Source organism: Lentilactobacillus parafarraginis DSM 18390 = JCM 14109 (genome assembly GCF_001435895.1).
GTDB classification, from domain to species: domain Bacteria; phylum Bacillota; class Bacilli; order Lactobacillales; family Lactobacillaceae; genus Lentilactobacillus; species Lentilactobacillus parafarraginis.
Genome location: NZ_AZFZ01000018.1, coordinates 1 through 44,623, shown reverse-complemented (window position 1 = coordinate 44,623; position 44,623 = coordinate 1). Strand labels below are relative to the sequence as shown.

At 45.8% G+C, this 44,623-nt stretch carries 38 protein-coding genes and 2 other annotated features; of the genes, 29 read left to right on the top strand and 9 right to left on the bottom strand.

The annotated features are described in order from the left end of the window. Positions 1-70: 70 nt before the first annotated feature. A complete protein-coding gene (locus FD47_RS06120) occupies positions 71-1,504 on the bottom strand; it encodes a DHA2 family efflux MFS transporter permease subunit (RefSeq protein WP_056980237.1) in 1,434 nt (477 codons plus the stop codon). Between the two features lie 321 nt (positions 1,505-1,825). On the opposite strand from FD47_RS06120, the gene gdhA reads away from it, so the two are divergent. Then, complete coding sequence (gene gdhA, locus FD47_RS06115) at positions 1,826-3,172, top strand: NADP-specific glutamate dehydrogenase (protein WP_056980239.1); 1,347 nt, start codon at positions 1,826-1,828, stop codon at positions 3,170-3,172. Positions 3,173-3,312: 140 nt separating this feature from the next. Here the strand turns inward: gdhA and FD47_RS06110 are convergent, their stop codons facing one another. Next, positions 3,313-4,575, bottom strand: coding sequence for a M20/M25/M40 family metallo-hydrolase (locus tag FD47_RS06110; protein ID WP_056980235.1), 1,263 nt, complete (start codon positions 4,573-4,575; stop codon positions 3,313-3,315). A 186-nt stretch (positions 4,576-4,761) separates the two neighbouring features. Here FD47_RS06110 and FD47_RS06105 point away from each other — a divergent pair, with 186 nt between their 5' ends. The 17 genes from FD47_RS06105 (at position 4,762) to FD47_RS06025 (ending at position 22,484) form a co-directional block, all read left to right on the top strand. Beyond that, entirely contained in the window at positions 4,762-5,313 is a 552-nt protein-coding gene (locus FD47_RS06105) for a LemA family protein (protein ID WP_054733901.1), read from the top strand. Between the two features lie 24 nt (positions 5,314-5,337). Then, complete coding sequence (locus tag FD47_RS06100; RefSeq protein ID WP_054733899.1) at positions 5,338-6,330, top strand: M48 family metalloprotease; 993 nt, start codon at positions 5,338-5,340, stop codon at positions 6,328-6,330. Positions 6,331-6,699: 369 nt separating this feature from the next. Further along, positions 6,700-7,869 carry a trans-sulfuration enzyme family protein gene (locus FD47_RS06095; RefSeq protein ID WP_056980234.1) on the top strand — a complete coding sequence of 390 codons (1,170 nt, stop codon included), beginning with the start codon at positions 6,700-6,702 and terminating at the stop codon, positions 7,867-7,869. Positions 7,870-7,889: 20 nt separating this feature from the next. Further along, positions 7,890-8,121: a binding site (T-box leader), on the top strand. Between the two features lie 58 nt (positions 8,122-8,179). Further along, positions 8,180-9,226, top strand: coding sequence for an ABC transporter substrate-binding protein (locus FD47_RS06090; RefSeq protein ID WP_056980232.1), 1,047 nt, complete (start codon positions 8,180-8,182; stop codon positions 9,224-9,226). Between the two features lie 12 nt (positions 9,227-9,238). After that, positions 9,239-10,264 (top strand): ABC transporter permease, encoded by a 1,026-nt coding sequence (locus tag FD47_RS06085; protein WP_081467877.1) that lies wholly within the window; start codon positions 9,239-9,241, stop codon positions 10,262-10,264. Between the two features lie 24 nt (positions 10,265-10,288). Next, entirely contained in the window at positions 10,289-11,059 is a 771-nt protein-coding gene (locus tag FD47_RS06080; protein ID WP_054733897.1) for an ABC transporter ATP-binding protein, read from the top strand. A gap of 56 nt (positions 11,060-11,115) precedes the next feature. Next, positions 11,116-12,144 carry an ABC transporter substrate-binding protein gene (locus FD47_RS06075; RefSeq protein ID WP_056980230.1) on the top strand — a complete coding sequence of 343 codons (1,029 nt, stop codon included), beginning with the start codon at positions 11,116-11,118 and terminating at the stop codon, positions 12,142-12,144. A gap of 23 nt (positions 12,145-12,167) precedes the next feature. Beyond that, positions 12,168-13,250 (top strand): Ldh family oxidoreductase, encoded by a 1,083-nt coding sequence (locus tag FD47_RS06070; RefSeq protein WP_056980228.1) that lies wholly within the window; start codon positions 12,168-12,170, stop codon positions 13,248-13,250. 6 nt (positions 13,251-13,256) lie between these two features. Next, positions 13,257-14,561 carry an O-acetylhomoserine aminocarboxypropyltransferase/cysteine synthase family protein gene (locus tag FD47_RS06065; RefSeq protein ID WP_056980226.1) on the top strand — a complete coding sequence of 435 codons (1,305 nt, stop codon included), beginning with the start codon at positions 13,257-13,259 and terminating at the stop codon, positions 14,559-14,561. Position 14,562: 1 nt separating this feature from the next. Continuing rightward, on the top strand, positions 14,563-15,720 hold the full coding sequence (locus FD47_RS06060; RefSeq protein WP_082402602.1) for an amidohydrolase: 1,158 nt from the start codon (positions 14,563-14,565) through the stop codon (positions 15,718-15,720). 15 nt (positions 15,721-15,735) lie between these two features. After that, positions 15,736-16,926: a pyridoxal phosphate-dependent aminotransferase gene (locus FD47_RS06055; RefSeq protein ID WP_054733891.1), complete on the top strand. Its 1,191-nt coding sequence runs from the start codon at positions 15,736-15,738 to the stop codon at positions 16,924-16,926. A 7-nt stretch (positions 16,927-16,933) separates the two neighbouring features. Beyond that, complete coding sequence (locus FD47_RS06050) at positions 16,934-17,938, top strand: D-2-hydroxyacid dehydrogenase (protein ID WP_054733889.1); 1,005 nt, start codon at positions 16,934-16,936, stop codon at positions 17,936-17,938. Positions 17,939-17,944: 6 nt separating this feature from the next. Next, positions 17,945-18,364 carry a GNAT family N-acetyltransferase gene (locus FD47_RS06045; RefSeq protein ID WP_054733886.1) on the top strand — a complete coding sequence of 140 codons (420 nt, stop codon included), beginning with the start codon at positions 17,945-17,947 and terminating at the stop codon, positions 18,362-18,364. A 427-nt stretch (positions 18,365-18,791) separates the two neighbouring features. After that, on the top strand, positions 18,792-19,493 hold the full coding sequence (locus tag FD47_RS06040; protein ID WP_008211053.1) for an amino acid ABC transporter permease: 702 nt from the start codon (positions 18,792-18,794) through the stop codon (positions 19,491-19,493). A 9-nt stretch (positions 19,494-19,502) separates the two neighbouring features. Next, the gene (locus tag FD47_RS06035) at positions 19,503-20,252 is read left to right on the top strand and encodes an amino acid ABC transporter ATP-binding protein (protein WP_054733884.1); all 750 of its coding nucleotides are present in this window, start codon (positions 19,503-19,505) and stop codon (positions 20,250-20,252) included. A 2-nt stretch (positions 20,253-20,254) separates the two neighbouring features. Continuing rightward, entirely contained in the window at positions 20,255-21,073 is an 819-nt protein-coding gene (locus FD47_RS06030; RefSeq protein WP_054733881.1) for a transporter substrate-binding domain-containing protein, read from the top strand. Positions 21,074-21,152: 79 nt separating this feature from the next. Further along, positions 21,153-21,396 (top strand) — a binding site (T-box leader). 89 nt (positions 21,397-21,485) lie between these two features. After that, positions 21,486-22,484 (top strand): ketopantoate reductase family protein, encoded by a 999-nt coding sequence (locus FD47_RS06025; protein ID WP_040537547.1) that lies wholly within the window; start codon positions 21,486-21,488, stop codon positions 22,482-22,484. Positions 22,485-22,490: 6 nt separating this feature from the next. On the opposite strand, the gene FD47_RS06020 is transcribed toward FD47_RS06025, so the two are convergent. Next, positions 22,491-23,333 (bottom strand): prephenate dehydratase, encoded by an 843-nt coding sequence (locus FD47_RS06020; protein ID WP_054733879.1) that lies wholly within the window; start codon positions 23,331-23,333, stop codon positions 22,491-22,493. A 344-nt stretch (positions 23,334-23,677) separates the two neighbouring features. On the opposite strand from FD47_RS06020, the gene FD47_RS06015 reads away from it, so the two are divergent. From FD47_RS06015 to FD47_RS06005, 3 genes are all read left to right on the top strand, one after another. After that, positions 23,678-24,640, top strand: a complete 963-nt coding sequence (locus FD47_RS06015) for an alpha/beta hydrolase (protein WP_054733877.1) — start codon at positions 23,678-23,680, stop codon at positions 24,638-24,640. 202 nt (positions 24,641-24,842) lie between these two features. Next, the gene (spxB, locus tag FD47_RS06010; protein ID WP_054733874.1) at positions 24,843-26,606 is read left to right on the top strand and encodes a pyruvate oxidase; all 1,764 of its coding nucleotides are present in this window, start codon (positions 24,843-24,845) and stop codon (positions 26,604-26,606) included. Between the two features lie 198 nt (positions 26,607-26,804). Continuing rightward, a complete protein-coding gene (locus tag FD47_RS06005; protein WP_040537549.1) occupies positions 26,805-27,407 on the top strand; it encodes a nitroreductase family protein in 603 nt (200 codons plus the stop codon). 71 nt (positions 27,408-27,478) lie between these two features. On the opposite strand, the gene FD47_RS06000 is transcribed toward FD47_RS06005, so the two are convergent. Then, on the bottom strand, positions 27,479-28,450 hold the full coding sequence (locus FD47_RS06000; protein ID WP_054733870.1) for a 2-hydroxyacid dehydrogenase family protein: 972 nt from the start codon (positions 28,448-28,450) through the stop codon (positions 27,479-27,481). A gap of 597 nt (positions 28,451-29,047) precedes the next feature. On the opposite strand from FD47_RS06000, the gene brnQ reads away from it, so the two are divergent. Then, the gene (gene brnQ, locus FD47_RS05995; protein ID WP_056980224.1) at positions 29,048-30,454 is read left to right on the top strand and encodes a branched-chain amino acid transport system II carrier protein; all 1,407 of its coding nucleotides are present in this window, start codon (positions 29,048-29,050) and stop codon (positions 30,452-30,454) included. A gap of 207 nt (positions 30,455-30,661) precedes the next feature. Here brnQ and FD47_RS05990 read toward each other — a convergent pair whose 3' ends face one another. After that, positions 30,662-31,279: an isochorismatase family protein gene (locus tag FD47_RS05990; RefSeq protein WP_008211076.1), complete on the bottom strand. Its 618-nt coding sequence runs from the start codon at positions 31,277-31,279 to the stop codon at positions 30,662-30,664. 229 nt (positions 31,280-31,508) lie between these two features. Between FD47_RS05990 and FD47_RS05985 the strand changes: the two genes are divergently transcribed. Both FD47_RS05985 and FD47_RS05980 read left to right on the top strand, forming a co-directional pair. Next, positions 31,509-32,159, top strand: coding sequence for a peptidoglycan recognition protein family protein (locus FD47_RS05985; protein ID WP_082402603.1), 651 nt, complete (start codon positions 31,509-31,511; stop codon positions 32,157-32,159). A gap of 112 nt (positions 32,160-32,271) precedes the next feature. After that, positions 32,272-33,186, top strand: a complete 915-nt coding sequence (locus FD47_RS05980) for a metal ABC transporter solute-binding protein (protein ID WP_054733863.1) — start codon at positions 32,272-32,274, stop codon at positions 33,184-33,186. Positions 33,187-33,277: 91 nt separating this feature from the next. On the opposite strand, the gene FD47_RS05975 is transcribed toward FD47_RS05980, so the two are convergent. The 4 genes from FD47_RS05975 to FD47_RS05960 form a co-directional block, all read right to left on the bottom strand. Continuing rightward, positions 33,278-33,994 carry a GH25 family lysozyme gene (locus tag FD47_RS05975; RefSeq protein WP_040537552.1) on the bottom strand — a complete coding sequence of 239 codons (717 nt, stop codon included), beginning with the start codon at positions 33,992-33,994 and terminating at the stop codon, positions 33,278-33,280. 271 nt (positions 33,995-34,265) lie between these two features. Further along, positions 34,266-35,414 carry a GH25 family lysozyme gene (locus FD47_RS05970; protein ID WP_056980222.1) on the bottom strand — a complete coding sequence of 383 codons (1,149 nt, stop codon included), beginning with the start codon at positions 35,412-35,414 and terminating at the stop codon, positions 34,266-34,268. Between the two features lie 96 nt (positions 35,415-35,510). Beyond that, positions 35,511-35,708: a hypothetical protein gene (locus tag FD47_RS05965; protein ID WP_008211092.1), complete on the bottom strand. Its 198-nt coding sequence runs from the start codon at positions 35,706-35,708 to the stop codon at positions 35,511-35,513. A gap of 67 nt (positions 35,709-35,775) precedes the next feature. Beyond that, positions 35,776-36,726: an AraC family transcriptional regulator gene (locus FD47_RS05960; RefSeq protein ID WP_054733860.1), complete on the bottom strand. Its 951-nt coding sequence runs from the start codon at positions 36,724-36,726 to the stop codon at positions 35,776-35,778. A gap of 360 nt (positions 36,727-37,086) precedes the next feature. On the opposite strand from FD47_RS05960, the gene FD47_RS05955 reads away from it, so the two are divergent. The 5 genes from FD47_RS05955 to FD47_RS05935 all read left to right on the top strand — a co-directional run bounded on the left by FD47_RS05955 (position 37,087) and on the right by FD47_RS05935 (position 44,623). After that, a complete protein-coding gene (locus tag FD47_RS05955) occupies positions 37,087-38,511 on the top strand; it encodes an MFS transporter (protein ID WP_056980220.1) in 1,425 nt (474 codons plus the stop codon). Positions 38,512-38,580: 69 nt separating this feature from the next. Continuing rightward, positions 38,581-40,551 (top strand): glycoside hydrolase family 127 protein, encoded by a 1,971-nt coding sequence (locus tag FD47_RS05950; protein ID WP_056980218.1) that lies wholly within the window; start codon positions 38,581-38,583, stop codon positions 40,549-40,551. 172 nt (positions 40,552-40,723) lie between these two features. Next, positions 40,724-42,961, top strand: coding sequence for a carbohydrate-binding protein (locus FD47_RS05945; RefSeq protein ID WP_056980216.1), 2,238 nt, complete (start codon positions 40,724-40,726; stop codon positions 42,959-42,961). Positions 42,962-43,581: 620 nt separating this feature from the next. After that, positions 43,582-43,824 (top strand): hypothetical protein, encoded by a 243-nt coding sequence (locus FD47_RS05940; protein ID WP_054733853.1) that lies wholly within the window; start codon positions 43,582-43,584, stop codon positions 43,822-43,824. Between the two features lie 274 nt (positions 43,825-44,098). Then, positions 44,099-44,623: an MFS transporter gene (locus FD47_RS05935; RefSeq protein WP_225424999.1), complete on the top strand. Its 525-nt coding sequence runs from the start codon at positions 44,099-44,101 to the stop codon at positions 44,621-44,623.

Sequence of the window (44,623 nt, the reverse complement as noted above, 5' to 3'; positions counted from 1 at the left end):
TTTTTCATCCAACTATGGGGGTTCACTTCAGTCTCCGAATATGGAGACGCGACTTTTTTGATTGCGGTAATTAAGCTCGCTTTTCTTTAACGGTAAATGCCAGGCAAAGTGCTGCGATTGCTAAAATCAGTGTGAAAACCAATCCGAGATGGACGCCGCTGGTAAAGGCGACTTGGTGGCTGGCAGATGATGCCTGCTGACCGACGCCAAGCAAAGCCGTGGCAATGGCCGTGGCAATCGCGCCGACGATCTGCTGGAAGGTGTTCATGATGGTACTGCCGTCACTGGAAGTTCGTTGATCCAGCGCGCTTAATCCGTATGTCTGAGATGGTGACATGGCTAACGGAACCCCCATCATCATCACAATGTGGGCGAGAATGACGTACCACATTGGCGAGGTGGCTTGAGCAAACAGCAGCATGACAATACCAACGATGGTAATCGCAAAGCCGGTAACGGTCAGCAGCCGTTTGCTGACGATGTCGGAATACCGACCAGCAATTGCGGATACCAACGCGTTGACGATGCCACCGGGCAGCATCACAATTCCTGTTAGGGCAACTGGAATGGCCAGGCCATTTTGCCAGAACATCGGTAGCAGATACATTGACGAGAGGATAATGCCAAAGTCCATCATGACCAGAACCGCACCAGTCGTATACTGACGATTCTTAAAAATATGGAAGTTTAAAATTGGTTCGGCGGAAGCCAACTGTCGTTTAATATACCAAGCTAACAAGATAAAGGCAGCCACTAAGGTGACGATCACGCTTGGCGATCCCCAACCTTGATCACTGGCCAGACTGACGCCGGTAACAAGGCCGCCAAAGCCGAGGGTTGATAGGATGATTGAAAAGATATCAATTTTTGGTTTGGAAATATTACCGACATTTGGTAAGTATTTGATGACGAGGATGAGGGCAATTGCCAAGAATGGCACGAACATCCAAAAAATCCACTGCCAAGACATCAATCCCAGAATCATCCCGGATAACGTGGGGCCGATTGCTGGGGCAAACATAATGACTAGTCCAATCAGGCCCATGGCAGCCCCTAATTTATACGGTGGGAAGATCAAGGTGGCAACCGTGAACATCAATGGGAGGATCAGTCCAGTACCAACCCCCTGAATCATCCGGCCGACTAATAAGATGGGAAAGCTGCTTGCCAGAGCTGAAATAATGGCGCCAACCATGAAGGCAACGATCGCAAAGATAATGATTTGCCGGGTTGAAAACAGCTTTGAAAGTAAACTTGAAAGTGGCAGGACGATGCCGATTACCAGCATGTAGCCGGTGACTAACCACTGAATCGTGCCAATATTAACGTGTAACGCGGTCATTAAACTGGGTAACGCAATGTTCAACGACGTTTCACTCAGCATGCCGACGAAACCGCCGATTAACATGCCAAGCATTGCAACAAATGGGTGAGCAACTGGTTTAGCCGCTTGCTTTTTAGCTTCGCGAGCCATACTAGTTTCACCCTGTAATGATTTTTCCATAAATGCGAACACTCCTAATTCTAATTCTCTGAATCGATGACAACACCCGTTTGGGCATTTGAACATACTAGCATAAATAAGAAGTTCTCGTAAGCTTTATTTTCAAAAATTTACCAGCATGGGGTGAAAGCGTGTTAAATTGGGAGATTTTTGAAAATATGACGATCGTATATAAAAAAACACATAAAAAAATTCATAAAATGTGAAGATTTATCATTAAAAGTCTGGTAGAATATAACGTAACGATGTAATTTTAAACATCAAAGGGCCCTTGTTTGAATTTATATCAATTAATAATATGATAGAAAGCTGGTAGTGCTTGTGAGTAATGCGAAGACCTATATTGAATCTGTGAAAGATACCATTCAACGTCGTGATCCCAATCAAACGGAGTTTCAGGAAGCAGCATTCACCGTCTTGGATACCTTGGAACCAGTTTTGGATAAACATCCAGAATATATTGAAGCAAACCTGTTGGAACGATTGGTTGAGCCGGAACGGGTCATCCAATTCCGAGTCCCTTGGCAGGATGATAACGGTAAGTTTCAGGTAAACCGCGGCTTTCGGGTTCAATTTAACTCAGCGATCGGCCCTTATAAGGGTGGTCTTCGATTACATCCCAGTGTTAGCTTAGACGTTGTTAAGTTTCTGGGGTTCGAACAAATTCTGAAAAATAGTCTCACCGGTTTGCCAATTGGCGGCGGCAAGGGCGGTAGCGACTTCGACCCCAAGGGCAAGTCGGATTCTGAAGTGATGCGTTTCTGTCAGAGTTTCATGACGGAATTACAACGGCATATCGGCCCTGATTTGGACGTTCCCGCTGGTGACATTGGCGTTGGCGGACGTGAAATTGGTTTTCTGTTCGGGGCTTATAAACGCTTGAATGGTTACCAGAACGGGGTTTTAACTGGCAAGGGATTAACCTTTGGCGGTAGTTTGGCACGAACGGAAGCAACCGGCTTTGGGTTACTTTATTACACCCATGCGATGTTAAAAGCCTTAGGCGACACATTAACCGGCAAGAAGATTAAGATTTCCGGTAGTGGGAACGTGGCGATTTACGCGATTCAAAAGGCAACCGAGTACGGCGCAACCGTGATTACCTGTTCTGATTCGGATGGCTATGTCTATGATCCAAATGGAATTGACTACAAGGTCGTTCAACAGATCAAGGAAGTCCATCGCGGCCGGATCAAGGAATACGCTCAGCGCGTTGACACTGCTGAATATCATGGGGGTTCTGTATGGGATTTCGATACCAATTACGATATCGCGTTACCGTGCGCAACTCAGAACGAAATTAGCAAGGATCAAGCGAAGCTAATTGCCAAGGACCGGGTAAAGTACGTCTGCGAAGGCGCCAACATGCCAAGTGTACCGGATGCAATTGCAACTTATCGTGAAAATAACATCTACTATGGTCCTGCCAAAGCTGCCAATGCCGGCGGGGTTGCCGTTTCCGCATTGGAAATGAGTCAAAATAGCGAACGGCTTTCATGGAGTTTTGAAACCGTCGACAATCGTTTACACGACATTATGGACAACATTTTTGAAATGTCACAAAAGGCGGACAAAGAGTACCATCTTGATCAGAATTTCCAAGCCGGGGCTAACATCGCCGGGTTTGAAAAGGTCGCTGAAGCCATGATGGCGCAGGGATTAGTATAGAAGTGAACATCATCCAATAATCATCCAATGAATTAATAAGCGTTTATTCGTGGCCGTTTGAACGTTTATAAAAAATGAAAATTTATCAAAACGGGCAGCCAAAACTGATTTTATCAGTGTTGACTGCCCGTTTCGTTTATTTAATCGGGTTGCAGATAATTGATTGCGACGGTCGCAAACAAGGTTTGCATTTTCAGGAAACTACTAATTTCGACATATTCGTTCGCCTGATGAGCAGTGGTGTTGCCCGGGCCAACAATTAGAAATTCGCCATCTGGATTATGGCGCCGAAATTCCGAGGCGTCGGTCCCCATTGAAGAGCCAATTGTCGGCAATGCCAATGGTTCGTCCAGAATGGTAGCCGCGTGATGTTGAAGGAGTTTAGTGAGGCGGTCGTGGACGTTATTTGCCACCGGGTCTTCACTTTGCTCAACAGTGAGTTCAAGGTTCATTGTGGGGATCTCATTTAGTTTCTGAATGAGTTCGCGAAGTTTGCGAACTAGGTTTTCGTTTGATAATTCAGGGATTGTCCGGACCTTGACCTTTTCAACGGCGAGGTCGGGTATGCTGTTGACCTGCTTGCCGCCAACAAAGACATCTGGCGCATAGACGGTTTTTCCAAGTCCCGGATGACGTTCCGTTAAGGAGTGATAAAAAGCTTTCTCCGCGTTGTAGTACTGAACGAGGTTGTCAATCGCGTTAATTCCCAGCTTGGGCATCGAGCTATGGGCGGCCTTGCCGTGAGAAGCGACCGTGTAGCTGATCCACCCCTTATGGGCGTTAATGATGAAGTGTTGCTCTGGGGCGGTGCTTTGAGTTGTTGCCTGCATCAATTGCTCAAGCTTTCCTGAAGAAATTGTGGCAGCCCCACTTGCAAAGTACTGATCGATTTGAGCAATTGGGACCCCGGTCGGTTCCGCGAACAGGATCGCGTCTAAATCATCGCCGTAGCCTGCATCTGAAAGCATTGCGGCTCCTTCTTCGGTTAACTCCTCCGAGATGGTTGCCAACAGACGAATGGTCCCGTGAAGCGGCTCTTGTTGCTCATGCAGTTCAATCATGGTAATGACGAACTGAGCGAGGCCGGCTTTCATGTCGGATGTGCCCCGGCCATAGAGACGGTTATCGTGAATTGTTGCCTCGAATGGGGGCGTGTCCCAGTGACTCAATTCATTTTCATGAACCGTGTCCAAATGTCCGCTAAATCCGAGTTTGGGATGCTGACCGTTACCGATTTCTGCCACCACATTACTGCGATTGGGAAACTGGTCAATTCGGTTCGCAGAGATGCCATGTTTGGCGAGTAGATTAATGAGATAGTCAGCCGCGGCCCGTTCGTTTTCATTAACGGTTCGAATATTGACCAGGTCACGGACAATTTGAAGTTTTTCTTGTTGATCCATAGTGGCGTCTCCTGTCTGGGGTCGTGGGATGAGAAATTTAAAATTCGATGAGAAAACTGATTTCATCCATTGTGCCGATTATTAAGTCGGAAGTCAATTCAAAACTCGTTATATTTTAGCCCACTATGTTGCATTCTAAGTGGTATATGGTATGTTTATTACCAAAGAAACCAAGGAGGAACTACGATGACATGGTTAATTATCGGGGTAATTTTAATTGTAATTATCCTCATTATTGTCGTTTTATATAACGGCATTGTCTCACAACGAAATTTGGTTGACGAAGCTGCCAGCCAGATTGACGTTCAATTACAGCGGCGGGGAGATTTGCTTCCCAACTTGTTGGAAACTGTTAAGGGGTATGCCAAGCACGAACGAGAGACCCTCGCAACGGTGACTGAGATGCGAACGGCGATTACGGATCCCAACGCAAGTTTGGGGGACAAAATTAAGGCGGATAATCAATTGACGGGGGCGCTGAATCACCTGTTTGCCGTTTCCGAAAACTATCCGGATTTAAAAGCCAACCAGAACTTCCTATCGTTACAGGAAGAACTGACGAACACTGAGAATAAGGTCGCGTTCTCCCGTCAAAACTATAACAGTAACGTGATGGCCTATAACAACAAGTTACAGACATTTCCAAGTAACCTCGTCGCAAAATTTGGTAACTTCCCAGTTCGCGATTATTTGGAAGCTCCTGAGGCATCTAAAGAAGTGCCGAAGATGAAATTCTAGTTAACAGAAGGAGTTTTCACCGAAATGGAAACAATTAATCAGCAGGTTAAACAAAATCAAATTCGAACCTGGTGGGTACTGGTCGGCTTCGTGTTTTTGATCGCCGTGATTGGTTTCTTATTGGGGCTGATCTTTGCGTATCAAAGCGATCCAATCGACCTGAAAATTCCGTTGTATACCGCAGCGGGATTTTTGATTGGCGCGGCAATTTACACGTTGTTTGTGTACCTGAGCGTGACCAATATTTTGATGAAGTCCAGCAACGCCCATCAGCTGCAGGAGTCCGATGATCCCACTTTGTTTAATATCGTCAGTGACCTATCAATGGCGGCCAACATTCCAATGCCCGATATTTATCTCATGGATGAAAAGGCGCCCAACGCATTTGCGACTGGGCGCGATCCGGAGCATGCCGCGGTGGCCGTCACCAGTGGGTTGCGGCAGATGATGAATCGGGAAGAACTTGAGGGCGTGTTGGCTCACGAAATTTCGCATATCAAAAATTATGATATTCGGGTCTCTTCGATTACCGTCGCGTTGACAACGTTCATTGCTGGCGCTGGTGCGGTCATGATTATCGCTGGGATTAGCATGATTCGTGGTGGAAACTGGATGGGCATTTTTGGTGATCGTGACGATGATTCCAAGGATTCCCGCTATCTTTGGATTGCCGTGCTGACCTTTGGTTTCATTGTCTGGCTTGGCGGCTGGATCATTAAGATTATCGGGGTGCCAATTGCGCAAATTATGCAGTTTGCCGTTTCGCGACAACGCGAATCTTTGGCCGACGTTTCCGGTGTGAATCTGACCCGGGACCCTCAAGGCCTCATTGACGCATTGGAGTTGTTGAAAGACGATTCGACACCCATGAAAAATGCCGAAGCGAAGGGCGCTGCTTTATATATTAACGAACCCACCAATAAGCACGGAAAGACGCCGTTTATCGTTAAAATGTTTGATACGCATCCACCGCTGGATGAGCGAATTGCGCGGCTGAAGCGGTTGTTGGGAGAATAATGGTAATCCCTTAAATTTCAAAAACAACTTGACACCCTTTCAATCTCAGGGTAACATCATGGCAATTAATCTAATTAAATTTTAATATTATTTGCGATGAAGAGAAGAGTAGGAGAATCAGTACTGAATGAAAGCGACCATCGTTGGTGCGAGGATGGGCAGGAACGTTCTTTGAAGATGAGCTCTGAGCAATTACTGAAAGTGAAAGCTTGATGTACGTGGGAAGCACGATAAAATTCCGGGCATGTTTGTGTCTTTGAGGTATCGGTGGTGACATCGATGCGAATACGGGTGGTAACACGATAAAAATCGTCCCTGAGCAACTTCGGTTGCGCAGGGACTTTTTTTGTGGAAAGCGAGGAAATTGATATGACAGAATTTGATACACGATTAGTTCACGGACGTTCGCAACATGATAATCAGACGGGTGCGGTTAACGTGCCAATTTACAATTCATCAACCTTTATTTTTCCGAAGGTCGATGCCAAGGTCACGTGGGACTACGCCCGTTCCGGTAATCCGACCCGAAACTATTTGGAAGATCAGTTAGCTGCCTTGGAAAACGGCGCGAAAGGATTTGCGTTCTCGTCGGGGCTGGCCGCCATTCACGCTGTTTTAGGAATCTTTTCGCCGGGAGATCACATTGTGATTGGCAACACCATTTATGGTGGAACCTTTCGGCTAATCAACCAGTTCTTTAAGCGCTGGGATTTGAAGGTGACGTCCGTTGATACCCAAGATTTGGCGGCCGTTGAAAACGCCATTCAGTCAACGACAAAGGCAATTTACTTTGAAACGGTTGCCAACCCGTTGTTAAAGGTGACCAGTGTGAAGGCAATTTCTAAGATTGCCAAACGCCATGGGTTACTGACGATCGTGGATAACACATTTTTAACCCCGTATCTGCAGCAGCCATTAGATCTTGGCGCTGACATCGTCGTTCATTCAGCAACCAAATATTTGGGTGGTCATTCCGACGTTGTCGCTGGGATCGCGGTTGCCAGGGATCAAGCAATTGCTGACCGAATTTACTTTAATCAAAACGGCATTGGTTCGGTACTGTCGCCCGCTGACTCGAATCTCATTCGGCGGGGTATCCAGACATTAGCTGTTCGATTAGACCGACATGTCAGCAATGCCGCCAAAATCGTCAATTTCCTTCAGAGCCGTCCGGAAATCGCCAAGGTTTACTATCCTGGAATTGCCGGGACGAAGGATTATGAAATTGCGACCGCGGAACTCAAAGGTTATGGTGGGATCATCTCGTTTGAATTGCAAAAGGGGTTTGACGCCATCAAGTTTGTTGAAAACTTGAACCTGATCCAGTTAGCAGTCAGCTTGGGGGCTGTTGAAAGTTTAATTGAGTTACCGTACAAGATGACTCACGCGGAACTCTCGCCCCAAGAGCAGTTGAAAGCCGGGATTACCCACCAGTTGGTCCGGTTATCGGTGGGAATTGAGGACCCCAAAGATTTAATTGGTGATTTAACCCAAAGCCTCGACCGGTTATCGGAACCCGTTAGTGAGGTAACCGATTAGCTTTGAAAGACAAATTCAATTTAGATGCGTTGAACGGATGAGTACCTGATTAATTGATGTACAGAGAGCCGGAGATGGTGAAAACCGGCAATTGATTTTCAGGGAATATGGTCCGCGAGCACTTATGACGCCGAATCGTGAAGCGTCATCGGCACCCCCGTTATCGGGTATGAGAAAGTATTTTCTTGCAGAGAAACAACTTGTGAGGGTTGTTTAAACAAAGGTGGTAACACGTTGAAAAACGTCCTGGGTCGCGGCAAGCGGCACGGGGCGTTTTTTAAATTGATGTGAGATAGGAGATCGTTTGAGGATGAAATTTGGAAGAGTATTGGGAAGTATCGCGGGTTTATTGGCATTATCAGTTACGTTGGCTGGGTGTGGGAACAGTTCAGCCAAGCAGCAAACAACTAAGGATTATAAGTATGGTTCAATTACCGTCCCGGCAAAGGATGGGTCCATCTGTAACGCCCCCAACTATATTGCTTATGAGAAGGGCTTCTTTAAGAAAAACGGGCTAAAGGCAAACCTGGTTGCCAACCCGCGGGATATCAGTGATTTGGAAGCCGGGTTTGCCAGTGGCAAATATGACGTGCAAAATGGCGATTTTCAGTATTTGCCAGCCATTCAAAACGGCGCCCAAATTAAAGCTGCTGGTGGGATTCATCAAGGCTGTATCAAGTTACTGGTGCCAAAGAATTCCAGTATCAAAAGCGTTAAGGATTTGAAGGGAAAGACAATTGGCATCCCAGCCCAGGGATCGACACCCCAATACGTCACTTCAATTGCCCTGCAGCATGCCGGCCTTGATCCAAAGAAGGACGTGACATGGAAAGTCTTTGGGACCGACTTGCTGGCTAAAGCAGCTCAAAAGGGTGAGGTTGACGCCATCGGAACCGTTGATCCGTACGCCTATCAAGCACAAAAACAGGATGGTTTTAAAGCAATCATTGATAACAATAATAATGCCGGTAACGCGCAGATGGCCAAGATGGGAATGAAGAAAAAGGGATCATGCTGCTACCTGTACCTGTCAAACAAGCTGATTCAGTCTAATTCCAAGAAGGCCAAGGCAGTGGTGAAATCCTACCAGGAAGCCGCTCAGTGGATCAATCAGCATCCGGAAGAAACCGCGAAAATTGAACTGAATAAGGGGTACGTCTCGAAAACGAAATTCATTAACGTTGCTAACGTAACCCAGATCCTAAAGGACGAACACTTTGACCTGAATTTGAATAAGGGTAAATCGGATCTGAACTATTACATTAGCCAACTTAAAGAGGCCGGTTATTTAAAGAAGAATACGAAGAACGCGCAATTGTTGAAACAAGCTTATTGGAATCCGAAATTGGATGACTAGATTGGAGGCCCCATCATGTTAGACGCAGTCACGCTATCAAAGAAGCATCGCAGTCCGGCAGCTAAAAAGGACGAGGTGCAAACTAAATACTGGAAACCATGGCGATTAACTTGGAATGTTCTGAGCCTCGTGACCGTTGCGGCGGCCTATTTCGAAAATGTCACGGTGCATTCTCAAGAACTGGTCAATAACGGTGCGTATAAAGGATTTTTAGCCGCTTACTTTGGTTATCTACTGATCGTATACGGAATTGGGTCGGTCACAAAGGGGAAAATCCGCTTGTACAGCGGTCACTTTGCGCAGCTGAACGCCCTCTTGGGAGTGGTGTTGATCGGTCAGGATTTACTGACTGAGAAGTTCGCGATGATTAAATTGCCGTTTTTTGTAAGTTTTGCTCAGATCCTGGATCAGATTAAAACCGACCAAAAGTTACTCATCGCATCAACTTGGTCGTCACTGGGACTTTGGCTGGTTAGTTTTATCGTTGGAACCTTGATCGGGGTGGTCCTGGGCCTCTATATGGGCCGTTACCGTCAGTTTAATTACTGGTCATTTCCATTTCTCAAGGTCATTGGGATTATTCCGGCGGCTGCGTGGATGCCGTTGACCATGGTGATTTTTCCAACGAGTTACTTAGCGGAAATCTTTTTGATTGCGTTTGCGGTTTGGTTTCCGGTTGCCTTTATGACCATTGGTGGCGTTCAAAGCATTTCATCGGACTACTTCGAATCCGCGCGGACCTTGGGCTTTTCTGAATTTCAAATCATGCGTAAGGTTGTGATCCCCGGAGCTCTTCCGAACATTTTCATTGGTATCTTCACCGCGATGGGACTGTCATTTACCATGCTGGTGATTTCCGAAATGATTGGCGCCAAAGTTGGCTTGGGGTGGTATATCAACTGGGCCAAAGGCGTTGGTAACTACACCCAGGTTTATGCGGCAATTGTGATTATGGCAATTTTATTCTCAGTTATCTTTAGTTTCCTGAATAAGCTTCAGGAGTATGCATTAAGATGGCGGAAAAGTTCGAAGGTTTAGCAAACGCAAAGGGGATGGCTGACAATGGTTCAATTAACAATCCAAAACGTTAACCGAATTTTACACGATAATAACGGTGAACGGATTAATGTATTGGAAGATATTAATTTAAGTGTCGGATCCGGTGAATTTATCTCGATCATTGGTCCGTCTGGTTGCGGGAAAACGACGCTGCTACGACTAATTTCGGGACTAGACCAACCGGAAACTGGGAAAGTGACGGTTGATGATCAGCTGGTCACCCGTCCGGATGCCTCCCGAGGATACGTCTTTCAGCACGGAAGTTTGTTTCCCTGGGAAACGATTCGTGACAATATTAGCGCCGGCTTAAAAGCGGTTCATGGGCGGCATTACGATCGGAATCTGGTGGCCCATTACATCGAGTTAATGGGGCTCAAGGGATTTGAAAAGGCCTATCCCCATCAGGTTTCCGGTGGGATGGCACAACGGGCAGCTTTGGCGCGGTCAATCATTATGAATCCCGAATTATTACTATTGGACGAACCGATGGGCGCGTTGGATGCCTTTACCCGGGCCGATGTTCAGGACGTCATTCACCGGGTTTGGAAACAAACGCAAACGACGATGGTGCTGGTGACCCATGATATTGATGAAGCAATCTATTTGGGAACCCGGATTGTGGTGATGACACCACGGCCTGGTCGAATCAAAGAGGTTGTGACAAATCCATTAACGTTTCCCCGTGATCGGACAAGTGATCAATTCCTAGAATTTAGAAGGGCGATTCAAGATAAGCTGAATTTTGGAAAGAAACCCATATCAGAAACGATTTAGGGTGGTTATCGTTTAAAGAAGCGCTGAAAGATCAGCGTGTTGAGGAGTGAAGGCGCATGAAATTCAATAAAATTGTGATGGGTATTTTGGGGTTACTATTAGTGGCTGGTGGACTTAGCGGTTGTGGCAACAAACAGTCCGCGGCAACAAAGGGTTACAAAAATGGGGCAATTACCATTCCGGCCAAGAACGGGTCGATCTGTGGCGCCCCAAACTACATTGCTTACGAAAAGGGATTCTTTAAGAAAAATGGCATTAAGGCCAGTTTGGTTGCTAAGCCAACCAACATTTCCGACCTCGAAGCGGGGTTTGCCAGTGGTAAATATGACGCCCTCAATGGTGATTTTCAATATTTGCCAGCCATTCAAAACGGTGCCCAGATTCAAGCTGCCGGCGGCATTCATCAGGGATGTATTCAGGTATTGGTCCCCAAAAATTCACCAATTAAGACGGTGAACGACCTGAAGGGTAAGACAATTGCGACTCCTGGTCAGGGATCAACCCCTCAGTTCGTTGCTTCAATTGCCCTTCAGCATGCCAATATCGATCCAAAGACCGGCGTGACTTGGAAAACTTACGATTATGATTTATTGGCAAAGGCCGCTCAGAAGGGGCAGGTTGATGCCATCGGCAACGTGGATCCGTATGCCTATCAAGCGATTAAAGAGGATCATTTTCGGGTGATTGTTGATAACAACAACAGCAAAGGCAGCGATGCCATGGCCAAGATGGGCATGAAGAAGGATGGGTCGTGTTGTTATCTCTACTTGGCCAACAAGTTAACAAAGCAAAGTCCAAAAAAGGCTAAAGCGGTTGTGAAGGCCTATCAGGAGGCGGCCCAGTGGATCAATCAGCATCCTCAAGAGACGGCATCCATTTTGTTAAAGAAGAAATATGTTCCAAGCAGTCAGTTTGTTAACCAAAAGAACGTTGCCAACTTAATTGCCAGTTATCATTTCGGCCTGAAGAAGTCTAAGGGTAAACAGGATGTTACCTATTACGCTAACCAATTGAAGCAGGCAGGGTTCTTAAAGGCAGGTACCAACGTGAAACAACTGGTGAATAAGGCATATTACGACGATTAGGGATGGGAAAAGAGGTGGCCGCGGTGAAAATTGCAGCAGCGACAGTGAAAAATTTCATTGCCCATGTTTATCTTGGCTATGGGTTTTCGGAAACTGATAGCGCCTTGATTGCGGAAACACTAACCGACGCGGATCTGCGGGGAATTACTTCCCACGGTATTCAGCGACTAGCGATGTACGATCGAAAAATTCGGGCAAAAGCGATTATTCCATACAACAAGTGGACCGTTGTCAGGCACACCAAGTCAAGCCTGCTGGTGGACGCTAACCACACGATGGGCCAGCTCGTCTCAGCTTTTACGATGGATCACGTGGTGAGTAAGGCACAGCGTCACGGAATTTCAGTGGGGGTCGTGCGGCATTCAAACCATTTTGGAGCTGCCGGATACTATGCCCGGATGGCGGCCAAAGCCGGATTAATCGGCATTGTCGCGACTAACACAAACCCTTTACTTGTCCCGCCACGGGCGAACCAACCGTTTCTTGGCAGTAATCCACTCGCGTTTGCGTTTCCAACCCAAAATGCCCCGTTTGTTTTTGATGCGGCCACGTCAACGGTTTCGCTGGGGAAAATTGAAGTGTTGCTTAAGAATAACCAATCAATCCCAGGAGAGTGGGCGGTGAATGGTGACCGGCAAACGCAAACTGATCCGCAAACCGTTTTGGATGAGTTGGCGCGAAGCCGTCGAATTGGCGGGATTCTTCCTTTGGGAGGCCAACGGGAAGCGAATGCGAATTATAAAGGATTTGGTAATTCATTAATCGTTGAGTGTTTAACAGGCATCCTTGCTCAGGGGTCAATTTCTGCCGATCTTGGTCATAAGAATCATGATATCAGTCATTTCTTCCTGGCGTTGGATCCGGAATTATTCGGAGATCCTCAAGAAATAGAAGCGTCATTGAGCGATATGCTGGATCGGATCCGACATTTAGCCCATTCAGGGGCCAATCCCATTCGCGTTCCAGGTGATCGGGAAATTCAAAATATTGATTGTAATTTAAAAAATGGCGTTGTGATTGACCAAACGACGATCGATCAAGCAAACGAAATCGCGAACCGGCTTGGAATTTCCGATCGGCTTAGCGGAACGCCAATTAAGGAGTGAAGTAATTTGGCAGAAGAAAAATTTGACACGCTCAGAATTCATGGTGGTTATGACCCAGCCCAACATCATCATTCAGCCACCGTTCCAATCTATGAGAATGTGGCCTTCACGCTAGGCTCAGCTAAACGGGGTGAGGAAGTCGCCCAGGGGAATGTGCCGGATGCCTACATGTATTCGCGGGTGGGCAATCCAACTGTGTCTGTCCTGGAACAGCGAATTGCGGCACTGGATGGTGGCGTTGACAGCGTTGCGGTTGGTTCCGGAATGGCCGCAATTACCTACAGCATTTTAAACGTTGCTGAAGGTGGTGGTCGAATTATTGCCCCATACGACATATATGGGGCCGCTCTGGATGAGTTTGAAACCCTATTTCCCAAGTACGGCATTGATTTTGACCTTGTCGATGATATCAATGATTTTGATGAAGTTAAATCAGTGATTAGGCCGGACACCAAAGCGATCTATGCGGAAAGTGTGGCCAACCCAACCACTAAGATTTCGGACGTTGACGGGCTGGCCAAGGTTGCCCACGAAGCCGGGATTCCACTCATTATTGATAATACGTTCTCAACGCCGTATTTATTTCAGCCGATTAAGCACGGCGCCGACATTGTGGTGTATTCGTCGACAAAGGGGATTAGTGGTCACGGTAACGTGGTTTCCGGTTTGATTGTTGATGGCGGTCACTTTGACTGGGCTGGCGGAAAGTTTCCACAATTTAAAGAAAACGAGTTTATTTTGAAGAGCGCGGCCCATCCGAAACATTACAGCTTCATTGATGTGTATGGAAAGCGGGCTTACATTAAACGGATTCGGCAGAAGTATCTGCGATTAATGGGCGCCGTTCTCGCCCCCTTTGAAGCTTATCTGGAATTAGTGGGACTCGAAACGATCACCGAACGGTTGGATAAGGAGGTTGCGACAAGTTTAAAAATCGCAAACTATTTGCAAACCAATCCCCATGTTAAAGCCGTTTACTACACCGGGTTGCCGGATTCAGATCAGTATGACTTGGCAAAAGTATCCTTTCCAAAAGGGATTGGGACGGTGTTGTCCTTCGAACTAGATGGCACCGCCGAACAAACGGCAACGGTGGTCGATTCCGTGAAATTATTTCTGTATTTACCAAACGTTGGCGATAGTCGTTCCCTAATTGTGAATCCGATCAAGATTACTCACCGAGAAGTGCCCGTAAAACGGCGGGCAGCCAGCCACATCACCGATCAGCTGTTACGATTATCGATTGGCTTAGAAGACAGTGATGATTTGATTGCGGATCTGGATCAGGCGATTTCAACGGCATTTAAATGAGGTGACGATTTTGACAACGAAAACGAAGACTGATATTTTACCCGAAATAATTCATTTGCGACATCAGTTTCATCAACACCCGGAACTGTCCAATCAGGAATTTGAAACCACTAACCGGATCAAAGACATTCTCAGTAGCTGGGGAATTCCGGTCGTTCCAACGGAATTGACGACCGGCCTGCTTGCCGAAATTAAGGGCGGTCAGCCAGGACCAACGATTGCTTTGCGTGCCGATATTGATGCATTGCCAGTCGATGAACAGACTGATCTACCTTTTAGGTCGGCAAACGCTGGTGTCATGCACGCCTGTGGTCACGACATTCATTTTTCAAGTTTACTCGGAGCAGCCAATCTTTTGAATCAACAAAAAGCCGACCTTGCCGGTGACATCCGGCTTCTCTTTCAACCGGCTGAAGAAGCTGGTCATGGCGGCGATCAGGTACTGGAAAAGCACGTATTGGACGGGGTGGCGGCCATTGTTGGCTTTCACAACAATCCTAACTTGCCGGTTGGTCAAATTGCCTTGCAGGCTGGGCCGCTTATGGCGGGATGTTACCGGTTCCTAGTCACCGTCCATGGCGCCGGGTCACATGGCGCTCGCCCAGAAAAGGGGCACGATCCGATTGTTGCGGCGGCCGCGATTATTTCCCAGCTGCAAACCATCGTCAGTCGCAGTTCTAATCCGTTCGACGCGGTGGTTGTCAGTGTGACCAAGGTTTCCGCTGGCAAAACTTGGAACGTGTTACCAGATAAGGCAACGTTTGAGGGCACCGTTCGGACGTTTTCTGACGAAGTAACGGATTTGGTTAAAGAACGGTTCTATGCAATTGTCAACAACGTGGCTGCGGCTTATGACGAAACTGCGGCCATTGACTGGAGCGTTGGCGCATACCCAATTCATAATGACCAGCGGATTACCCAAATTGTTGCGCAGGGATTAAAGGAACCCGTCGTCAAGCCGGAATTAACGATGACGGGTGAGGATTTTGCCACTTTTGAAGCACAGATTCCCGGAACGTTTGCGTTTATTGGCTCTAATGGTGCCCCGGATGCGGCCGATCTGCACGACCCTCACTTTGTGGGAAAAGATGCGACGATTTCCGCGGGGATCGACTACTTTGTTCAGAGTGCCAAGAGTCTATTGGCCAATCTTCATTGAAAGTGGGGCGGTTGAATGATTGATATTTCTTCATTAGTAAAAGCAGATCTTCAAACAATAACCCCGTCAATGATTCGTCGGATAAACAATCGATTTAGTCAGATTCCGAATATCGTTAATCTGACAATCGGCGAACCCGACTTTCCGACTCCGGATCATATTAAGTTGGCCGCGGTGCGAAGCATTTTGAATAACCACACCCACTACGCGCCGAATCGGGGGACGGCAGATCTTTTGGCCGCCATCAGCAGTTATCTTGCCAGCCGATTTGGGTTGGACTACGATCCAAACACTCAGATTGTGGTGACAAACGGCGCGAGTGAAGCGATCAGTACCGTCTTTAATGGCATTGTGGAGAAAGGTGATCGGGTTTTGATCGCCGAACCGGCGTTTAGTTTGTATAAAACGCTCACGGCGTTAAACGGCGCGGTACCGGTAACCGTTGATGTTTCGAAAACAAGCTTCAAGTTAACCCCCAAGGTGCTAAAAGCCACTCTTGAAAAGTATGGTCAACATCTTAAGCTGGTTGTGCTGAACTATCCAAATAACCCCACCGGTGTCACGTACTCTGAAAATGAGGTTCGCGAACTCGCAAACGTCTTGCGACATTATCCGGTTGCTGTTTTAAGTGATGAGGTATACAGCGAACTGGCATATTCCGGAGAACATGTCTCGATTGCCCGCTACCTTCCCGAACAAACGTTGTTAGTGAATAGCGTTTCAAAATCATACGCGATGACGGGGTGGCGAATTGGTTATTTGTGTGGCGATCCCGGGATTATCAGGCAGCTGGCGAAGGTCCACCAAGCGGCGGTGGCGACAGTGGGAACGCCGAATATGGACGCGGCAACGGAAGCATTTTTATTTGGCGCCCCTGACAGTTGGCATATGAAGGCCGTTTACCAAAAACGACGTGATTTTTTGACGCGGGCGTTAACAGAAATTGGTTTTGACTTTGTGCCACCCCAAGGCGCTTTTTACGTCTACGTTCACGTGCCAAAATTTTTCAAAGGAAACGCAATGGCCTTCGTTGAAGAATTGGCAACTAAGGCCGGGGTGGCAGTCGTTCCTGGCGAAGCATTCACGGGCGGTCATTCAAATTATTTTCGAATGAGTTACGCAACGAGTATGGCGAATTTAGACCTCGCAGTTAGCCGACTTCAAGCGTTTGTCAGTCACCAGTTTGTTGAAATTGAAAGGGAGTGACCCATTAATGACAAAAATTTTGGCCTACCACGTCCGTGATGATGAGCAACAATTTATTGATGAGTGGGCGGCCGAACACCATGTTCAAGTAGATAGTGTAACGGCCGAGTTACACGATGATACGGTTGATCAAGCCCAAGGGTATGACGGGATTGATTACAAGCAGCGAAGTATCCTGAGTGAAAAGCCGGAATTGTATCAAAAGCTGCATCAATTTGGCATTCAGCAGCTAGCTTGTCGTTCAGCTGGAATTGATTCGGTTAATTTACAGTGGGCGTTTCAGAATGGCCTTCGGGTGACCAATGTGCCATCCTATTCCCCGCCAGCAGTTGCCGAGCTGGTATTGGCCCAAGCGATGCAGCTGATCCGCCATATTCCCCAATTCAACCAACGGATCGCTGACAATAATTATGTGGTGAATGGTTTACGATCACGGGAATTATCATCATTAACGATTGGGATAATTGGCGTTGGTCGGATTGGCGGGACGGTCGCTAAAATTTTTCATGCGTTAGGCGCCACTGTTTTGGGAAACGATATTCGTGCGCCCCGGGCTGATATGCGGGGCATTTTGACCTACACGTCTAAGGAAAACCTCTTAAAGCAATCTGATATTGTGACGAGTCACGTCTACTATGCCAAGCAGAACTACCATTTGCTTGGCGAAGCACAATTTGACCTAATGAAACCCGGAGCGTTTCTTATTAACGACTCGCGCGGGCCGGTCGTGAACACGAATGCATTATTAGCGGCGCTTCACGGAAAACAAATTGCTGGCGCCGCGCTGGACGTTGTTGAAAATGAAACGGAAATTTTTAATTTACGATTCGATCATCAGACCCCGGTGCCGCATTACAACGCCCTTAAGAAATTACCAAACGTGTTATTGACGCCCCATATCGGCTTCTTTACCAATACGGCAGTTAAAAATATGGTCAAGCAGTCACTGGATGACACATTGGCCATCATCGAGGGGCGTCCCAGTGATCATGAAATTAAAAATGAGGAGTGACGAAGGATGGTTCGCGTTAGAAAAATGCTGGTTTCCGATTACGAGGGCGCCTATGCCCTATGGGAAAGTGTCCCGGGGATGAATTTGCGGTCCCTGGACAATTCTGAAAAAGGCATCGCCAAAATTATTAATCGGAATCCTGATCTCTGCTTTGCGGCAGTTGAAGGTGATCAGGTGGTTGGGACTGCACTGGGTGGCACTGATGGTCGGAAGGGGTATTTGTACCATGTTGCCGTTGCTAAAGACCATCAAGGACGTCATATCTCGTCACAATTGATCAGCAAGGTCACTCAAGGATTTAGGCAGCAAGGGATTGAAAAGGTTGGCCTCTTCGTTGTCGTGGGGAATGAAGATGGCCAGCACTTCTGGGAGCATCAGGGGTTTAAGCCACGCCCGGATATTCGGTACTTAGATTTGGATTTGTAAAAAATACACAAAGTGTCTGTCGAATCTTGACACCGCCACTATAAAACTGTTAGTATCTCTCTGTGTATAAAGAAAGTGCGTTGATGAGAAGAGTAAAGTAATGCCTGTTGAGACAGAGATCATCGGTAAGTGAAAAGATGACTGGGGCCTTGCTTGAAGATGAGCTCGGAGCAATTTATCAAGGGTGCAAGCTCGCGATACGTGGGAATCACGATACCATTCCGGACATGATCGTGTCTTAAGGTGTCAATGGCAACGTTGATACAAAATAGGGTGGTAACGCGGCTAATAGAGTCGTCCCTTTACGCATTAAGTGTAAGGGTACGTCTTTTTTATGCTACTATACTAGTTACGGATTAGCCCAAATGACAACGATCAAAATGTTGTTAGCAGTCATTTATCGATACATAAAGGAGGTTTCAATTCTATGTGGCACATTATTCAAAGCTCAACGCCTCAACTATTGGCGGCGGGGTTTAAATATACGATTCCAATCGCCATCATTTCATTCATTATCGGGTTGGTAATCGCACTGATCACGGCCTTGGTTCGGCTATCATCTAAAAAAGGTTTCTTCTATATATTAAAAGCAATCTTTCGCTTCTATGTTTGGCTATTTCGAAGTACGCCCTTGCTGGTCCAGTTATTTATCGTCTATTTTGGACTGCCATACCTGAAAATTCAGGGGATCTTTCCGAACGGGATTCAGTTAAACCCGGTAATTGCCGGAATTATTACCTTCTCACTGAACACCGGGGCCTATTGTTCAGAAACCATTCGGGCATCGATCTTGTCGATCCCGGAGGGCCAGTGGGAAGCGGCTTATTCAATTGGGATGACCAAAACGGTTGTGTTGCGCCGCATTATTTTACCACAAGCAATTCGCATTTCACTGCCGCCATTAGCCAACAGCTTTATTAGCTTGGTTAAGGATACTTCGCTGGCGGCTTCGATTACGATTGTTGAAATGTTTGAAGTGAGTCAGCAAATTGCCGCGCAAAACTATCAACCACTGGTCATGTACAGCTTGGTTGCCGTCTATTACGCCATTTTCTGTACGGTATTAACCTGGCTGCAGGGATACTTGGAAAAGGTCACATCCCGTTATGTTACAACAAGTGCTGAATAGGAGGAAGCCATGTTAAAAATCGAAAACCTAACGAAAACTTTCGGAAACCACCAAGCACTTGACCATATTTCAACAACCTTTCCAGAAAATAAGACAACTGTGATTGTCGGCCCATCGGGTTCGGGTAAATCAACGTTGCTGCGATCATTAAATTTTCTTGAGAAACCAGAATCCGGTCATTATCACTTCGATGATTTGGATATTGATCTTTCAAAGCCGGTTTCCAGTTCAACGATTCTTAATATCCGTCGGCAAACCGAGATGGTGTTTCAGGGATACAATCTATTTCCGCATTTATCAGTTATTAAAAATGTGATGGAGGGGCCGATCTATGTCCTTCATAAGGATCGGGCGACTGCTAAAAAAGAAGCGGCTGAACTTCTAGCCAAGGTGGGGCTTGCTGAAAAGGCCGATGTGTATCCAGCTCAGCTTTCCGGCGGTCAGGCGCAACGAGTTGCGATTGCCAGATCCCTAGCGATGCATCCTGAGTACATTTTCCTTGATGAACCGACTAGTGCGTTGGATCCTGAGTTGGAATTAGAAGTGTTAAAAGTTTTGCTGCAGATTGCCAAGGAAAAGCAGTCGATGATTATTGTGACCCATAACTTGGCATTTGCGAAGCAGGTCGCCGATAAGATTATATTTGTGGAAGATGGTAAAATTCTGTTTGATGGGTCGGAACCTGATTTCTTTGGGACGGACAATCAGCGAATTTTAGATTTTATTTCAGCGATGACATTTTCAGATTTGGAGGAGTAAAAATGAAGACAACAGTTAGAGGTTTTAAACGGTTAGTACTCGCCGCAGGGGTCGTTACAGTGGGGCTATTATTGACGGCTTGTGGTTCAAATAGTTCATCAAGCAAGGGAAACTATACTTCGGAACTCAAACAGTCCAAGCAGCTCACGGTTGGTCTGGAGGGCACGTATGCGCCATACTCATATCGTAAGGATGGCAAGTTAACCGGATTTGAAGTTGATTTGAGCAAGGCGGTTGCCAAGAAGATGAACTTAAAGGCCAATTTTGTTCCGACTAAGTGGGACAGCTTAATTGCCGGCTTGGGAAGCAGCAAGTACGACGTGGTTCTCAATAACATTGCTGAAACGCCAGAACGGAAAAAGTCCTATATCTTCTCCACTCCATACATTTATTCACGCTATGCGTTGATTACTAAGTCCGGCGATAAGACGATTAACAAGCTGGCGGATGTTAAGGGCCAAAAATTGGCCGAGGGGACTGGCACCAATAACGAAGCTCTCGCAAAGAAATTAGGTGCGAAAACGGTACCGTCAGGAGATTTCACCACGAGCTTGGCATTAATTCGTCAGGGTCGGGTAAAGGGCACCATCAATGCTCGTGAAGCTTGGTACGCTTACGCTAAGAGTAATTCGACCAAGGGATTGGACTATCACCAAGTTTCAGATTCCCAAGCCGAACCGGTTCACATCTCCGCAATGTTTAACAAGAAGGATACGAAGCTCCAAGCTAAATTTAATAAGGTTCTGCAACAGTTACGCAAAGATGGCACGCTTGCCAAATTATCTCAGAAGTACTTTGGCGAGAACATCACGAACAAGTAGATTAAAAACAAATTTCAAAATTTGTGTTGACAATTAGAATTCTGTGCGTTAGATTATAGTCACATTAAAATTTCGATTAGAAAATGCGATGAAGAGGAGAGTAACTTCGAATAATCGTGATAGGGAGTCCCGTTAAGTGGAAAGGGATAACGATTTGAGAAGCGAAAGTAGCCTCCGAGCAGTGAATGCGAAGCAATGAGTATTTGCGGTGTGCACACCTTAACGTGCCAGTGTATCGTTGAGTTAAATCAGCCGTACATGATGAGACAGTTTGTGTGAACAAACTGTAAATTAAGGTGGTACCGTGTGAAAGCGCCCTTGGTCTTGAAGAAAGACCGAGGGCGCTTTTTTAATCGAAATTTTATTGATTATTGACATGTAGCAAAAATTTGGAATGTGGAGAGTGATATTTATGAAATTTGCAATGATTGGTGCCGGTGCAATGGGACTTCGCTATGGAATTTTACTTCAAGAGGCTGGAAATGACGTTACCTTTATCGATACTTGGCAACCGCATATTGACAAGATTCGCGAACAAGGTGGCGTATACGTCATGCGGGATCATAAGGATCGTCATTTAACGAAAATCAAATTAGAAACGCCGGAAAGTTACGACGGTGATCCTGATATGCTGATTTTCTTTGTTAAGCAGATGCAGTTAGCCGACTACTTGAAGCGGTGTTCGCACTTCTTCAACGACCGGCAATACGCCTTTACCTGTATGAATGGCATGGGGCACATTGAAAAGCTCCAAAAGTACTTTGCCGATGACAAAATCATTGGTGGGACTGCATTGATCGCGACGGTTCTTCCTGGCCCAGGTGAGGTTGATTTCATGGGCAAACGGGGTGCCGGCATGATGAACATGTGCCCACTGAATGAAAAGCCGGATGAAATGTGCCACCGTCTCTTTGATGAACTTCAAAAAGCCCAAATGAACCCAACGTTAACCGATGACTTCACCGGCACATTGATGACCAAGGTAATATTTAATTCCGTTATTAATACGATTTGCACCATGTTTGAAATTCCGATGGGCGAATTCGGTAACTTCAAGGGCGCTTATCAAATGGGTCGGCAGTTAATCGATGAGGCCTATGATATTTGTGCCCGGGCGGGGATTCATTTGGTTTCAAGCCGGGATGAAGAAATGGCCGCCCTTGACCATAACACCCGGATTGATATGCCGTTACACTACCCATCCATGTACCAAGACATGATCAAGGATCGTCCAACTGAAGTTGACTACATCAATGGTTACATTGCCGATTTGGGTCGGAAATATCACTATGAGGCCGCAACCCACTTGTTTGTTACCCAGGCGGTTCATTTGGCTGAATACCATCGGCAGAATGAAGCCAAGAAACGGGCTGCTGAAAAGCAAGCTGACCTTCAGCGCCAAACCGCTTAATAGTTGTTAGTCGGCGTAAAAACCAAGTAAGTGGATATTATACATTGCCGTCATTTCGCGAAGGGTTGTGAAGATAACCTCCTGTTGATCACGCGTTCCCGAAATTTCGATGTAAAATGAATATTCACCGAGCTGGCTTTTCGCTGGTAATGACATTAAGGTAATTAAGTTCAGGTTTACCCGGGCAAAATGGCCAAGAATCTCGTAGAGTGTCCCTGGTTTATCATTCATAGCTGGAGTCACGAAGAACGGTGCCTTGAACTGGTTGGTTGTTAATTGCAGGTTTGCGAGTTGTTCCAAATTTGCTGGTTGGTTTTTGAAAATCACAAACCGGGTATTGTTATCATCCTGGTCGGCCACGTTATCCAATTTCAACTTGGCTGATTGGTTGGCCATTTGTGACTGAGGAATAATCGCGGCGTCCCCGGCAAGCCCGTCCTGAAACTTTCTAGCGGAGACCATGTTGGAAGAGGTCGTGATGATCTGAGCGGTTGGCAATTTTTGCAATAGTTTTTGGCACTGCCCCTCGGTTTTAAATTGAACATAGATGCGCTTAATATCACTTAGTTGATGAGCGTTTGCGACCAGTCCAAAATTAACTGGGACCGTGATTTCGCCGATTTCCGTAACGTCGGCAACCTGCAAACGTTGAAGCGTTGCGGACACATAACCGTCAAGCTGGTTTTCCAAGGGTAGTAACCCAATATTATCGCCGAAAACAGATTGATAAACCTGATCAAAAGTGGGGTGGTAGTCAAATTGAACATCGGTATATGGCTGGGTTTTTAAATACGCTTTTGCGGCTGCGTCAGCGAAGGTTCCTTCTGGACCAAGAACGGAAAATTTCATTAATTTATCTCCTAAAAGTAGCTTTATAAAATGACGAGTACTTAGCTTCAAATAATTATCTCATAAAAGATTGGCTCTTTTCATTAGAAATACTAATAAAATGACGCGAAAACGATCTTTTCGGTCATTAGTCCAGCATGTCCTGTGACTGATGACTGGGAAGATCGTTTGTGGTTTTGAAAACCGGTTTTTAAAGTTGTTATGGTTTGTTTAAATAATCCCACAATCACGCTTAAACCGTTATAATGAATAACACACAAATTATTATCTATCAGTCAATATTTATTCCAGCTGATGGCGGGCTAGAGAGACCCCATTCAGCGCACTTAAGAGGTTGTTTAGAAATGAAAAGATCATCAGTTTTAAAACCGTTGTTGCTGCCGTTGACGGCGGTGACCGCGGGGAGCTTCATGTTAAGTTATCACTTATTTAAATACGCGTTTGAGCGCGTCGATTACGTTCCTGAAACTTCTAAAGAAAAGCAAAAGTATGCGGACGACTATTATCGATATGTCGATTGGATGAAGGACGTTCCGTCGCAAACCTGGACGCTTAATGAAAATTCTCCCGAGAACAAGGTTGTTGCCAGCTTCATTCCCGCCGAACAGCCGTCAAACAAGACCGTGGTGATTGCCCATGGTTATAAAGGTAATCGGGAAACAATGGCAAATTACGTTAAAATGTTTCACGACATGGGCTTTAACGCGCTGGTTCCCGATGACCGGGGCCACGGGGAAAGTTCCGGCGAGTACATTAATTTTGGCTGGTTGGACCGATTAGATTACTTGAAGTGGATTAACCGGGTGATCAGTTACGTTGGTGAGGATAGCGATGTGCTGCTGTTTGGTGTCAGCATGGGTGGCGCAACCGTTGAAATGATTTCCGGAGAAAAGCTGCCTCCACAGGTTAAGGCCCTCATTGCAGATTGCGGTTATTCCAGTATCCGTGAAGAATTGACCTACCTGTTAAAACATCAATTTCACTTGCCAGAATATCCGGTTGAGCCACTGGTAAGCGGTATTAACCGGCACTTCCTGGGTTTCTCACTCGACGATGTTTCCTCAACTGATCAATTAGCCAAAAATCAACTGCCAATTCTATTTATCCACGGGGGGCGGGATACCTATGTCCCCGTGTCAATGGCGTATGAGAACTATCGAGCTACTCGCGCGCCCAAGCAGTTGTGGGTGGTAAAAAATGCCACTCATGCTGAGAGCTTTTGGTATAATCCAGAGGCCTATCGCCAACGGATTACCGCCTTCTTGAAAACGTACTTTATTGAACCGGAAAAAGTGTCAAATCATTAAAATCTCCAGTCGGCTCGCGCTAACAATCAATTTAGTTAGCGTGAGCTTTTTTGATTGAAAATTGGTTTTGCTCAATCAGTCACTATCTATTAGTAAGTGTAAATGCTAGAAATTTATTGTTCAGCGGCTATACTTTTAACTATAAACAATTAATCAGTAAGAATGTAACCGCTTATTCTTACTCAGTGAAGGAGACTTTTTGATGACAAAGATGATTGCAGGCCAAGCGTTAGTAAAGGTATTGGAAGACTGGGACGTTGATCACGTGTACGGAATTCCCGGCGGCTCCATTAATCATACCGTTGAAGGATTATATCTGGAACGAGATAAGGTTAAGTATATCCAGGTTCGCCACGAAGAAGTTGGCGCGATTGCGGCATCTGCTGATGCGAAGTTTACCGGCAAAATCGGGGTTGCCTTTGGTTCAGCCGGCCCCGGCGCAACGCACCTTTTCAACGGCCTTTACGATGCCAAAATGGATCACGTGCCAGTCTTGGCATTAATTGGTCAAGTTGGCCAATCAGTGATGAACACGAATTACTTCCAAGAGATGGATGAAGATCCAATGTTTGCTGACGTTTCTGTGTTTAATCGGACGGTTACGACTGCCGAACAGATTCCATACGTGATTAATACTGCAATTCGAGAAGCCTATCGTCAAAGTGGCGTGGCCGTTGTTGTCCTGCCAGAAGATTTGACTGCTAAGGAAATTGACTACGAGCCGTCGAAGACACCCAAGACCGTCAAAAATGACTTTACCCAACAAATTGATCCTAAAGTGGTCAGTGAAACCGTTGAATTAATTAAGAATGCCCAGCACCCCTTGATCTACGCTGGGCGGGGCTTATTGGGCGCCCGCGATACGCTGACCAAGTTCTCTGAGCAGTTTAACATTCCGGTGATTAACACCGTTCCAGCAACTGGTGTCATCAGTACGGACCATCCTAACGCCATCGGAACCTTTGGCCGCCTTGGAACTAAGTCGGCTTTTGAAGCGCTTCAGCAGACTGATTTGATTCTGTTCTTGGCATCCGAATTTCCATTTGCCCAGTTCTGGCCAAAGGACGTCAAGATTATTCAGGTTAATAACAATCCGTTTGATATTGGCAAGACAGTTGACGTTGATTATTCAGTTATTTCAGACGCCAAGGCTTACCTGGAAGCCGTGATCGCAACCGGGGAAACGCGTTCGGACGATAATGGCTGGTTGGCTGCTAACCAAACGAATAAAAAGAACTGGGATGCTTGGCTGGACGAGTTGGCCAATGATGACAGCGACGGCTTGAATCCTGAGTTGGTCACTAAAAAAGTGGCAGAATTGTCCGGTCCGAACGACACCTTTGCCGTTGACACCGGCAACGTTTCCGAATGGGGTGTTCGCGGGGTTCCGGTTAATCAGAATCAGCGGTTTGCGATTTCCGGTCTGTTTGCAACGATGGGCTTTGGGGTTCCCGGTGGCCTGGCAGGGGCCCTCAGCGTTCCCGAAGGCCAAGCATGGTCGCTCTCCGGTGATGGTGGCTTCTCAATGGTTTCACAAGACATTATTACCGAAGCGCGATACGGCCTGCCGGTCATCAACGTCGTATTTTCAAATGACCGATTTGGATTTATCTGGTACGAACAAATGGAAACCAAGCAGCACTTCTACGGGGTTGATTTAACCGATGCTGACTGGGCTAAAGTTGGTGAAGGCCTTGGCGCTATTGGCTTTACCGCCAAGAGTATTAAGGATCTTGACGACATTTTTGCAAAGATCAAGAACCTTCAAGCTTCCGGCAACAAGAAGCCAATCGTGATCGACGCGAAGATTAAGCAAGACGATCCGGTCGCAACGGCCTTCATGCCACTGGATACTGAACTATATGGTCAGGATACCGTTGATGCCTACGCAAAGCAGTATCATATTGATCCGGCAAAACAGCCATCTTTGGGCCAATTACTGAAAGAACAAGGAAACATCGAGTAATTTGAATGAATAACTTAGCATACATTGATGCTTAATTATGCTACTATTAAAGCTAAGGGAGCGGTTACTTTCCCTTGGCTTTTTTGAGTTTCACAGACTTTTTTCTCAATTTGCTTTACTTACTAAAAGTAACTGTTATAATGGTTCTATACCTTTTTGGAGTTTTAATAATAACATGACGAAGGAGTTTATTTACCTATGAAAGAACAATTACTGGATCTTGCCAAAAAACGACGCTCAATCTACGCATTAGGCCGCAACGTTGACCAAACCCCCGATGAAATTGCGAGTTTGATTAAGGAAAACATTAAGTGGGCCCCAACCCCATTTAATAACCAAACGACCCGGGCCGTGATTTTATTTGGTGCTAATCACGAAAAGCTTTGGGATATCGTTGCCAAGCGTTTGAAGTCAGAAGTCCCAACTGAAGAAGCATACCAAAAGACTTTGAACAAAATTAACGGGTTTAAGGCAGCTTTCGGCACAGTGATGTTCTACACAGACACTGACGTTGTTCGCCGATTCGAAAACGACTTCGCCCTCTACGCTGACAACTTTGCCGACTGGTCCGAACAAGCTCAGGGCAATGCCCAGTTTGCTGTTTGGACTTCGCTAGCAGAAAATGGGATTGGCGCAAACTTACAACATTACAATCCACTTATCGATGATGAGGTTCGTGAAGCATTTGGCATTCCAGCTCACTGGAATTTACGGGCTCAGTTGGATTTTGGTTCGATTGAAGGACCTGCCGGTGAAAAAGAATTTATGGATGATGCTGATCGTTTCAAAGTATTAAAATAATTTCCAAATGAAAAGTTTCCGGAAACCAATTGCGGTTTTCGGAAACTTTTTTGCGCGTTTAGGTGATTGAATTATTCCACGCCGTTCACGACGTAGTTAGGTTTGCTGCCCTTATCCATCGAGACGGTGTTTTTAGCAACAATTTCTGCCATTGCATCGCGCGCTTCAACGGTTGCATTTCCAATATGAGGGGTTAAGACCACGTTTTTTAATGCTTTAAACCCGTCGGCAACTTCGGGTTCCTTTTCGTAAACATCCAGGGCCGCACCGGCAATTTCGTGGTTAACCAAAGCATCGTAAAGAGCCGCTTCATCAATGATTGGACCCCGAGCGGCGTTAATCAGCATTGCGCTGTCCTTCATTTGTTTGAACTGTTCAGCCCCAATCAGATGATGGGTTGCGGGAGATGCCGGCAGATGTAATGTGATCACATCCGCATTTTTGATAATATCGTCAAAGGTGGAGAAGGTTGCGCCAAGTGCATCTTCAGTTTCTGAATCAAGCTGGTGGCGTTGAGTGTAGAGAATCTTCATGTCAAACGCATGCATTCGTTTAGCAACCGCCTGGCCGATTTGTCCCATGCCGATAATCCCGAGGGTTTTGCCAGCCAATTCATGGCCCAGGAAGAAGAGTGGGGCCCAGCCACTAAAGCCTTCGTGACGCATCAAGGTATCGCCTTCCATCATGCGGTGAGATAAGCCAATAATTAAGCCGCAGGTGACTTCCGAAGTTGAGGTTGTGGAAACCTTTGGCGTATTGGTAACGGGGATGCCCTTTGATTTAGCATAATCAATGTCGATATTGTTAAATCCGGCACCATAGTTTGCGATTAGTTTCAGGTTGGGGGCGTTGTCGATGACGTCAGAATCAACTTGAGTTGAAAGTGGCGTAATCAAAAAGTCCTTATCGGCAACCCGTTTGATAAGCTCATCCTTGGTAATGAGTGACTGGCTGTCGTCATAAACATCAATGTCCAATCCGGCGTCCTTCAAAATCGTTAGGGCATGCTCCGGAATTCTTCCAGCAATTAAAACCTTCGACATATGCTCACGTCCTTCATAAAATTTTTCATTCACCATCATTATAAGCTGAATGGTGGCCAATTGAAATCGCTTACCATTTGAAATCCCTTATTTTTCAGAACGGCACTGACTAATTGGAAATGAAGGGGGATCAACTCAAAAAATTCCGCTTGAAAGTTGACATTTTGATGTTAGTTGATTAACATAAGTTTTAACAAATTACAAAACGCTTTGAGAAAGTTGAGTAACACTTTATCATCCGTCAGCGAGCTTCGTTAGGTGGGAGGAAGCCGGATTAGAAGTGTGAAAATCCCTTTTGAGCGATGTAGCGAATTTTTTAAAAGTAACCTGCATTGGTGACACCCATTATCGTGTTAGCGTATCGTCCTTTTGGGCCGTACGTGAAGAGGTGGGGCTAGTGATAGTCTCACGAATTTAAGGTGGGACAGTGCGTAAGCACCCTTGACTCGGTGAATACTGAGTTGAGGGTGCTTTTTTAGTCTCAACGTTTCGTAATTTAAAATCAAAAGAAGGAAGTGGTTGTCTTGGAATCTCAGATTGACATTAGTCAGATTATGGTGGGAAGAAAAAAGCAATTAATCGAGGAGAATGACTTTAATGAAAGACTTACAAGACTTAAATCCAAATCCGTTAACTAAGAAACAATATTTTGTGGTGAGCTCCATGTTGTTTGGGCTATTTTTTGGTGCCGGCAATCTGATTTTTCCCATTCATTTAGGACAGCTCGCCGGTTCTCACTGGGTGCTCGCAACGGTTGGCTTTCTGGTGACTGCCGTGCTTTTACCGTTACTTTCTGTTCTGGCCGTTGCGGTGACCCGCTCCGAAGGGGTTTATGACATTGGCGTGCCTTTGGGACCGGTATTTGCATTAGTATTTATGGTCTTAATTCACTTAACAATTGGGCCACTTTTTGGGACGCCGCGGACGGCCACCGTGCCGTTTACCGTTGGCATTCAGCCAATGATCCCGGCTTCATGGGCGCATGTTGGCCTGTTCGTATTTTCGGTCCTGTTCTTTGGAGCCGCGTTTCTGGTTTCCTATCATCAGTCAAACGTGATGAGCTCAGTTGGAAAAATTTTGAACCCACTCTTTTTGCTGCTGCTATTCTCCGTTTTCTTGATGGGCTTTGTCCATCCGATGGGGACTGCTTCCAGTCAGACTGCAACGGCAGCGTATCAGCACGCGGGATTCTTTAACGGCTTTTTGCAGGGCTATAATACGATGGATGCTCTGGCAGGCCTTGCTTTTGGCGTAACGGTTGTAACGGCTGTTCGCCAATTGGGTAAAACGCGGCCAAGTAGTAATGCGAAAGTGACCGCCAAGGCAGGCGTTCTGGCAACCGGGATGATTGGGTTGATCTACGTCGTGCTCGTTTGGTTAGGCGCAACAACGTTAGCAAACTTCCACGTTTCTGCGGATGGTGGGGTTGCGTTTAACCAGCTGGTCAGTTATTACCTCGGTGGTGTTGGGCATGCTTTGCTGGCAACGTTATTAACCGTTACCTGTCTCACCACTGCTGTCGGTCTGGTTGCCGCATTTGCCCAAGATTTTCACAAACACTTTCCAAAGGTCAGTTACCATACGTGGTTGGCGCTCACTTGCCTGGCATCCTTTCTAACCGCAAACTTTGGCCTCGATCAAATTATCCTGTGGTCAACACCGATGTTGATGTTCCTGTATCCATTCGCCATGGTGCTGATTCTTTTGTCGGTAACTTCACCGCTATTCAATCGCGATCCGCTCGTCTACGCGTTCGTGGTCGGTTTTACAACGGTTCCCGCTTTTCTGGATATGGTTGCCGCTTTCCCAAAGGTTGTGAGTCAGAGTGTCTTTGGCCAAATGTTGGGCACATTTCAGCATAGCGTTCTGCCATTCGTAAACTTGGGAATGGACTGGGTTGTTCCTGCATTAATTGGCGCGGTTGTCGGCTTGGGATTGCACTTTCTGCGCCCGGTATTTGCTCGGCAACACCAGGCATCGTCTGAAAACGTATCGGATAAATAATTGAGCTTCCGTGTTAAATGATCACGATAGTGTCAAAAAAATCTCGATGTTTTATGTCGAGATTTTTTGTTTTCGGTCATTTTAATGATGTGAGTGATAATTATCCTGGATATTGAGTGAAGCAGGTTCATTTGGAATGCTCGTTTGAAAAATAAAAAGGTTGAGCTAAAAACTGCTCAACCTCAATGTGTGGATCTATTAGCAATCCTATTGGATCGGTGTGAACGCGCCATCCTCAAATAGGTCCTGAACAAATCCAGGGACCGTATCCGTTCGGTTCCAATCCCGCTGCAATTCACAAATCAGTTGGGGAATTGTGATCAGATGTGCGCCAGCCTGTTCAACCCGCCTTAAAGCGGTTTTGTGGGCAATGGTTGAAGTGCCGCCAACGGCATCAACAACCGGATAAACGTCAAACCCCTCAGCGATGGCATCTAAGGTTGGGAATGTGAGGCAGGCTTCGGTCCATAATCCCAACATGATAATCTTTTTACGGCCGGTCGCCTTAATGGCGTCGTTATAGTCTTTATCTTCCCATGCATTAATTGATGTCCGATCATAAGTTTCGACATCGCCAATTTCTTTCTTTAGCGCTGGGATCGTGTCTTGATTTCGTCCCGTTTGAACGTTCACAGTTGAAAGCACAATCGGAACCTTATATTGGTTGGCAATCTTGGCCACCAACACGGCATTGTGAACCAGATCAGCGTGCTTCATGGATCCGATTGAGTTAATCTGCGTTGGCTGGTAGTCGATAAACGTTAAAACTGAATTTTCTGGTGAAATTAAGCGGTCATCGGCGCCTCGTTTTGCAAAACTTGTCATAAATTAAAACCTCCCCTAAAATCCGTTAAATCTTTGAATTCGTTTTCATGATACACCCGCAAAATTAGATCGACCATTATTTGCACTTTGGCGGCCGCATTTCCAATCCATCGGTCGGTAATCACGGATGATTGCTTGCATGCCGGCGCTAATCTGCTAGCATAGATAATGAGTATAAAACAGTAATAAAGTGGCGATTATAAAAGTGGTAAAGAAAATCGAATTGATTATGTTAACAGGAATTGTGTTTGTGGTTGCCCTCTTTGCGTCGGCAACCCTTAGTCAGGCCGCATCAGTCAACAGCTATATTTCAGCTCATCATATTTCTCACGTGAAGGTCACTAAGCAACTGTGGGGTGGGTTTCCTCACTATAAGTACCGCCATGGGAAGGGCAAACCGGAAGGCGTTGTCGTTCACGAGACTGGTAATCCAAGTTCGACAATTTTTAACGAAATTGCTTATATGAAAAAGAATTACCGAAACGCGTTTGTTCATTCATTTGTCGACAGTAAGCACATTATCAACATTGCCAGCACAAACTACCTTTGCTGGGGCGTCGGTTATCCTGGTAATGCCCGATTTGTACAGTTTGAACAGGTTGAAATGCATAGTAAAGCCAGCTTCGCCCACGAAGTTGAAAATGCGGCCTACTATACGGCTTACATTCTCCACGAGTACCATCTCAAACCAAACGATGCGGTGTATGACGGCAAAGGGACCGTCTGGTCACATGGCGCGGTTGCGAAATATCTCGGCGGATCAGACCACACCGATCCCAAAGGATACTATAAGAACGCGGGTAAGAAATACTTTCATCAAGCCTACACGATGAGTCAATTTTATAAGCTGGTCCTCAAAAATTATCACCAGCTGTCATAAGAATTCACAACCGTTAAAATACCTAAAAACAATTAGGTGTTTACAAACGGCTTTTTTTGTCATATTATCGTAAGAGTAATCGTTACTATTTAAAAACGGGAGAGGTAAACAGATGCTCAAGAAGATATTCAGATTCAAATTTATGTTACTGGCATTATTGGTTGTTGGTCTTGGAGTCATTGTTGCCGGCTGCTCAAGCAGTTCGTCGTCAAGTAGCAGTAACGGAAAGATTAAGATCACGGCAACGACCGATTTCTATGGCGAAGTTGCTAAGAAGGTTGCTGGTAAGCATGGGGATGTGACGTCGGTAATTACTAATCCGAATGTCGATCCCCACGACTACGAACCAACCACCCAGGTTGCAAAGAACCTCACCGGATCCAAGATCGTAATCGCTAATGGTATCGGCTATGATGGATGGATGTCTAAGTTAGTCTCCAACAATAAGAAAGCTGATTACATAAAAGTCGGTGAAGATTTAATGGGCAAGAAGAACGGCGACAACCCACATCTTTGGTACAATCCAGCCACAATGCCCAAGTTGGCAAACACCATTGCCACGAAATTAGGCAAATTGCAGCCAAAGAACAAGGCCTACTTCAAGAAGAACGCCCAGAATTACATTAAGTCCCTGAAGCCGGTTAACGAAAAGATTGCCAAGCTGAAGCAGGTTGCTGCTAAGAGTAAGAACAAGGACGTTTACGTGAGTGAACCGGTCTTCGACTATGCGTTGGAGGCAATGGGCTTTAAGGTTGGCAATCCAGAATTTGAAAACGACACCGAAAAGGACATTGATCCTTCCCCACAAACCATCCGGAGCATGCAGAATGGCATTAAGGGCCATAAGATTGCGTTCTTCGTTTATAATTCGCAGGTTGATGATAAAACGGTTAACAATTTAGTTGATTTGGCTCACAAGAGCGACGTGCCGGTCTTGAAAGTCACTGAGACGTTACCTAATGGTCAGAATTACAAGTCATGGATGCTAAGCCAGTATAATAGTTTGCTTCAAATCCTCGAAAAATAACACTGAAGGCATCATTTTTTCATCATAATAAAGCGCTGATCCAATTCGATAGGGATATCGGATGAATCAGCGCTTTATTATTAATATTCAATTAATCATTAAGATAATAGTCGTTATTTAACTGGCTCACATCAGTTCGACCGGTTCCAGAAAATTTAAAATTCGAAGTCCACTGCCAAGCATTGGCCGCCGCATATTTTTTCCCGGTAGGATTATTGGGGTAGTTTGCCAGCCACCCAAGGTTCTTACTGTTCATGCTGACATAGCTGTCAACCCAGTTAGCGTTGGTATAAATGTCAGTTTTGGTAAAGCCGGCTTTTTGGACGACTTTATTAAAGGCCTTGATGTTTCGGTCATTGGTGGCGATTGGTAAATTCGCAAGTTTGGAAGCTTCAAAATCAATGGCCATCACGACATCGCGTTGACTGGTAACGGCTTCAACATGTTTGACGAAGTACTTGGCTTCCCGCTTTGCCTGCGCTTTTGTGGTGAAATTGGCGTAGTGGTAGAAATTAATGCTCAAACCGGCAGATTGCGCCGTCTGGGTTTGCTGAGCCAACAGGGGATTGGTGTAGTAAGTCCCTTCAGTGGCCTTGATGGTCATTGCCTGAACGCCAGCGTCCTTCATGTTCTGGAGGCCGAGATTGGTTTGCGCACCCTGATAAGCGGAGATATCCACCATATCGGCATTCGGATGGTTGGCTGAGAACGTGTTTGCCTGAACTGGTAAACTGGTGGCGCTAAATGCGAGCAGGCCAAAGGCGGCCAGCGTCAGCGCGGTTAATTTTAGGGAAGCGAATTTTTTCATTATTAAATACTCCATGTCGTTAATTTCTAAAGTGTCGTGAGCACAACGTTGCAAGCATCGTACCATAAACCTATCTGGATTCAAAACCACCCGCTGGCAAGTCAGTACGTGACACGATGCCCATGCGTCCGCTTATTTACAAACAAACAACAATTCGTTAACGGCCTGTAATATGAGTGCCTACTTGTTATTCGCCGTGATTTAATAACCAATCCACTATAAAAGGCCCTTGGCAGTTAAATTGACTGTGAGGGCCTTTGGATTAAGCGATTTATTTGTTAAGATAGCCGCGCCATACCCAGCCGCCGTGTTGGCCATCGGCACTCTTGACGTGGTAGTAAATGTAGTATTTACCAGTTGTCTTTTTATAAAGCTTCTCATGAGCGTCCGTATACCAGGTGACATCCGGCATATCCGAGTTAAACCCGTAACGGTAGCCCAGATGCTTGGAGTATCGGGCTCCATCCGTTGTCTTATAGGCGTGACGGCCCATACTGCTGCGCCAAACGAGCTTAACCGACTTGGATCGACTGGCGGAGTATTGCTTCCCTGATGGTCCCGGGACCTTGACGATCTCACCAGGCGTTGACGATTTGGAGCCCGTGGTTGAACTCGACGAGCTCGACGAACTGGAAATTACACTTGATGAACTCGAATTCGTTGTTGGTGTCGTATTTGTGGCGGTATTGGTTGGGGTGCCAACCGTTGAATTTAGATAGTAATCATTGTTCATTTGGCTGACATCCAGGTTTTGCGTGATTGATGGGAATCGATAGTCAGACGCCCATTGCCAGGCGTTAGCTGACGTGTATTTGCTTCCGGTTGGGTTGTTTGGATAATCGGCAATCCAGCCGTTGTTGGCGGCATTGGTATCGATATTAACCCCCAGCCAACTGGCCATGGTGTACAGGTCGGTCTTATTGTAACCGGCTTGATTTAAAGTTGCGTCAAAGGCGGCCAGGTCGGCATCGTTTTGAGCTTTCGATAAGCTGCCAAGTTCAGACGACTCAAAGTCAACGACCATGACAACATCCTTTGAACTGGTGACCATTTGAACGGCCTTGATGAAGTTCTGAGCCTCAGACTGAGCCGCTGCGGTCGATGTAAAATGGGCGAAGTGGTAAAAGTTGACGCTCAGGCCAGCCTGTTGGGCGTATTGAACCTGTTGGCTTAGATAGGGATTCGTGTAACCGGTTCCCTCGGTGGCCTTGATTGTCACGGCCTTAACGCCATTGTTAGCCATTGTTTGGTAATCGGCAGCGGTTAAACTTCCCTGCCAACTGGAAACATCGACCATGTCCGTTTTTGGTAAGGTGCTGGATGGCGTCAGTGATGCATTGGCGGTTAAAGAAGAGGTTCCCAGCAAAATTCCGCCGGCAACCAGCCCTAAAACGGCCAGATAATTGTGTTTAAATTGCATGAATTCTCAACCCCTCATTTTGATTGTTTATTTGGTCAATCAAAAATATCTTTCATTTCAGATACTAACATGAATATGGGGTCAACAAAAGTGATTTCACTTGCTGTTGCTTCTTTTTCGGTCTAATGAAAAACTCCAGTAAATAAGCAGTAATACAACGGCGGCAAATGTAATGGTTGTAACATTTTTTGGCAGCGAACCATCGTGAACGCCCCAGGCAATCCAAATCAAAATGATTTGAAAAACCCATGAGAGAATGGACTGGCCGGCAAACTTTTTTGTGAAAATATGCATTGAAATTCCTCCTATAATGTGTGAATCGTGGCATTGTTAGTTAATAGGCAATCGGGTTATTGATCGCTTATTCAGGGATGTCCCCGTTTTCCGGAATATAGTCGATAGAATCGGCAATTCGTTTCGGAATGGGAATCTGCGGATCAACGTGGGGATTGTTAAGATGGATCAGGTTATAAGACTTGCGGTATTCGCTGGGCGATAAGCCAACGGAACTTTTGAACCGGCGCATGAAGACTTTGGGATCGTTGAAATATGAATTAAAGGCAATCTGCTTAATGGGCATTTCGGTCCGAATGAGTAGTAACGTTGCCACTTCAATCTTAACGTGGTTCAGGTATTGCAAAGTGGTCATGCCGGTGTAGTGTTTGAACAGTCGCGTCAGGTAATCGGGATTCAGGTGCACCCGGTCGGCAATTTCAGCAACTGTGAGGGTGCTGGACATGTTGGCACGAATCCATTCCTTCATATAGCTGATCCGGGAGCTGTCTTCGTCGGACTTTGATTTATTGAAGTATGACTTATAAAGTTGAATTAAAAGGGCTGAGACCAAATAATCACGTTCTTCAATAAAGGATAACTCATTGTGGATTGATAAAATTTGATGAATCAGAATGGTGGCCTCTTCATAATCAACCAGCTTGAATTTCATCGGCAAATAGATTTTGCGTTTGGCGTTCTTGTTGGTTTTAACCTCTGAAACGACCTCGTCCTCTTCAGATTCAAACGTATCTTCGCGATGCTGGGAGAAAAAGTGCAGCCAGTAAAAGTCAACGCTGCCCTGGGAGTCTTGATAACCAAACATCGGTGTGAACGGCGGCACCAGCAGGACTTCGTGGGCGTTAAGGGCCTCCCGGCGGTCACCAATTTGTAAATAAATCGGTCCCTTGATACACAAAATCATTTCATAATCACCCTTATGATACATGCGCCTGTGCCGCCAGGGACCATTAGCAATAAATTCGCCTCCTTTGTAATAAAGTAATGGTTTTTCGATTGTAAAAGTTGAGAATAACATGGTACTAACCTCCAATCCAATGTCGGAAATGGTCACTAAATATACCAATAGTGATAAAATCAGCCGATGTCGGATATAATCACCAAATGTTTGAAATGTGATAGCAATTCCTATTAAATCACCCACGGAGCCCGGTCAATAAAGGCAACTAGTCGGATAATATCACCTCTTTTGCTATTATAGACCTTTTTTTACTGCTTGGAAACGCTTACCATAATAATCGTAAATGAGATACAAATCAAATGCCTTGACAACCGTCACGGCGTTGACCACTCGCGAGGTCTCGTTTCATTTATCTGTTTTGCAATGATTTTCTAATTGTAAGCGTTTAGATTCATCAATATATTGGAGGTCAGAATCATGAGTTCAAATGCAAGTCATGTTGATCCAAACACAGCTAGTGCCCAAGCGCTTCTAGCTGATGACCGTTTGCCATGGCACAGAAAAATTACCTATGGTTTTACGGATATGTCTGGTAACTTACTTTACTGTATTATCAGTTCTTATATGCTTTACTTCTTCACCAACGTTTTCGGTTTGTCGGTTGCAATGGCCGGTGTTATCAGTTTAATCGCCCGTGTCTTTGATGCGGTTGGGGCACCTGTCATGGGGATCTTGGTTGACCACACTCACAGTAAGTATGGTAAAAACCGTCCTTGGTTCCTGTGGATGTCATTACCATTTGCCATCTTTGTTTGGTTACTGTTCACGACACCAAGCATCAGTTCAGGTGCCAAAGTAATCTACGCCGGCGTTATGTACATTTTGGCTGACTTGTCATACACCGCTGTTTCAACCCCAATCACTTCCGTATTGCCTAACTTGACTTCCGACACTGACGGCCGGATGCAAGCGAATTCAATCCGTTTGGTACTTGGGAACGTTGGTAACTTCTTCGCCGTTACCTTCATCATTCCATTCGCCGGCATGCTCGGTGGTGGTAATGATCAAAAGGGTTGGTCAATGGCCGTTGGAATTTACGCCATCGTCGCCTTCATCCTCTTGATCATTGCTTTCTTGGATATGCGTGAAAAGAACATTTCATCAGAACGGGTTATCACGATCAAGGAAAGTTTCAAAGCTGCCAAGAGCAACTGGCCTTGGGTATTAATCGTTACTGCCAACTTGGCTTACTGGACTGCATTTATCGTCCGGAACGCTTCAATGCCTTACTACTTCCAGTACAACATGGGCAGCAAGGGCTTGATTTCATTCTTTAACGGTTTTACAATCATCCAAGTTATCGGGATGGCTTCAGTACCATTCTTCGTTAAATTCATGCACAAGTGGGGCACAACCATCTTCTTCCTATTAATGACAATGGTTGGCCAAGCTTGGATTGGCTTTGCCGGTTCAAACACAACCTCCGCATTAATTGCATGGTGTATTGCATGTATCGGTTCCGGTTCTGCCTGCACAATGTTCTTCGCCATGGTTGGTGACACCGTTGACTTTGGTGAATGGAAGAACGGTATCCGGGCTAACGGATTCTTAACTGCCATTGGTGCTTCATTCTGTATCCAAATGGGTACTGGATTTGGTTCATTTATCGCTTCAATGATTTTGAAGAGCTTCGGCTTCAACGCTGCCAACGCTACTCAGAGCGCTCACAGTCTTGCCGGAATCAGCTTCACCTTCGTATGGGTTCCAATCATCATTTATGCAATCAGCTTAATCTTGATGATCTTCTATCGTAAGTGGGAAAATCATGAACCAGTTGTTAAAGCTGACTTGGCAAAGCGTCATGCAGAAGATGCTAAAAAGGCAGAAACTGCAAACGCCTAAACCGTCAGTGCACCACCTAGCGATTTGTTGAATAGTTACACACGTATTTTTTGAGAGGAAGGTTCATCTATGCAAGTTTACACAGCGCCTAAGTTAAATAAAGTCGAGGTTACCTCTGACTTTTGGAAACGCTATCGAGAACTCGTCGTTAAAGAAGTCTTACCATATCAGTGGAAGGTTATGAACGATGAAGCCGACATTTCGATTGCTGAAGATCCTCAAAATAACGGCCAGGACAAGAATAGTCACGCCGTTGCCAACTTGAAGATCGCTGCCGGCGAAATGAAGGGTCACCACTATGGTTTTCCGTTCCAGGATACCGACGTTTATAAGTGGCTGGAAGCCGCTGCCTATTCATTTGGCTATCATCCAAATCCAGATCTGAAGAAGATCACCGACAATTTAATCGATTTAATTGCCAAGGCTCAGGATGATGACGGCTACTTATCAACCTACTTCCAAATTGACGCTCCAGAGCGGAAGTTCAAGCGTCTCCAACAATCTCATGAGTTATATACCATGGGTCACTACATCGAAGCCGGGGTTGCCTATTACAACGCAACCGGCAATCAAAAGGCCTTGGACATTGCCACTCGCATGGCCGACTGCATCGATAATAATTTTGGCCTTGAAGAAAGCAAGATTCCGGGGTACGATGGCCATCCGGAAATTGAGTTAGCATTGTCACGGCTGTATGAAGTGACTAAGAACCAGAAGTACATGGACTTAGCCCACTACTTCTTAACCCAACGTGGTCAGGATCCAGCATTCTTTGAGAAGCAAATCAAGGCTGACGGCGATAGTGTCGACCGTGATTTGATTCCAGGGATGCGCGACTTCCCACGGGAGTACTACTTGGCCGCAGAACCAATCAAGGATCAAAAGGTGCCTCATGGTCACGCTGTTCGGGTAGTTTACCTTTGCACAGGGATGGCTTACGTTGCTCGTTACACAGGTGACAAGGATTTATTAGCTGCCTGTGACCGCTTCTGGAACGACATCGTTAAGCGTCAAATGTACATCACTGGTAACATTGGTCAAACAACGACTGGTGAAGCATTTACCTACGATTACGATCTGCCAAATGACACTGATTATGGCGAAACCTGTGCTTCAGTGGGAATGTCCTTCTTTGCCCGGCAAATGTTGAACATTCGTGCTAAGGGTGAATACGCCGACGTTCTTGAAAAGGAACTGTTCAACGGTGCTTTAAGTGGGATGTCACTTGACGGAAAGCACTTCTTCTATGTCAATCCACTAGAAGCAGATCCTGCCGGCAGTAAGGGTAACCCAGGTAAATCACATGTATTGACTCATCGTGCCGACTGGTTTGGCTGTGCATGCTGCCCAGCTAACTTAGCTCGGTTGATCGCTTCAGTTGACGAGTATCTGTACACTGTGAACGAAGACACCATTTTGTCACATCAGTTCATTGCCAACGAAGCTGAGTTTGACGATGGCATCAAGGTTTCTCAGACCAACCACTTCCCATGGAGTGGAGATATTCATTATGAAATCGAAAATCCAAATAAAGCATCATTTAAATTTGGAATTCGGATTCCAAGTTGGTCCGCAAAGTACGAACTGAGTGTTGATGGCGCTGCTAAGAGCTTACCAGTTGAAGATGGCTTCATTTACCTTGACGTTGACGGTAAATCAATGACCCTTGATCTGAAGCTTGACATGAGCACTAAGATCATGCGGGCAAGCAACCGGGTGAAGGCTGATTACGGTAAAGTTGCCGTTCAGCGTGGCCCAGTGGTTTACGCCGCTGAAGAAGCCGACAACGAGGCACCTCTTTGGGACTACCAAGTTGCTGCTGATGCGAAGACTGATTACCACTTCGACGAAAAATTACTTGACGGCGTTGGCGTTGTGAAGATTGCCGCTAAGCGTGAAAAGCTTGACGATGTGAACGCTCCTCTCTACACCGAAGTTCAAAACGAAGACACTGAGAATGTTGACTTAACTTTGGTTCCGTACTATTCATGGGCAAATCGCCAAGATGGCCAAATGAGGGTTTGGTTGAATAAAGAATAGGAATTACCTATTCATTGATTAAGATTAAAATTTCATAGGGGGATTGGGCCACGTGCTTGATCTCTCTTTTTGTGGGAAAAATGTAAGCGGATTCTTAAAAAATCCGGACTGAAGAATTCATGGATCAATTTTCTAAGGGGATGGGGAATCTAACAGAAGAAGGTATTCAATAATGAAAGCAAAACATTTTGTCACGTTTATAACAACCGCCGCCCTTGGTCTCTTAGCAGTGAATGTTGGTGGTCGGGTAGCCGCCGATGATAACGGGAACCAGGCAATTACGGTGGACACCAATACAGCGATTAGAAATCAAACTGAACACGTCGCATCTGGTGGCCTGTACGCGATGTCGCATGGCAACACCCCGAATGAGAATTTATTATCGTCGTTGAAGCCTAAGACCTTCACCCAGCCGGGACCCGGTGCCCAGCAGATTCCAAATGGGGAACCCACGGCGGCCGGTGATTTTACCAGTACCGCTCCGCTGGCGACTAAAGTAGGCGCCAAGGTAATTATTCGGCTGGCGGATATTTATTCCCAATGGCCATATAACTATACTAACGAGCAGGACTGGTTAAAACGGGTGGATACCATGGTTACCAGTGCCAAGAAATCCAATCCGGATGCGATTTACGGGTATGAATTGTGGAACGAACCCAACGGCACTTGGCAAGGACAAAATGGTATCGGGAAAGGATCCTGGGGTGACTTTGACAAAGTTTGGCAAGATACCTACAAAGAAGTTAAAAAATTAGATCCAAATGCAAAAATTGTGGGTCCCAGTCTTAACAGCTGGCAGCCAAAGTGGATGACTCATTTCTTGACGATGGCAAAAAATTCGAATACCTTGCCAGACGTAATCAGTTGGCATCAGTGGGGCGCAGCGGCCTTTCCACAGCAGGCGGCCGCACTTAAGAGTCTGGAAGCCAGCCTGGGAATTTCTCCCCGCAAGATTAGTATTAACGAATATGGCTCAGAACAGGAATTAGCAGTGCCTGGTCAGATGATTCACTACGTTCAAAACTTTGAAAATGTTCCCGAATTGGACAGTGCCGATTTGGCGTTCTGGTTTGACTATGGACGGATGGATAATTTACTAACGGATCAGCAGAAGCCTAACGGTGGCTATTGGCTGTACAAGTGGTACGGCGATATGAGTGGCCAAATGGACAAGACCAGCACGTTTAGCACAAATGGTAATCTTGCCAGTGTTGCTAATACAACTTCCGATAAGACACAAACTTCCGTTATTTTAGGTGGAACCAGTGGAAGTACAACCGTTAGCGTAAACGGCTTGGATCAAGCCAAACTTGGGAAAGTCGCCCACGTCGAAGTGAAGGAATCCCCATGGTATGGTGTCGATACTGCCGTTGATAGTCCAAAGACGGTTGAATCAGGAACCGTTGATGTTTCCAACGGCAGTGTCCAGGTCCCGGTTAAAAACATGAAAGCCGCTAACGGGTATCAGGTTGTCGTCACCCCTGGTGGGAATGACACGGCTGCTACCGGGCTTTCAGATGCGAAAACTCAGGCAACCGATCCAATTCGGGTTGAAGCTGAGGATGGCGCCCTGACCGGAACGGCAAAGAAAGTTCAGGGAAGTTATGCTTCGGGCAACTACTTTGTTGGCACATTTGATAGTAATGACAGCTCTGACACGATGAAGGTAACCGCACCAGAAAGCGGCACTTATCAGCTTGAACTCGGCTACGCAAATGGCGGAACCAATAAGCAGGATGCCACTGACAAGGTAACGTTAAATGGCCAGCAGCTAAAGGACGCGGTGTTCCCGTATTCAACCGGCTGGACGACCGCGGTACCAAATGTTGATGGAACCCGCAAAACAATTCAGTACGGAACGGTTTCATTAAAGCAGGGTGACAACACCCTTAAACTTGCTAAGGGAAATAATGCCGCCGAGCTAGATTACGCGCAGTTTACGCTCCAACAGACCAATCCCAACGATCACAACAATGGCGGGGCTGTCGTCCCTGATAACTCAACGGCCGCATCGAGTAGTTCCTCCTCGTCCTCAAGCGTCTCATCTTCTTCAAGCTCCCAAGCTGTTTCTTCATCCAGCAGTTCAACTAAGGTAACGGCGCCGAAGAAGTCCGCCCATGCAGTCGCGGTTGCCAACGCTTCAAGCGCTGTGGAGAAGTACCGATTAGCCTACAATAAAGCCCAAAAGACAACGACCAAGGCGAAATATTATAAAGCTTATAAACGCGCCCAAGCCAAGCTCGCCAATTTGAAGCATCCAAAGACGATTAAGAAAGCAAAGGCAAAGGTTGCTAAGGCTAAAGCTTCATATAAGAAAGCTAAAAAAGCAGCTACCAAAGCGAAGTATTTGAAAGAATACAAGGCCGCAAAGATTGCTTTAAATAAGGCATATATCAAATATTCGAAGTAATGATAATCCGTCATTTAAGAAGGTGGTAATCTTCAATAAACCAATCTGCATAGCTTTTCTCAACTCTTTAATTAATTGCGCACATTTGATTGAAGATTATGGAACCCCATGCTACACTATTAAAAGTTATCAAAACGAATAGGTAAACGTTATTTCTGACATGACGTTAATCGAACCCCATTCGACACCATTCGTGATAATGTTGAGCTCGGAAACCAGAGATGGTTGCCGGGCTCTTTTTATGTAGGGAAGGGTCAATCGGGGGCTTGTTTAAAATTGAATCGGTTACTGGCGCCGCTTGCATCAGGATAAGTTAGTTCAGAAGTGGCCTTGATGGGAATGTCGAATAATATTTTCAGAACGTCATAATTTGCAATAAATAGTGCTTGAATTGCAAAGATTGCCCTCGATAAATCGCTTACAATAATTGATGTACTGAGCAAACAGTCATAAATAAGTCGGAATTAAGCGATTGGCTATTTGTCTGCTCACAAATGTAAGCGAATTCTGAAGGCGCAGGAAGGATTTTGCTCGACTGTTAATGATTAATAAGGTTCAAATTAATTAGCAGGGGTTTTTTTGAAGACAGTATCAATATTAAACTCAAAGGGGATTTACGGATGATGGCTAAAAAAATGAAGATTGATCCAGATAAATTTGCTCGAGCAGTTGTTAGTGGTTCGACAATTACGGAATCAGATGATGTGAAGGCAAGCAAGCAGGCCTTAAAACGTTATTTATCGGCCTATTTACTGATTGAGGACTTTAACAAGCTTGAAAAGGAAACTGTCAGCGGCCTGAATGATCAGAGCTTTTCGGAAATGATGGGCAGTATTGCAAAGGCCCTTCAGTCAAAGTACTAGGAACCAGAGACAAGGGAGCATGTTGGAGACTATCCCATAATTAGGATGACTTTATTAGTGGTAACGGTTATGCCCTTTTTTTGGTAAAAGTTGATTACTTCTGATAACTTTCCGTTGTAAATTTACAATGAAAGCAATTGATAGCGCTCTCTAATGGCTTTTTTGAAAAAACTATTGGATTCGTCTATCAACCAGTTTCATAATCCTTTATAATACAGTCGAGGATTGGTGAATGAGAGAGCACCGCCTCGGATTGATTAGGAGGTTCATGAAAATGAAGAAGAAATCAGGAATGATGGCATTTTCTGTTTTGGCATTGTCATTGTTACCAATGTCAACGGGGGCAACTGCCGCAACCATTCCGGGGCTGATGAAACAGTTCCCAGGACTTTCGGCAGAAACCGCTGAATTGACGGTGACGATTCCATCGTTTACGATGGCGCTACTCATTGTCATTAGCAGTTTTCTGGTAAAACGATTTGGTACCAAGAAGATGGTGCTGAGCGGGACGGCTTTAACCGCTGTCGGGGCAATCATCTCAATGATGGCGCCCAACGTTGCAACACTGTTATTTGCCCGGGCGCTACTGGGTGCCGGGATCGGAATGTTTAATACACTCTGCATTAGTTTGATTGATCTGCTTTATAGTGGCCCAACTCGGGAGCGATTGCTGGGTTTTCAGAATACCTTTCAGGGTTTGGGAGCTGCCGGCGGCGCGCTCATTGTTGGCATTATTTTAAGCGTTGCCAACTGGCACATGGCGTTTGCTTTTTCTACGTTTAGTCAAGTAAAACAGTGA

Bases quoted from the DNA above. Each gene is read 5' to 3' on its own strand.
- FD47_RS06120 (WP_056980237.1), bottom strand. From the start codon at position 1,504: ATGGAAAAATCATTACAGGGTGAAACTAGTATGGCTCGCGAAGCTAAA.
- FD47_RS06110 (WP_056980235.1), bottom strand. From the start codon at position 4,575: ATGGATCAACAAGAAAAACTTCAAATTGTCCGTGACCTGGTCAATATT.
- FD47_RS06105 (WP_054733901.1), top strand. From the start codon at position 4,762: ATGACATGGTTAATTATCGGGGTAATTTTAATTGTAATTATCCTCATT.
- FD47_RS06100 (WP_054733899.1), top strand. From the start codon at position 5,338: ATGGAAACAATTAATCAGCAGGTTAAACAAAATCAAATTCGAACCTGG.
- FD47_RS06095 (WP_056980234.1), top strand. From the start codon at position 6,700: ATGACAGAATTTGATACACGATTAGTTCACGGACGTTCGCAACATGAT.
- FD47_RS06090 (WP_056980232.1), top strand. From the start codon at position 8,180: ATGAAATTTGGAAGAGTATTGGGAAGTATCGCGGGTTTATTGGCATTA.
- FD47_RS06080 (WP_054733897.1), top strand. From the start codon at position 10,289: ATGGTTCAATTAACAATCCAAAACGTTAACCGAATTTTACACGATAAT.
- FD47_RS06075 (WP_056980230.1), top strand. From the start codon at position 11,116: ATGAAATTCAATAAAATTGTGATGGGTATTTTGGGGTTACTATTAGTG.
- FD47_RS06055 (WP_054733891.1), top strand. From the start codon at position 15,736: ATGATTGATATTTCTTCATTAGTAAAAGCAGATCTTCAAACAATAACC.
- FD47_RS06050 (WP_054733889.1), top strand. From the start codon at position 16,934: ATGACAAAAATTTTGGCCTACCACGTCCGTGATGATGAGCAACAATTT.
- FD47_RS06045 (WP_054733886.1), top strand. From the start codon at position 17,945: ATGGTTCGCGTTAGAAAAATGCTGGTTTCCGATTACGAGGGCGCCTAT.
- FD47_RS06040 (WP_008211053.1), top strand. From the start codon at position 18,792: ATGTGGCACATTATTCAAAGCTCAACGCCTCAACTATTGGCGGCGGGG.
- FD47_RS06035 (WP_054733884.1), top strand. From the start codon at position 19,503: ATGTTAAAAATCGAAAACCTAACGAAAACTTTCGGAAACCACCAAGCA.
- FD47_RS06030 (WP_054733881.1), top strand. From the start codon at position 20,255: ATGAAGACAACAGTTAGAGGTTTTAAACGGTTAGTACTCGCCGCAGGG.
- FD47_RS06025 (WP_040537547.1), top strand. From the start codon at position 21,486: ATGAAATTTGCAATGATTGGTGCCGGTGCAATGGGACTTCGCTATGGA.
- FD47_RS06020 (WP_054733879.1), bottom strand. From the start codon at position 23,333: ATGAAATTTTCCGTTCTTGGTCCAGAAGGAACCTTCGCTGACGCAGCC.
- FD47_RS06015 (WP_054733877.1), top strand. From the start codon at position 23,678: ATGAAAAGATCATCAGTTTTAAAACCGTTGTTGCTGCCGTTGACGGCG.
- spxB (WP_054733874.1), top strand. From the start codon at position 24,843: ATGACAAAGATGATTGCAGGCCAAGCGTTAGTAAAGGTATTGGAAGAC.
- FD47_RS06005 (WP_040537549.1), top strand. From the start codon at position 26,805: ATGAAAGAACAATTACTGGATCTTGCCAAAAAACGACGCTCAATCTAC.
- FD47_RS06000 (WP_054733870.1), bottom strand. From the start codon at position 28,450: ATGTCGAAGGTTTTAATTGCTGGAAGAATTCCGGAGCATGCCCTAACG.
- brnQ (WP_056980224.1), top strand. From the start codon at position 29,048: ATGAAAGACTTACAAGACTTAAATCCAAATCCGTTAACTAAGAAACAA.
- FD47_RS05990 (WP_008211076.1), bottom strand. From the start codon at position 31,279: ATGACAAGTTTTGCAAAACGAGGCGCCGATGACCGCTTAATTTCACCA.
- FD47_RS05985 (WP_082402603.1), top strand. From the start codon at position 31,509: ATGTTAACAGGAATTGTGTTTGTGGTTGCCCTCTTTGCGTCGGCAACC.
- FD47_RS05980 (WP_054733863.1), top strand. From the start codon at position 32,272: ATGCTCAAGAAGATATTCAGATTCAAATTTATGTTACTGGCATTATTG.
- FD47_RS05975 (WP_040537552.1), bottom strand. From the start codon at position 33,994: ATGAAAAAATTCGCTTCCCTAAAATTAACCGCGCTGACGCTGGCCGCC.
- FD47_RS05970 (WP_056980222.1), bottom strand. From the start codon at position 35,414: ATGCAATTTAAACACAATTATCTGGCCGTTTTAGGGCTGGTTGCCGGC.
- FD47_RS05965 (WP_008211092.1), bottom strand. From the start codon at position 35,708: ATGCATATTTTCACAAAAAAGTTTGCCGGCCAGTCCATTCTCTCATGG.
- FD47_RS05960 (WP_054733860.1), bottom strand. From the start codon at position 36,726: ATGTTATTCTCAACTTTTACAATCGAAAAACCATTACTTTATTACAAA.
- FD47_RS05955 (WP_056980220.1), top strand. From the start codon at position 37,087: ATGAGTTCAAATGCAAGTCATGTTGATCCAAACACAGCTAGTGCCCAA.
- FD47_RS05950 (WP_056980218.1), top strand. From the start codon at position 38,581: ATGCAAGTTTACACAGCGCCTAAGTTAAATAAAGTCGAGGTTACCTCT.
- FD47_RS05945 (WP_056980216.1), top strand. From the start codon at position 40,724: ATGAAAGCAAAACATTTTGTCACGTTTATAACAACCGCCGCCCTTGGT.
- FD47_RS05940 (WP_054733853.1), top strand. From the start codon at position 43,582: ATGATGGCTAAAAAAATGAAGATTGATCCAGATAAATTTGCTCGAGCA.
- FD47_RS05935 (WP_225424999.1), top strand. From the start codon at position 44,099: ATGAAGAAGAAATCAGGAATGATGGCATTTTCTGTTTTGGCATTGTCA.